Annotated in this window: 52 protein-coding genes and 1 pseudogene (1 of these 53 running past the window's edge); 38 read left to right on the forward strand and 15 right to left on the reverse strand. The window is 45.0% G+C overall.

Annotation, left to right across the window (positions count from 1 at the left end; all coding sequences use genetic code 11):
* Positions 1-131: the start of a hypothetical protein gene (locus L1D31_RS04915; protein ID WP_239835945.1), read on the reverse strand. 223 nt of this gene lie to the left of the window's left edge; only the first 131 of its 354 coding nucleotides appear in the window; its start codon is at positions 129-131; its stop codon lies off the left edge, out of view.
* Positions 132-292: 161 nt separating this feature from the next.
* Between L1D31_RS04915 and L1D31_RS04920 the strand changes: the two genes are divergently transcribed.
* Together L1D31_RS04920 and L1D31_RS04925 are read left to right on the forward strand one after the other, a co-directional pair.
* Positions 293-820, forward strand: a complete 528-nt coding sequence (locus L1D31_RS04920) for a DUF2975 domain-containing protein (RefSeq protein ID WP_239835946.1) — start codon at positions 293-295, stop codon at positions 818-820.
* Between the two features lie 10 nt (positions 821-830).
* Positions 831-1049: a helix-turn-helix transcriptional regulator gene (locus L1D31_RS04925; RefSeq protein WP_239835947.1), complete on the forward strand. Its 219-nt coding sequence runs from the start codon at positions 831-833 to the stop codon at positions 1047-1049.
* A 57-nt stretch (positions 1050-1106) separates the two neighbouring features.
* Here the strand turns inward: L1D31_RS04925 and L1D31_RS04930 are convergent, their stop codons facing one another.
* The gene (locus L1D31_RS04930; RefSeq protein ID WP_239835948.1) at positions 1107-2018 is read right to left on the reverse strand and encodes a LysR family transcriptional regulator; all 912 of its coding nucleotides are present in this window, start codon (positions 2016-2018) and stop codon (positions 1107-1109) included.
* Positions 2019-2123: 105 nt separating this feature from the next.
* On the opposite strand from L1D31_RS04930, the gene L1D31_RS04935 reads away from it, so the two are divergent.
* The 3 genes from L1D31_RS04935 to L1D31_RS04945 are packed head-to-tail and all read left to right on the forward strand — an operon-like array spanning position 2124 to position 5001.
* Positions 2124-3338, forward strand: a complete 1215-nt coding sequence (locus L1D31_RS04935; protein ID WP_239835949.1) for an argininosuccinate synthase-related protein — start codon at positions 2124-2126, stop codon at positions 3336-3338.
* 12 nt (positions 3339-3350) lie between these two features.
* Positions 3351-4094, forward strand: coding sequence for a 2OG-Fe dioxygenase family protein (locus L1D31_RS04940; RefSeq protein WP_239835950.1), 744 nt, complete (start codon positions 3351-3353; stop codon positions 4092-4094).
* 1 nt (position 4095) lies between these two features.
* A complete protein-coding gene (locus L1D31_RS04945; RefSeq protein WP_239835951.1) occupies positions 4096-5001 on the forward strand; it encodes a DMT family transporter in 906 nt (301 codons plus the stop codon).
* Between the two features lie 32 nt (positions 5002-5033).
* Here the strand turns inward: L1D31_RS04945 and L1D31_RS04950 are convergent, their stop codons facing one another.
* Positions 5034-5699 carry a hypothetical protein gene (locus L1D31_RS04950; RefSeq protein ID WP_239835952.1) on the reverse strand — a complete coding sequence of 222 codons (666 nt, stop codon included), beginning with the start codon at positions 5697-5699 and terminating at the stop codon, positions 5034-5036.
* A gap of 94 nt (positions 5700-5793) precedes the next feature.
* Positions 5794-6228 carry a cytochrome c gene (locus L1D31_RS04955; RefSeq protein ID WP_239835953.1) on the reverse strand — a complete coding sequence of 145 codons (435 nt, stop codon included), beginning with the start codon at positions 6226-6228 and terminating at the stop codon, positions 5794-5796.
* Between the two features lie 127 nt (positions 6229-6355).
* Here L1D31_RS04955 and L1D31_RS04960 point away from each other — a divergent pair, with 127 nt between their 5' ends.
* The 9 genes from L1D31_RS04960 (at position 6356) to L1D31_RS05000 (ending at position 17512) form a co-directional block, all read left to right on the forward strand.
* Positions 6356-6982 carry a cytochrome b/b6 domain-containing protein gene (locus L1D31_RS04960; protein ID WP_239835954.1) on the forward strand — a complete coding sequence of 209 codons (627 nt, stop codon included), beginning with the start codon at positions 6356-6358 and terminating at the stop codon, positions 6980-6982.
* 9 nt (positions 6983-6991) lie between these two features.
* Positions 6992-7453, forward strand: a complete 462-nt coding sequence (locus L1D31_RS04965; RefSeq protein ID WP_239835955.1) for a MarR family transcriptional regulator — start codon at positions 6992-6994, stop codon at positions 7451-7453.
* Complete coding sequence (locus tag L1D31_RS04970; RefSeq protein WP_239835956.1) at positions 7434-8432, forward strand: succinylglutamate desuccinylase/aspartoacylase family protein; 999 nt, start codon at positions 7434-7436, stop codon at positions 8430-8432. The genes L1D31_RS04965 and L1D31_RS04970 overlap by 20 nt, the downstream gene beginning before the upstream one ends.
* Positions 8433-8704: 272 nt before the next feature.
* Positions 8705-9673, forward strand: a complete 969-nt coding sequence (locus L1D31_RS04975) for a succinylglutamate desuccinylase/aspartoacylase family protein (RefSeq protein WP_239835957.1) — start codon at positions 8705-8707, stop codon at positions 9671-9673.
* Positions 9674-9768: 95 nt separating this feature from the next.
* Entirely contained in the window at positions 9769-10656 is an 888-nt protein-coding gene (locus L1D31_RS04980) for an ABC transporter six-transmembrane domain-containing protein (RefSeq protein WP_239835958.1), read from the forward strand.
* Complete coding sequence (locus L1D31_RS04985; protein ID WP_239835959.1) at positions 10646-11788, forward strand: efflux RND transporter periplasmic adaptor subunit; 1143 nt, start codon at positions 10646-10648, stop codon at positions 11786-11788. Before L1D31_RS04980 ends, L1D31_RS04985 begins: the two co-directional genes overlap by 11 nt.
* A complete protein-coding gene (locus tag L1D31_RS04990) occupies positions 11785-14874 on the forward strand; it encodes an efflux RND transporter permease subunit (RefSeq protein ID WP_239835960.1) in 3090 nt (1029 codons plus the stop codon). The genes L1D31_RS04985 and L1D31_RS04990 overlap by 4 nt, the downstream gene beginning before the upstream one ends.
* Before the next feature lie 71 nt (positions 14875-14945).
* On the forward strand, positions 14946-15845 hold the full coding sequence (locus L1D31_RS04995; protein WP_239836386.1) for an AraC family transcriptional regulator: 900 nt from the start codon (positions 14946-14948) through the stop codon (positions 15843-15845).
* Between the two features lie 293 nt (positions 15846-16138).
* The gene (locus L1D31_RS05000; RefSeq protein ID WP_239835961.1) at positions 16139-17512 is read left to right on the forward strand and encodes a YjiH family protein; all 1374 of its coding nucleotides are present in this window, start codon (positions 16139-16141) and stop codon (positions 17510-17512) included.
* A gap of 86 nt (positions 17513-17598) precedes the next feature.
* Here the strand turns inward: L1D31_RS05000 and L1D31_RS05005 are convergent, their stop codons facing one another.
* From L1D31_RS05005 to L1D31_RS05020, 4 genes are all read right to left on the reverse strand, one after another.
* Positions 17599-18630 (reverse strand): hybrid-cluster NAD(P)-dependent oxidoreductase, encoded by a 1032-nt coding sequence (locus tag L1D31_RS05005; RefSeq protein ID WP_239835962.1) that lies wholly within the window; start codon positions 18628-18630, stop codon positions 17599-17601.
* Positions 18631-18691: 61 nt separating this feature from the next.
* Positions 18692-20353 (reverse strand): hydroxylamine reductase, encoded by a 1662-nt coding sequence (gene hcp / locus L1D31_RS05010; RefSeq protein ID WP_239835963.1) that lies wholly within the window; start codon positions 20351-20353, stop codon positions 18692-18694.
* 368 nt (positions 20354-20721) lie between these two features.
* Complete coding sequence (locus L1D31_RS05015; protein ID WP_239835964.1) at positions 20722-22569, reverse strand: M3 family metallopeptidase; 1848 nt, start codon at positions 22567-22569, stop codon at positions 20722-20724.
* A 118-nt stretch (positions 22570-22687) separates the two neighbouring features.
* Positions 22688-23596 (reverse strand): LysR family transcriptional regulator, encoded by a 909-nt coding sequence (locus tag L1D31_RS05020; RefSeq protein WP_239835965.1) that lies wholly within the window; start codon positions 23594-23596, stop codon positions 22688-22690.
* 146 nt (positions 23597-23742) lie between these two features.
* Between L1D31_RS05020 and L1D31_RS05025 the strand changes: the two genes are divergently transcribed.
* The 3 genes from L1D31_RS05025 to thrS all read left to right on the forward strand — a co-directional run bounded on the left by L1D31_RS05025 (position 23743) and on the right by thrS (position 26852).
* Entirely contained in the window at positions 23743-24909 is a 1167-nt protein-coding gene (locus L1D31_RS05025) for an MFS transporter (RefSeq protein ID WP_239835966.1), read from the forward strand.
* Complete coding sequence (locus L1D31_RS05030; protein WP_239835967.1) at positions 24906-25388, forward strand: hypothetical protein; 483 nt, start codon at positions 24906-24908, stop codon at positions 25386-25388. The genes L1D31_RS05025 and L1D31_RS05030 overlap by 4 nt, the downstream gene beginning before the upstream one ends.
* 192 nt (positions 25389-25580) lie before the next feature.
* On the forward strand, positions 25581-26852 hold the full coding sequence (thrS, locus tag L1D31_RS05035; RefSeq protein ID WP_275666083.1) for a threonine--tRNA ligase: 1272 nt from the start codon (positions 25581-25583) through the stop codon (positions 26850-26852).
* Between the two features lie 61 nt (positions 26853-26913).
* On the opposite strand, the gene norR is transcribed toward thrS, so the two are convergent.
* Positions 26914-28443 carry a nitric oxide reductase transcriptional regulator NorR gene (gene norR, locus L1D31_RS05040; RefSeq protein WP_239835969.1) on the reverse strand — a complete coding sequence of 510 codons (1530 nt, stop codon included), beginning with the start codon at positions 28441-28443 and terminating at the stop codon, positions 26914-26916.
* 109 nt (positions 28444-28552) lie between these two features.
* Positions 28553-29491 (reverse strand): helix-turn-helix domain-containing protein, encoded by a 939-nt coding sequence (locus L1D31_RS05045; protein WP_239835970.1) that lies wholly within the window; start codon positions 29489-29491, stop codon positions 28553-28555.
* Between the two features lie 121 nt (positions 29492-29612).
* Between L1D31_RS05045 and L1D31_RS05050 the strand changes: the two genes are divergently transcribed.
* The 9 genes from L1D31_RS05050 to L1D31_RS05090 all read left to right on the forward strand — a co-directional run bounded on the left by L1D31_RS05050 (position 29613) and on the right by L1D31_RS05090 (position 36387).
* Positions 29613-30026: a rhodanese-like domain-containing protein gene (locus L1D31_RS05050; RefSeq protein WP_019274318.1), complete on the forward strand. Its 414-nt coding sequence runs from the start codon at positions 29613-29615 to the stop codon at positions 30024-30026.
* Entirely contained in the window at positions 30017-30619 is a 603-nt protein-coding gene (locus L1D31_RS05055; protein ID WP_239835971.1) for a glutathione S-transferase N-terminal domain-containing protein, read from the forward strand. The genes L1D31_RS05050 and L1D31_RS05055 overlap by 10 nt, the downstream gene beginning before the upstream one ends.
* A gap of 123 nt (positions 30620-30742) precedes the next feature.
* Positions 30743-30925, forward strand: a complete 183-nt coding sequence (locus L1D31_RS05060) for a hypothetical protein (protein ID WP_239835972.1) — start codon at positions 30743-30745, stop codon at positions 30923-30925.
* 9 nt (positions 30926-30934) lie between these two features.
* Positions 30935-32152, forward strand: a complete 1218-nt coding sequence (locus L1D31_RS05065) for an MFS transporter (RefSeq protein ID WP_239835973.1) — start codon at positions 30935-30937, stop codon at positions 32150-32152.
* Between the two features lie 77 nt (positions 32153-32229).
* The gene (locus tag L1D31_RS05070; protein ID WP_239835974.1) at positions 32230-33774 is read left to right on the forward strand and encodes a cryptochrome/photolyase family protein; all 1545 of its coding nucleotides are present in this window, start codon (positions 32230-32232) and stop codon (positions 33772-33774) included.
* Between the two features lie 92 nt (positions 33775-33866).
* Positions 33867-34595, forward strand: a complete 729-nt coding sequence (locus L1D31_RS05075) for a sulfite exporter TauE/SafE family protein (RefSeq protein WP_239835975.1) — start codon at positions 33867-33869, stop codon at positions 34593-34595.
* Positions 34596-34635: 40 nt separating this feature from the next.
* A complete protein-coding gene (locus L1D31_RS05080) occupies positions 34636-34929 on the forward strand; it encodes an antibiotic biosynthesis monooxygenase (protein WP_239835976.1) in 294 nt (97 codons plus the stop codon).
* Positions 34930-34956: 27 nt separating this feature from the next.
* Complete coding sequence (locus L1D31_RS05085) at positions 34957-35382, forward strand: YccF domain-containing protein (protein WP_239835977.1); 426 nt, start codon at positions 34957-34959, stop codon at positions 35380-35382.
* A gap of 210 nt (positions 35383-35592) precedes the next feature.
* Positions 35593-36387 carry a transporter substrate-binding domain-containing protein gene (locus L1D31_RS05090; RefSeq protein ID WP_239835978.1) on the forward strand — a complete coding sequence of 265 codons (795 nt, stop codon included), beginning with the start codon at positions 35593-35595 and terminating at the stop codon, positions 36385-36387.
* Between the two features lie 33 nt (positions 36388-36420).
* On the opposite strand, the gene L1D31_RS05095 is transcribed toward L1D31_RS05090, so the two are convergent.
* Together L1D31_RS05095 and hisC are read right to left on the reverse strand one after the other, a co-directional pair.
* Positions 36421-37194, reverse strand: coding sequence for an ABC transporter substrate-binding protein (locus tag L1D31_RS05095; RefSeq protein WP_239835979.1), 774 nt, complete (start codon positions 37192-37194; stop codon positions 36421-36423).
* Positions 37178-38296 (reverse strand): histidinol-phosphate transaminase, encoded by a 1119-nt coding sequence (hisC, locus tag L1D31_RS05100; protein WP_239835980.1) that lies wholly within the window; start codon positions 38294-38296, stop codon positions 37178-37180. Before hisC ends, L1D31_RS05095 begins: the two co-directional genes overlap by 17 nt.
* Positions 38297-38454: 158 nt before the next feature.
* Here hisC and L1D31_RS05105 point away from each other — a divergent pair, with 158 nt between their 5' ends.
* From L1D31_RS05105 to L1D31_RS05115, 3 genes are all read left to right on the forward strand, one after another.
* The gene (locus L1D31_RS05105) at positions 38455-39330 is read left to right on the forward strand and encodes a LysR family transcriptional regulator (RefSeq protein WP_239835981.1); all 876 of its coding nucleotides are present in this window, start codon (positions 38455-38457) and stop codon (positions 39328-39330) included.
* Positions 39331-40050: 720 nt separating this feature from the next.
* Complete coding sequence (locus tag L1D31_RS05110) at positions 40051-42390, forward strand: M4 family metallopeptidase (RefSeq protein ID WP_239835982.1); 2340 nt, start codon at positions 40051-40053, stop codon at positions 42388-42390.
* A gap of 82 nt (positions 42391-42472) precedes the next feature.
* Positions 42473-44017, forward strand: a complete 1545-nt coding sequence (locus tag L1D31_RS05115) for a M28 family metallopeptidase (RefSeq protein ID WP_239835983.1) — start codon at positions 42473-42475, stop codon at positions 44015-44017.
* Positions 44018-44464: 447 nt separating this feature from the next.
* On the opposite strand, the gene L1D31_RS05120 is transcribed toward L1D31_RS05115, so the two are convergent.
* Positions 44465-44833, reverse strand: a complete 369-nt coding sequence (locus tag L1D31_RS05120; protein ID WP_239835984.1) for a hypothetical protein — start codon at positions 44831-44833, stop codon at positions 44465-44467.
* Positions 44834-45962, reverse strand: a pseudogene (locus tag L1D31_RS05125) (hypothetical protein).
* A gap of 676 nt (positions 45963-46638) precedes the next feature.
* On the opposite strand from L1D31_RS05125, the gene amt reads away from it, so the two are divergent.
* The 9 genes from amt to ompW all read left to right on the forward strand — a co-directional run bounded on the left by amt (position 46639) and on the right by ompW (position 56897).
* On the forward strand, positions 46639-48822 hold the full coding sequence (gene amt / locus L1D31_RS05130) for an ammonium transporter (protein ID WP_239835985.1): 2184 nt from the start codon (positions 46639-46641) through the stop codon (positions 48820-48822).
* 24 nt (positions 48823-48846) lie between these two features.
* Entirely contained in the window at positions 48847-50130 is a 1284-nt protein-coding gene (locus L1D31_RS05135; RefSeq protein WP_239835986.1) for an HD domain-containing phosphohydrolase, read from the forward strand.
* A gap of 275 nt (positions 50131-50405) precedes the next feature.
* Positions 50406-50726: a (2Fe-2S)-binding protein gene (locus L1D31_RS05140; RefSeq protein WP_239835987.1), complete on the forward strand. Its 321-nt coding sequence runs from the start codon at positions 50406-50408 to the stop codon at positions 50724-50726.
* On the forward strand, positions 50723-52105 hold the full coding sequence (locus tag L1D31_RS05145) for an FAD/NAD(P)-binding oxidoreductase (protein ID WP_239835988.1): 1383 nt from the start codon (positions 50723-50725) through the stop codon (positions 52103-52105). The genes L1D31_RS05140 and L1D31_RS05145 overlap by 4 nt, the downstream gene beginning before the upstream one ends.
* Positions 52105-53358, forward strand: coding sequence for an FAD-dependent oxidoreductase (locus L1D31_RS05150; RefSeq protein WP_275658283.1), 1254 nt, complete (start codon positions 52105-52107; stop codon positions 53356-53358). The genes L1D31_RS05145 and L1D31_RS05150 overlap by 1 nt, the downstream gene beginning before the upstream one ends.
* A gap of 154 nt (positions 53359-53512) precedes the next feature.
* Positions 53513-54130, forward strand: a complete 618-nt coding sequence (locus L1D31_RS05155; RefSeq protein ID WP_239835989.1) for a hypothetical protein — start codon at positions 53513-53515, stop codon at positions 54128-54130.
* Between the two features lie 100 nt (positions 54131-54230).
* Positions 54231-54530 (forward strand): isoamylase early set domain-containing protein, encoded by a 300-nt coding sequence (locus tag L1D31_RS05160; protein WP_239835990.1) that lies wholly within the window; start codon positions 54231-54233, stop codon positions 54528-54530.
* Positions 54531-54749: 219 nt separating this feature from the next.
* Positions 54750-56000: a peptidoglycan DD-metalloendopeptidase family protein gene (locus L1D31_RS05165; protein ID WP_239836388.1), complete on the forward strand. Its 1251-nt coding sequence runs from the start codon at positions 54750-54752 to the stop codon at positions 55998-56000.
* 252 nt (positions 56001-56252) lie between these two features.
* On the forward strand, positions 56253-56897 hold the full coding sequence (ompW, locus tag L1D31_RS05170; RefSeq protein WP_239835991.1) for an outer membrane protein OmpW: 645 nt from the start codon (positions 56253-56255) through the stop codon (positions 56895-56897).
* 47 nt (positions 56898-56944) lie between these two features.
* On the opposite strand, the gene L1D31_RS05175 is transcribed toward ompW, so the two are convergent.
* Positions 56945-57424: a PaaI family thioesterase gene (locus L1D31_RS05175; RefSeq protein ID WP_239835992.1), complete on the reverse strand. Its 480-nt coding sequence runs from the start codon at positions 57422-57424 to the stop codon at positions 56945-56947.
* Between the last annotated feature and the right edge of the window lie 247 nt (positions 57425-57671).

A 57671-nucleotide genomic window follows, 5' to 3' on the forward strand; every position in this document is an offset into this window, starting at 1 on the left:
TGCCACTGGTTGACACTTTCGGTGGGGAGAACATCAGTTATCTCATCAAGGAAAGTTCCTGCATTTACAAAGCTCGTTGAAAAGGCCAGCAAAATGGCCAGCAAAATGGCCATGCATAAAAATTTGATCATAGTTGTGCCTGTTTAAAAGGGTTTGAGAGATTGTGTTTTATAAAATAGAGGCAAAAACAATATAGTGCAATAAGAAATTATCGTAAAACGATAATTTCTTATTGATAATTGATTTTTGTTACTTTAAGGTGTACTCAAATTAATGCTACCTAGGATGTTTTATGACACAACAATCAATAAGCACATTCAGCCGAAAATTATTAGTACTATTTTGGTTCTCTCTGATTTTTACTGCTGTGTTGAATACTGTATTTTGGTTTTCTGCAACCCTATGGAATGTGGAGTGGTTCGAGGCGAGCTTTCCAGTAGAGGTCGAGTTGCCTTTGAGTTTGACGCGGTCATTGATTGGTTTTCTACCAAGTATGCTGACAACATTTCTGACAATGGCTCTATTGTGGCAATTAATAGTTCTATTCCGCTTATATGAAAGAGGGCAGGTCTTTGAGCGTCAAAACACGCTATGTTACAAAAAGATCAGCTACTTGCTGATGGCAACACCTTTCGTTCAATTTATCATGGGTATACTTCTCAGCTTTGCATTGTCGTACAATGACGGAAACTGGAGCATGTCCTTTAACGTCAATGACGCTGATATCACAATGTTTGTTATTGGTTTGATTGTTCGCGTCATTGCAGTGGTAATGGAAAGAGCGGCAGAGCTTCAAAAAGAAAGTGAGCTGACAATTTAAGTGAAAAATTATGGCAATTGTAATTAACCTTGACGTCATGTTAGCTAAGCGAAAAATGCGCTCCAATGAGTTAGCAAAATTAGTTGGTATTACTGAACAAAACCTATCAGTGCTTAAAAATGGTCGGGCGAAAGCGGTCAAGTTAGCGACTTTAGAAGCTATCTGTAAGCATCTTGATTGCCAACCCGGAGATATTCTGGAGTATTCCCCGACTGATAATGAGTGCTAATGCTTGAAAATCGAGCAACAGAACAAAGCCAGAGCTTGCCTCTGGCTTTTAATTGGCTTATTCATTAAAACAATCTTGCAGATACTCAATGAAAGTTTTGATTTGACTGGGAATGTACTTAGATTGTGCATATTGGGCGATGATTTTTCCTTGATAGTTTCCTCCCACGTGCCAGTCAGGTAATACTTCAATCACTTGCCCAGAATCAATATAGGACTGAATTGCAAACTCAGGGAAAACCGATATTCCCACACCGCGCAATACTGCTTCGCGTCGAATTTCACTATGGTTGACCGCGAATGAACCACCGACGTTCATTGATAGCTTTTTGTTGTTGTTAGTGAACTCCCACACCCTATCCTTGGGGTTTTCTCCTAAGCACAAGCAGTTGTGATTGGAAATGTCTTCGGGGTGAGTGGGGATACCACACCTCTCAAAGTAAGCAGGGCTGGCACACATGACCAAGCGACATTGACTGAGCTGCTTTGCAATTAAACCTTCAGTCGGCTTATCCGTAATGTGGATGATGACATCTACTTCATCACCAATAGGGTCGATATAGTGATCAGCGACTTTCAGTTGCAATGAAATGTTGGGAAAACGGTCAATAAAACTGAGGATCATTGGCATGAGAACCTGCCGGGAAAGGGCTTTAGGTGCAGCGACACGCAGCACGCCTGATACATCAGTTTTATCTGCTTGGGCAGCAGAGATAGCCATTTTTGCCGAGTTCATCATGTCACTGCACAAGCTGTAGACCTCCTGTCCTGTGGTGCTCAGACGCATCTGTCTCGTCGTTCTTTCCAACAGCTTTTCTTGCAATGCACTTTCCAGCCGAGTGATGGAACGACTGACTGATGAAGGTGACACACCAAGCCTCTGAGCGGTTTTTGAAAAGCTCCCAGATTCGACCACATTTACGAAAATTGCCATCTCGGATAGGAGAGGAATTAATTTATTTGTGTCCACAGTGCAATTATCCTTTGCATTTCAGCTATATTGTTTCGTTCAAGTTACTTATGGATACTAATTAAGTCAATTGACAGTATCCCAGAATATCCAAGGACGTGACGCGTGAAAAAAATAAGAAGCGTCGGTGATGTTAAGGCCGTCGCGAAAGTTGCTAATCATATTTTGACCTTATTTAGCGGTGGCTTAGACAGCTCCTATGTGCTGGAGCTACTAAAAAGCAGTGATGTAAAAGTCACTGCAGTCGCGGTTAACCTCGGCGATGGGATAGAAGAATCGAAACTCAAGTTAATTACGGATCATTATGGTTTTGATCTCAAGATTATCGACGCAAGGCAGGAATTTGTTGAACACAGTTTAGTCTCGGCAATACAGGCGCAAGCAATGTACCTCAATGACTATCCGGTCAGTTCCTCTTTATCACGGCCTATCATAGTGAAAAAGGCGGTCGAGTTGGCGGGGAGCTTAGGTTGTGATGCAATCATTCATACAGCAAACCAGTCCCAAAATAGCTTGCGTCGTATTAATGGTGCGATAGAAGCATCAGGTTTTGATGGTTATTACGGTTCCCCCTATGAGTACTCAGCACTGTCTCGTGAAGATAAGGCACAGGCTTTGTTTCATTCAGGCCTAGTGGGATTTAAGACCCGAAACGTCAGCGGGGATTCAAATCTATGGTGCCGTGAATTCGAGTCTGGGGTTTTAGATGACCCTGAAAATTTTGTAGTTTCAGATTCGTTGTTTACCTGGTCAAAGTGGCAGCCAGAAAAACATTTAGACAATGATCAAATTACGATCGGCTTCAGAAAGGGCTATCCTGTCACACTGAATGATAAGCCGATTAATTTACTAGAGTTAATTGCCTTCATTAACAACTACGTTGGCGCGTATGAGATTGGTCGTTTTGTAGGGTTCGATCATCTCGATCAGGATGAAAAGGTACTAGAGGTGCGAGAAGCGCCCGCCGCCTTAGTTCTGATAAAGGCTTATAAGTTACTGGAGACAGCAACTTTACCTACAGATGTTCTCAAAGCGAAGGCATTGCATAACGACATGTGGACTCAGGAGGCTGTTGAAGGCCGTTGGGGAAGTATGTTGCAGTGTGCAAGCTATGCGTTCATCGCTCACACTGCCGAGTCCATCTCTGGCAGTGTCTCTTTCAACTTATCCAGAGGAAGCTTTATCCCCTCTGGGATAGTGGCTGATGAGCCGAAGTATCTACGTGATAGGGACGAGTGGGAAATTGAGATTGCTCAGCAAAGGTCACAACGAGCGCTCAAGTTCAATAGTCAATCTAGATCAAATCGTCAGTGGGTATAGGAATTACCGCCGATGACTTCTATTCAGGACGCAGCCACCAAGACTCTGGCAGACATCAGCCACACACTTATCAAAGAAGACTATGTCTTTGTGTCGGGGCGAAAAATGACCGCTCTGCTGGATACCAATGTCGATGAAGTGATCCGTTTTAAGCAGTGTTGGAGCTCACTTGAACGAGACAATTATATGGCGGATGGCGGGACCTATCGGTACCGGCGCTATGGTCAATTCACTAAGCTGGCTGCTCAGCGTGAAATAACCCTGTTACCGCATGAGCCTTATGTTCAGCCGGCTTTCATTAATACATTGAACGGTGATGTTGAACGTCATTTTTCCCCACTGAGCGATAAGTTTGTCACATCAGATTTGCTAGCAAAGTTGCTATTTATGATGAGTGACATCTACGACGATGCCCTGGGGACTCCTGTGAATTGGAATATACGGCTGCACCCGTATCGGATCATCGCGAATAGCTCGCAGCAGGGGCAACCCACACCGGAAGGGCTTCATCGTGATGGTGTGACTTTCATTGCGTCTTTGATGATCAATCGAGTCAACATCGCTGGTGGTGTAACCAGTATTACTGACGCTAAAGGGTGTTTTCGTGAACAGATTATGTTGGATAAAACCTTTGATTTAGTTATGGCGGACGATGAGCAGACAATGCACGAAGTTACGCCGATTACACCAGTTTGTTCGGAAAAGTGCGCGTACAGGGACGTACTCGTAATAGCGTTTACACGGATGGAGGATTGAAATGACAACGGCTGCTGATTCGTTAAAGAAAGGAAATATAAGGTTTCCTATTACGGAATCGCTGCTACTACTGGTAGCGATTTTTTGGGGGACAAGTTATGGCCTGACCAAAAGTGCGTTGGCTTATACCAGTGTTTTGCTTTTTATCTCCATAAGATTTTCGATCACCTTTTTATGTATGCTACCTGTGGTGATTCGAGACTTTCGCCGAGGATTGAATAAGGATTGGAAAATAGCGATTCCCACCGGTTTTATTCTATCGGCGATTTTTTTCTGTGAGGTGTTTGGTGTATCCCAAACCTCTGCATCCAATGCTGCGTTTCTGATCAGTTTATCGGTCATTTTTACCGCTTTTGCCGAATTATTCATCAATAAGAAAAAGGTCAGCAAAACGTTGTGGATATTGACGGTTTGTAGTGTTGTTGGAGTGTTATTATTGACCAGCAACAAAGGCTTTGAGCTTTCACTTAACAGTGGTGACTATTTTATCCTCATCGCTGCTGTTTTGAGGGCCCTAATGGTCACTATGACCAAGAGGTTCACGGAAGGCAAAGAAATCACTACATCGACCTTAACTTCTCTCCAGTCTTTAGTTGTAGCTTTGATCGGGATTATATTTGCAGTTGCGTATCTTCCAGCTGCGGAGTTTTCGATTCCCACTTCGATGGAGTTTTGGTTAACGGTCAGTTATCTGGTTCTGTTTTGTACACTATTTGCGTTTTATGTTCAGAATTATGCCGTGCGTCGAACGTCGCCAACACGGGTTTCTTTGCTGATGGGTAGCGAGCCATTATTTGGTGCTATATTTGCCATGGCTTGGTTACAGGAATCATTAACCCCAGTACAAGTTATAGGTGGGGCGCTAATTTTGTTTAGTGTGGTAGTGACATCTACCCGAGAATCTTAGAAGAGAGCGGACTTATCAGTCCGCTTTTTTGATTATCGGTTAAGGCTAATTTTGTGACCTAGATGCTGGATATCTATGGTGGCATAGCCAAGTGTGACTGCCTCAAACTGGTAACTGAGCTCACGAGCATGCTGAGCATCTTTGGCTAAGAATGATACCGAGTAAATAGGACGTACAACTCCATTGGAAAGCTTTTGGGTATCAAGGTAGGAAGACGTGACTAATCCTGCTTGATTAAGGCTGATTACTCGTTGGAGGTCAATGCCCAGCACTCTATCCATTTCAAGAGCTTCTATGCCTTCTTTCCACGTGATAATAACGCCATAGTTATTATAAACTGGGGTGTTATCGAGCCATTTTGAACCGAGTAGACGAATGTTACTTATCTTTACTAACTCTTTTTCATACATGGGCAGATCTTTTAGCTTACTCTCTACATGAGTTTCATCGGTCGCTTCCAAAACAAATCTAAGTAATTGAATTGGTTTGTTATCAACTTTACTGTTGATAACAAACATATCTTTTACATCTCCTTGCTCAATGAGTTCGCCAAAAGCGGCTTTTTGTTCTGGTAGTGCTTTTAACACTTGTTCTGCATCGTTAGTATTCCAGATAAGCTCTACCCCGTAGTCGGCAGAGAGTACTGTGGGTGAAATGAGTAGAGAGGTAATGATTGCTGCAGATTTAATGACTTTCATGACTGTTTTCCTGATTTATTTTTAGGGATTGCTGTGTGGGTAATAGTTCGTGTAGTAAGGTTTAATCGAGCATTTTCTAGTGACTCATCTGAACTTACCAACGCGAGCGATAACTGCGATGACAGTTTCGACATGTATCTTGGGCATTTTTTAATCCTATTTCTGCTCGATTAATATCTTGAGCCAAACTTGCCTTATAGAGCTCCTGAAAGCCTTGGTTCATTTGGATTAACAGTTGATTGAACTTACTCGGCTTACTCCAGATATCAGATTTAGCTTTACTACCTACATGACTTCCTTGAGGAAATAGGGTTAGTAGTGCATGGCTATGGGCTTCCAACTTTTGACTGTGACGGGTTAGCTTTTCCCAGTCAGTTTTACTACCGCTTAGTGTTTGTTCTGCATACTCGCTGGTGACTTCGATACTTTCGAAAGTTGCTTGGCGCTTATCAATCTGTACGGTGAAGTCTTCTGCATAAGACGCTGAAGGCAGCACTAAAAAAAGCAAGCTAAAGAATATTTGTTTCATGTGTCTCTCCAATGATTAGGATTATGATGCCTTATTGTTATCGGTATAATTTAAATTGCAATAATTGCAATTGCAATTATTTTTATGTAAATTGTTGTTGTTTTTTTGTCGTAATTGGAGGTTGAAAGTGAAAGTTTGGGATTTGGCAACACGCCTATATCACTGGTTGCAAGCAATACTCTTTGCTGCACTAATGGTGAGTGGGTTTTCTGGTAATGGTCCACATGTTCAAATTGGATTGGTATTGTTCACTCTGATTATCTGGAGATTGATCTGGGGGGCTGTTGGCAGCGAAACCAGTCGCTTCAGGCAGTTTTTACGCCCACCTAAAGCAGTTGTGCGCTATCTCATGGGGAAAGAGCGTGCCGCTCCGGGGCATAACCCCGCTGGAGGGTGGATGGTCGTATTACTGATTTTTGCTTTATTTTTACAATGTCTTTCCGGCTTAGCCGTATCGGGAATGTTAGATAACCTACCATTAGCCAATGTTTGGTTGAGCGACGATGTGTTTTGGGCTCTCGAATCCGTGCATCTTATGTTGGCAAAAGTTTTACCTACATTAATTGCTGTGCATGTTGTTGCCATTCTCGTTTATAAATTTCGTTCGAGGCCACTTACTTGGGCTATGGTGACGGGAGTTCAGGTAGGTTTGTCACAACACCAAAGGCTTGAGTTTGTTTCTCAACTTCGAGCATTGCTCGTGCTAGTTTTGGCAATATCAGTTACTATGACGATTATTGCCTTTACTTTTTAAATCTATTGGATGAGTGAGAAATTTGACAGACAAAGCAGTTTTGGCTGGTTGATCAACGTAATGGCGAATGACGCTGCCAAAACTTTTGATACAGAATTAAAGAAACATGGGTTGACGATTGCTCTGTGGCCGACTTTGATGTGTTTATGGGAGGAAGAGGGTGTAACGCAACGCGAAATTGCTCAAAAATCTAAAGTAGAAAACTCCACGACGACCCGTACTCTCGATAAACTTGAGAAATTAGGTCTAGTCGAGCGGCAAGCCGATCCTAATAGTCGCCGCTCATTTCGTATATATCTGACTGATGAGGGCAGAGCCCTAAGAAAAACTTTGACTCCCATTCCGGTGGCGATCAACAAAAAGATGCTGAGTTCACTTGAGCCTGAAGAGCAACGAGAAATCATTCGTTTGTTACAAAAGATGGTCGCTGCTATTTCAGGAAAGAAGATCAATGACGAAGCCGTTGAATGAGTGCATTGTGCCTATGTATCCGACCATACAAGCGTTGGATGTGGATACACTTGAACCGGGAGAACATAAGTTTTGGTTTGCGGTTGCGACGGACGCGATTGGTCACCCTCAAACGCTTCCCATACGAGTGTTTAAAGGTGCAAAGCCAGGGAAGCGTATTATGATCACTGCGGGTGTTCATGGTGACGAGCAAAATGGTATTCTAACTGCGCAAATGTTGGCTCGAGAGCTGGAAGGCAAAGCCATTTCAGGTTGCATTACTATAGTACCAGCGGTCAATTTATCAGGTATCGTAAGACATAGTCGAGACTTTCATTCTGCGGCTCCTGATAGTTCATCGACAAACCTTAATCGCGTATTTCCCGGTAATCCGAATGGAGATGACGCCAGTCGCTACGCCAACAGCCTGTGGGAAAACTTACTCAAACCAAATGCCGATCTCGCGGTTGATCTTCACTCTCAAACCAGTGGTTCAGCATACCCTCTTTATGCATTTGCTGACTATCGACTGGATGATTCCATTCGAATGGCAAGACTGATCAATCCAGATGTTATTCTCAACGATCCGGGAGACCCGGGTATTTTGGAAACGGTCTATAACCGTGCTGGTATTCCTTCTATCACAGTTGAAGTAGGGGTAGGTCGCTATACGGACTTAGACATGGTGCAACGCGCTGTTACTGGGGTATTGAATATTTTCAAAGATTATCGGTTCATTGTAGGTGAAGTAGTAAAGGTGGTTCATCCTTGTGTTGAAGGAGAGCGGATTACCAGTGTTCGTGCTGAGCAGGGAGGGTTTGTCATTTGTCACGTTGAATTGATGGAACTTGTCAACAAGGGCCAGATCTTAGCGACTCAGTACAACAGTTTCGGAGATCAAATTCAAACCTACTACTCCCCAATCAAAGCTACAGTGATTAGTCATAATGTTGAGTCGGTACGAGCGCCTGGATCATTGGTTGTCCGGTTGATTGATTAGTTATAATTTTCGGTTAGGAATAGATTATATCTTTTGGTTGACCAGAAGCGGAACAGTATTTAAACCTAATATTAAATAGTAACTTACTTTTATTTTTGTAATCTCTTCGTGACCTATTTCTCTGGTCAGGTAGCGCTACTTACCTAACAAAAATCCACCTTGTTACTATCCATGGTTGCTAACAAAGATTAGAGTGAGCTGTTTTTCAAGGCGAGCAGGTGCTCGCCTCTGCTGTATAAGGAATTCTGAGTATGTCTTAGATGGCCTCTCTTATGGAACACTGCCCTACTATTCATTCACTTGACGTTGACACTTTAGCTGCTGGAGAACATTCACTCCTTTTTGCGGTTGCCACGGATGCATTAGGCCTTTGGCAGAAAATGCCTGTACGAGTTTTTAAAGGTGATAGGCCGGGTCGTAAAATTATGATCACTGCTGGTGTTCACGGTGATGAGCAAAACGGTATTGTGACGGCGTTGAAAGTGGCAAAAGCTTTGGCCGGCAAACCTTTGATAGGGTGCGTCACTATCGTTCCTGCGATAAACCTGAGTGGTATTCTTCATCACAGCCGTGACTTTCAGACAGTGGATCCGGATGTCTCTTCTTCTAACCTTAACCGTTTTTTCCCCGGTGACAAAGCTGGGAATGAAGCCGCACGTTACCTTGATAACTTATGGCAAAACTTACTGAAGCCAAACGCAGAGGTGGCGATAGATCTACACACCCAGACTACAGGAACCAGTTATCCTCTCTATGTATTTGCTGACTATCGGGTTGACCAAGCGATGAAGCTAGCAAAGCTCATGAATCCTGATGTGATTCTCAATGATCCCGGTGAGTCTGGTGTGCTGGAAACGACATGGAACGAACATGAAGTGCCAAGTATTACGGTCGAAGTGGGTTCAGGTCGATATCATGATGCAGACATGGTCGAACGAGCAGTTGAAGGAGTGCTGAACATATTGCGTTACTACGAAGTGCTGTCTGGGAAAGTCGTTGAAGCAACACCTTGCATTGAAGGCTGCCAGACCATCAGCATTCGGGCTGAGCAAGGCGGTTTTGTTGAGCCGCAGGTATCTTTACTGCAACAAGTTGAGAAAGGTCAGCTTCTGGCGGTTCAGTACAATAGTTTGGGTTTCGACGTCGCACATTATCACGCCCCAGAGTCAGGCACTGTTCTTAGCTATAACCTTGAAGCTTTGCGCGCTCCGGGATCATTGATTGTGCGGATGATTCAATAAAACAAAAAAGCTTGCTGCCCAAAACAGCAATCTGGGACACTTTTTCTGGTTAATAATTGGTAATACTGGCGCCACATTCATTTGTGGGGTCAATAATGCTGTTCAATCAACCCATCACAATTCGGTCCGTTATCCGGCTGAGTCCCATTAAAGTCATGTTTACTTGGCTGATGGTTTTGGCTGAAAACGTATTTATGATTTTGCTGCCGCTGTTTATCGGTTTTGCTATTGATGGCGTGCTTAAGCAAAACTTGCAGCCGTTGTTTATGTTTGCCGCGATCTTGTTTGTACTGGTGGTCATCAGCGTTGCTCGTCGTTTTTACGATACTCGCGTTTATGGCGGGATCCGAGTGCGGTTGTCCAATTTGGTTGAGCGCAATTTGCGCGGTCAATCGGTGTCGGTCAAAGATGCCAGACTGTCCATGTCACGCGAGCTGGTGGATTTTCTAGAGGAAGATTTACCATCTCTGATCACGGCCGTTGTGCAGTTGGTCGCTACCGTTGTCATTCTCGCCACTTTTCATATCAAACTTGCATTATGCGTATTGGTCGCGGGGCTGAGCATGCTGCTGATTTATGCTCTGTTCCATCAAACCTTTACGCGACTTAACGGCGCGTTAAACGATCAGTTAGAGCAACAGGTTCGCGTGCTCAGCGGTCAGCCTTTTGCGGCGATTAGAACGCACTTCGAACGCTTGAAACGCTGTGAAATCAAACTGTCCGATACCGAAGCGCTGGTGTATGGGCTGATCTTTATTGTTTTATTTGCCGCAGTCCTAACCAATCTTTGGATGGTCAGCATTCTTACTGATCCTACTGTGGGTCAGGTTTTTTCCATCGTAACTTACTCACTGGAATTCGTGGAAACGGCAGTGATGTTGCCTATCACACTGCAAACCTTGTCGCGTCTGATGGAGATCAGTCAACGATTAAATCAAACCCCCGCTCAATTGGCTGAAGAGGAGAAGCCCTATGAAATTTAAAAAGACGCTTGCAATATTAGCTGGCTGCGGGGCAATTTTCGCGGCATTGGTGATTGTGGATGTTTTAGAGCCTCAGCCAGTTTTGATTGAGCAAAAAGCGCCGATCAAAGTCCCTGTTTCAGTACTGCAAGTGACGCCGGAAGATCACGATTCCAGTTTGACTTTGTTGGCAACCACGACTGCGCGTTGGCCGATTCAACTTAAGGCTTCAAGCAGCGCTCAGTTAGCGTGGTTGAATCCCGATATCGAACCGGGTGTACTGGTGAAAAAAGGGACCTTGTTGGCGAAGCTCAACACCAGCGCTTTAGAGTCTAATCTGGCTCAGGCGAACAGCAGCGTTAGGCAGGCGGAATTAAACCTAAAACAGGCACAGCACGAACAAACAGTCGCGTTAAAAATGTTATCGCCAACCAAAAGCTCTCCGTTTGCCCGCCGTGAGCCACAGGTGTTGGCAGCCAAGGCAGAACTCGCGCAGGCAAAACAGGCTTACACCAGTGCAGCAAAGTTGCTTGAGGAAGCGAGTATTGCAGCGCCGTTTGATGCTGTGATCATGCGTCGTAACATCAGCCCCGGTGAATGGTTGGAAGCCGGGCAGGTGACTTTTGAACTCGCCGCTAGCGACTCACTGGATGTCGAGCTGCCTGTTTCTGAACTTCACTGGCAGCAGGTGCAATCCGCGTTGAATCAACCTGAGATTAAAATTGTGAATCGAGATGGCAGCGAGTGGCAGGCACAGGTTCGATATGTCTCGCCGCAGGCTGATCCAACCACACGTCAACGACAAGTGGTTTTGTCTGTTCGCGAGCCCTATCAAGGAATGATTCGTTTACTGCCTAATCAACAGGTGAAAGTCATCGTTAGTCTTGGCTTACGGTCAGAAATTGTGACCTTGCCACTTAGTGCGATAACACGAGATGGATACGTCTGGACACTTGATGAGCAGAACCGATTGCAGAAAGAGTGGATTACGCAAATAGGACAAGCACGTAATCAGGTATATGCCCGCTTTGATCAGGACAGCGCTAAGGCACGTCATGTGGTGGTGTACCCACTGCTGTCGATGTTACCGGGGAAGCAAGTCGCTCCTCAAGCTGCGCAGATATTGGTCTCTAAGCAGGAGGGTAATCAATGAGCTGGCTGACTAAGTGGTTTATCAACAACCCAGTAGGGGCGAATCTGTTGATGCTCGCGATCATCGCCAGTGGTGTTATGGCGTTTGGTCAACTCCGTGTGGAGTCCTTTCCGCAAATTGCGCCGTCATCGGTTGTGATAAGTGTTGCCTACCCGGGAGGTACAGCTAAACAGATTGATGAGAGTGTCACGCAGCGAATTGAAGAGTCGATCAGTGGCATTTCTGGTATTAAACAGGTGACCAGCCAGTCTAGCGCAGGAATGTCGAGCGTTGTTGTACGCAAAACCAGCAACGCCGACCTCAATAAGCTGCTGGATGATGTACGTAATCGAGTGAATGCGATCAATGGTTTTCCTGCTCAAGCTGAAAAGCCTCAGGTGGTTAGAAATGAATTTACTAACTTGGCCGCCTTTGTTGTCGTTTCGGGGCCACGCAGCGATGAACAGCTTCAACCCATCGCAAGACAGGTCGAGCAAGCGCTAAAAAGTAATCCAAAGATCTCTAAAGTATCCAACTGGGGAAGTCGCAAACCACAACTTATCATTGAGCCAGATCCAGCGCAGCTCAAGAAACTGGGTTTGAGTCTGGAAGATTTAGCCAGCACCATCGGACAGATGTCGCTCGAGTCTCGCACGGGTGAGTTGATCAGTGACAAGGGCCGCATGGTTATCCGTGGTGATGGTTACGCCGATGATGTGCAGAAGCTGCATCGTCTGGCGATCGTCTCTCGTCGATCCGGTACCGTCTATTTAGGTGACATCGCTAAGTTGAGTCGTGGCTATGAGCGCAATGGTTCTATCGTTCGTAATAATGGCATCAACGCAATCGCTCTACTGATCAGCACCAGCCAGACCGACAACCTGCTCAAAGTGAGCGATGCAATTAAGGATACCTTAGCGCAGCAACGCAAAATCCTGCCTTCAGACATCGAGCTGAGCACTATGGCAGATATGGCTCCCTATATTGAAGAGCAATTGTTCAGGCTCGGTGATAATGCGTGGCAAGGCCTTTTGATTGTGGTGGTTTTACTGGGCATTTTTCTTGAGCTGAAACTGGCATTCTGGGTGGCTGTGGGTATACCGGTCGCCATCGCGGGTACCTTAGGGGCGATGCAACTGGCTAACTACAGCATCAATGATATCACGCTGTTTGGCTTTATTTTGGTACTGGGGATCCTAGTCGACGATGCCGTTGTCGTAGGTGAGGCCATTCATGAACAACGAGGTAAACATGCGAGTGGGCGCAAAGCGGCATGGCACGGCGTGCACTCGGTTTCCGTTGCAACGGTATTTGGTGTTTTGACCACTATTGCGGCATTTTCGCCAATGCTTTGGATTAACAACGATTTTGCCAAGATTCTGGCTGGGTTCTCCGCTGTGGTGATATTTGCGCTGATCTTCTCTCTGATTGAAAGTAAGTTCATTCTGCCATCGCACCTAGCGCAGTTGTCCGTGAGTAAAAAATCTAATGGCATTTTCTCTCGCATTCAGTCTGTCGCTCAAGGCGGTTTGGAGTGGTTCAATTTCAGAGTGTACAAGCCCACCTTGGAAAAGGTGTTGGATTACAAACTGGCATCACTGCTAGGCTTTGTCGCCGCGATCGTACTGGCGTATGGCATGTGGTCGACTGGGACGATTCGAAGTGCCATTTTCCCTGAAATCCCCGGTCGATACGTTACCGCGAAAGTAGAGCTAGAAGACGGTGCCCCTTTGCCGTTACAAAAGAAAGCCTTAGATCAAATCGAACAGGCGATGATCAACGTCGAAGACGAGCTGATGCAGGACTATCCGTTGAGCCAGCCACCCGTGGTAAACCTGCTTGCGTGGTCGGATGGTTATGGAGAGGTGGAAGTGACCGCCGAGCTAACCAGTGAAGCCTTGAGCCTCTTGCCGGGTAATTTATTGACCGATAGTTGGCGTACTCATACTGGAAGTATTGAAGGAGCATATTCAGTTCAGTTTAATGCGTCTGAAGCGCCTGCTGGTGGAACATTCATCTCGATATCATCCAGCGACCTAGAGCTCGCTAAGCGCGTCAGTAGTCAATTGGCGGACAAACTGGCTGCTTTGCCTGGCGTAGCGGATATTTATGATGACGGTAAAAGTGGCCAGCCTCAGGTGCGGTTAGTGTTGAATGAATACGGTCAGCAGCTCGGATTGACGCAAGACAAGTTGGCGCGATTGGCGGGTGAGGCATTTGGTGAGCGAGAAATTCACCGCCTGTTGGAACAAGGCCAAGAAACCAAGGTGCTGCTGCAGTATCCTCGTTCAGAGCGTAAAACCCTCGTTCAGCTTGAGCAGACGATGGTGTTGCTGTCTGAAGGAAAGAGTGTCTTACTCGGTGATATTGCTGAATTTCGTCATGAGCAGGAGCCTCAGATACTCTACCGACGTAATCGTGAGCAAGTGGTAAACCTCTATTGGAAGCAGAACCGAGACGTTCAGGCGCCTGAGCAGACAATGGCTCAGCTCAGCTCTGAGATCAAAACGCTGCATCAGCAGTATCCAGGAGTTCGGATCAAAGCAGGCGGCGAATTTGAAGAGATTGGTGAAGTCTCAGATGGCTTCCGCTCAGCGATGATTTTGACCATTCTGCTGATTTACATCTTGTTGGCGGTTCCGCTAAAGTCTTACTGGCAGCCGTTCATCATCATGGCAGTGATTCCATTTGGTTTTTCTGGTGCTATCTTCGGTCACTACTTGGTGGATCTGCCAATCAGTTTGCTGTCTATGTTTGGCATGATGGCAATGACGGGCATAGTGATCAATGACTCATTGGTACTGATCACGCGCTTTAACGCTGAGTATCGCAGCGGTGTGCCGCTTAAACAGGCTTTAGTGACGGCTGGAACCAGTCGATTGAGGGCGATTTTCCTCACGAGTATTACTACGGTATGTGGTTTGCTGCCGCTACTCAGTGAGACCGCTGAGCAAGCGCAGTACTTAAAACCTGCAGCGGTTTCATTGGTGTTTGGTGAGCTATTTGCCACGACGGTAACCCTGCTTCTGATCCCAATACTGCTGGGGATGACCAGTCGTAAAGCGGCAAAGCCTGTCGAAGATGAATTGGCATTAGAGGGAGCCTAATGCTGAGCGTGATTGATTTTATCCGGTTGACGGGCGATAGTGATCTGGTCGCCCCAGTGAGGCCCGTATCTATGTCACAGCAAGAGGAACCAGCATTTAAACTGGTGCCCGAAATTGCGTTGTTAGAACCACTTCCAGAGCATCTTAGAAAGCGCTTTGCTCACGCATTGAAGTTGATGCATGACGAACTGGCAGAACACAGATCGTGGGAGCAAATTGCAACCGAGAGCGCTATATCTCCTTATCATTTCCATCGTCAGTTTAGCGAATTGTTTCATGAGACGCCGGGGCAGTATCTCAGCCGATTACGACTGCAAGTCGCGGTGAATCTGCTGCTCAATGATGAGCCTTGGAGTGTGATGGAGATTGCTCACTATTGTGGTTTCTCTTCTTCACAAGCTTTAGGCAAGGCTTTAAAGAGAGAGCTTGGAGTGACGGCGAAACAAATTCGTAAAATGGGTTATGAGTCCACACCGCGAGAGACCGCTGATTTTATCGCTAAGCTTGCTCATCCCGGTGCTCAGCAGTCGATTGAGAACGAGCTGGCTAAGTCTATGCCGACTGAGTTGATTTGGTACCCTCAGCGAGGTATGAAAAAGATCGCTCTGGAAGATCCTGACTGGGATTCGGTGATCGAAATCTACGGCAAAAAAACAGTCAATTTGCTCGGCGCAACACCGATTAACCAACTTGAAAAAGTATGGGACCAAATTGAGACTTTCATTGGTGATTGGCAAGTCGACGAAGCTCTCTATGATTTTGTGATTCCTGAAGGGTACTACCTTTGCGCTGAGGTGTATCTGATTTCTGATGTTGCTTACAGTGCGGCTCTAGAAGCGCTGTTTGATATCGTAGACGAACAGAAGTTGGAAATTGATGGCAACGCTTTTTTGATTGAAATGGTTCGTGATATCGAGTTGACCTTAACAGGGGGAGCAACGTTTTCATTTCAGATACCTATTGTCCGCTAACTCTATTCATCGAGCCTACTCGAATCATTTTGCTTATGGTTTATGCATAAATAATCACATTCGTGCTCGATATAAAAGGGGGAAATTAAAGAGTCTGTGGTTATTGTTAAAGCGCTTGCGTACAAAGTGCCACCAATGTGCTTAGCTCTATAACGTATTGATTTATATTATTATGCTCTTTTGGTGAATTGTTTTTCATTATTTGCTTGAGTGTGAAATCTTTGTCGTTATAATTGCGGCAAAGATAACTTATTCACTAATTGTGAAAATATAATCATCTAGGGAGCAGTCAGATGAGTGATACACTTTTAGCCGAAGAGAACCACAAAAACAGTCGCAACATATTGATGTTCGCAATTCCGTCTTTGTTGGGTCTTTTCTTTTTCCTTGCACCGTTAACCATTGATGGCAACTTCACCTTTCCGCTAGCGCTGATGGCGAAAGGCGTCAAAGCGATCCTTGGGGATGCGATTTTACCAACAGTCACCGCTGTGATTTGCTTCTCTGCGGTCGCTTCTATTCTTGCCAGCCTCATCAAGCCAACTTTTGTTACTCAATCTGCATTGATGACAAGACTGTTTGTTCTGACGCCAGTGTGGCTAGCCGTTCGAGTTTTAGGTGCGGTGTTCACTCTGATGGCATTGCATCAGATCGGGCCTGAAGTTATTTGGAACGGCAACACGGGTGGGCTGGTTCTTAATGACCTTCTGCCTTCTTTACTGGTGACTTTCTTCTTGGCTGGTTTGCTGCTACCACTATTACTCAACTTTGGTTTGCTTGAGTTACTCGGTACTGTTCTGAGCCGCTTTATGCGCCCAGTTTTCCGTTTGCCAGGTCGTGCTGCGATTGATTGTATGTCTTCTTGGCTAGGTGATGGCACCGTTGGGGTGATTCTGACCAGTAAACAATATGAAGACAAAAAATACACTGCACGTGAAGCAGCGGTTGTCGCGACTATGTTTTCTCCGGTTGGGATTTCTTTCTCGCTGGTGGTATTGACTCAGGTTGGCTTAGAGAATTTCTTTGTCCCGTTCTACTTCTCTATCTGTTTATCTGGTGTGATTGCTGCGATGGTGATTCAGTATCTGCCACCGTTATCGTATAAGAAAGACCTGTACATTGATGGTACTAAGCCTAATCGTAATGACGAATTGGTGCCTTCGGGTCAGTCGGTTATGGGCTTTGGCTTGAAGTTGGCACTGCACAGAGCAAGCAAAGTGAAAAGCCTTGGGGCGGTAGCTAAAGAAGGTGTGCACAATGCACTGGATATGGTAATCAGCGTGCTGCCTGTGGTTATGGCGATCGGTACTTTAGGTCTGGTTGTCGCTGAAACGACGCCATTATTCTCATTACTGGGTGCACCGTTCATTCCACTGCTAAACGCGTTGAATGTTCCGGAAGCAGCAGCTGCTGCGGAAACCATGCTAGTTGGTTTTGCTGATATGTACGTACCTTCGATCATCGCTGCGTCGACGATTAATGCCGATCTGACCAAGTTTGTTGTGGCAGCGTTGTCTGTAACTCAGCTGATTTTCATGTCAGAGACTGGTTCTGTAATTCTAAGCAGTAAAGTCCCTGTGAACTTTTTGGAGTTGGTAGCCATCTTCCTGCTAAGAACGCTAGTTACGCTGCCAATCATTGTGTTGGTCGCGCATTGGATCTTCTGATACGTTGATTGACATTGCCCGAGGAATAGCCCACTAGGTGTGACTTAGCGGGCTGTTTTTTTTGTCTCTGGCAAAGCTGATGGTTCCTAGCACAGTTCTACTTCAACAGCTGACTGAATTTGGCTCGAACACGCTAAGGTATAACCATTGGCTAGATCTTCTTCAGTCAGCGTTTCTGTGCTGGTGCGGCTGACTTCGCCCTTAGTCACTTTACATTTGCAGGATCCACACATGCCGCTGCGACAGGCGATAATAATTGGCACCCCGTTTTCTTCCAGCACGTCAGCTAAGGTAGCGCCTTGGCTGACTTCTTTTGATACGCCAAACGCTGGCACTTCGAACTGAACAACGCCATCTGACGAGCTTTCATTATGGGCTTCAATAGGGGTAAAACTTTCCTGATAGAATTGCGCCGCCTCAACCCCCAGTGCCAACGCGTTGCTCTCCATATCCTGCATAAACAGAGTTGGTCCGCAGAGATAAACTGTGCGTTGGTTAAGGTCTGGGCAGAGTTTGGCTAACCACTCTCTGTCGAGCCGTCCTTGCGGGTGGCGTGTGCCTGTATTGTCTTTAAGCAGTAACTTTAGGTGGAAATTTGGGTATTGCGCATCTATGGACTCCAGCTCATCAAAGTAGATAGTCTGAGCAGCGCTTTTCGCCATGTGAATAAAAGTTATCTCGACGTCTGCTTTGGTTTTCAACCAATGTTTTGCCATCGACATGACAGGTGTGATGCCGCAACCTGCACTGAGCAAAGCCACTTTATGCTTCGGTGGGCAATCGATACTGTTGAATGGTCCAGTAGGCGCCAGTGCCAAGACGCTGTCTCCGGAATTGAAGTGGTCAATGATGTAGTTGGATACCAAGCCATTCTCGACTCGTTTGACGGTCAATTTAAGATGCGATTCCCCCGGTAACGAAGAAACAGAATACGCGCGGTATTCCACTTTGCCGTCGAACTCAAAACCTAACGAAATAAACTGACCCGGTTTGAAATCAAATCCATTTGGTAGGGGAGTATCAGAGGTCAGAGTCAAGCTGACGGTATCTGATGTTTCCTGCCATTTATCAACACAACGAAGTCGGGCGGGTTGGTTATTTTTCCATTCACGAATCATAATTCCTCACAAGTAAAAGAGCCCAGCCAAACAAACTGACTGGGCTATCAAAAGGCAGGGATTAAGCTGCTAGGATAGTTTTCAGATCGTCTTCAACATTGCCGATACTGCGCATGTCGAATTTATCCTGAATGATTTGGATGAGATTATCGGTCAGGAATGCAGGTGCGGTTGGGCCTGTGTAGATGCCTTTTACACCTAGCGCGAACAGAGTAAGCAAAATTACAATGGCCTTCTGCTCAAACCAAGACAGCACAAGTGTTAGCGGCAGCTCGTTAATGTCGCAGTCAAATTCTTTCGACAATGCTAGGGCAAGCTGAATGGCAGAATAGGCGTCATTACACTGACCAACGTCCAGTAAGCGAGGGATACCGTTGATGTCGCCAAACTGATTTTTGTTGAAGCGGAATTTACCACAGGCTAGTGTTAGGATCAGAGTATCTTCAGGCGCGCTGGCGGTGAAATCGGTGTAGTAGCTACGTTCTGCTTTGTCACCGTCACAACCACCAACTAAGAAGAAGTGTTTAATGTTACCTTCTTTGACCTGCTCAACCACTGCAGGCGCTGCACTCATCAACGCATTGCGACCAAAGCCTACGGTGATCATGTGTTCAATTTCATCGTGTTGGAAACCGTCTTGCGCCAGTGCACACTCAATCACCTGACTGAAATCATCACCTTCAATGTGTGCAACACCCGGCCAGCCAACGATGCTACGCGTGAACAAACGATCTGAGTACTGGCCCATGTTCGGGTTCAACAGACAGTTAGACGTCATGACAATCGCGCCAGGGAAGTTAGCAAATTCTTTCTGCTGGTTTTGCCATGCGCTGCCGTAGTTGCCGACTAGGTGCGGGTATTTTTTCAGTTCAGGGTAACCGTGCGCAGGGAGCATTTCACCGTTGGTGTAAACGTTGATTCCGGTTCCTTGGGTTTGCTGAAGAATTTTCTCTAGGTCATGGAGGTCATGCCCCGAGACCAAAATACATTTGCCTTTAACTGGTTTAACGTTGACCTGAGTTGGCTCTGGGTGGCCGAAAGTAGTGGTTTCACCAAGGTCCAGCATTTCCATAACTTTGTAGTTCATCAGACCAATACGCATTGAACATTCAAGCAAAGCGTTAAGATCTTCTGGATCAGTGCCTAGCCACGCCATGATTTCATGATACTCAGCGTAAATATCGTTATTGGTTTGCTCCAAGACGCGTGCATGTTCCATGTAAGCGGCAGCACCTTTCAGGCCGTAAAGGCACAGCAGACGTAGACCAATCACATCTTCACTGATCTCCTGATAGCCACGGTTGACCGCAACCTGAGGAGCAAATTCGAGGATCGCTTCAGCACTCGCTGGTAACTCGAAATTAGCGACTTTAGGTGCGGGATCAAGTTCAACGTCAGCCAGTTTTGCCGCAGCGAGTGTCTGCTCTTTAAGTCGGGATTTAAACTGCGCAGCCTGAGCAGCGAGTTCAAGAATACGTTCAGGATCGAAATTCACATTGGTTAAGGTCGAGAAGAAGGCTTTTGGCGCCCATTGATTAACTTCGTCATCAATAATGTCAAAGCGACGAGCTTGTTCTGCCCAGTACGAAACACCTTCAAGGGTATAGACCAGTACATCTTGTAGATCTGAAACTTCAGATGTTTTGCCACACATGCCTTGGGCGAAAGAACAACCTTTAACAGTTGGGGTTTGAATAGTCTGCTCACATTGAATACAGAACATTGCGCTTCTCCGGTAATAGTCTTTATGCGGTCACGCCGCTTGGATTTGTTTAGCGCTAGAATTGCAGAGAGTGTGCCATTATTTAACTTATTGATATTTATTGGTTTTATGTATTTCTGGATATGAGGTTGATGTCTAAATGACAGCGATATTGATGTAAATAACACATCAATGAATAGTGCTAAGAGCTAAACAGTAAATAAGATAGTCATTAAAATGTATGAATTTTGAGCTGAGAATAAGCGAGTAAAACATAAAGTTAGATGATGATTATCATGATGAGATGAGCTGGAACGCGCGATGTGCTTTTAACATCAATTCCATTGAATGGAAGATGAGCCAGACTTGAATCTGGCTCATGGAGAAGATTAACAGCCGTACGTTTTTGTTATGTAGTCCTCAAACTGCTTACACATCAGCTCATCAGAGGTAGCGTTGTCAGCTAAGCAATCAGCACCATCAACAATATTGATCTTTGCATTCAACGGTTTGGCATCGGTTCGTTCACGGGAGTTTAAATCAGCAATCTTTTGTTTCTGAATTTCCCAAGCTTGATCGGCGGTGAGGCTACATGCCTCGGCAAGATATTTGGCATTGAAGCTTTCACCTGTCAGGCTCTTGATGGTGTCATTGTGGGATAAGTGATTGCCTGCACGCCAGTAATGTTCTGCCAGCAAAGGGCCAATGTCAGGGTTGTCAGTCAGGTACCCAAATCTGTCGAGGAAGTAAGCGCGTGTCTGATAGACGGCCATGTTGGCAAGCAAGTAACCGTGATAAGCACAGGACGCTTCATCAGAAAGCAAATGAGGAATCGCCATCAATGGGCGAGGGCTGCATTCTAGTCCCAGAATCTGCTTTTCACACTGACGAGCCAAAGCAGTAATGTGTTCTGCTGTCAGTTCCTCATCGCTAAGCTGATACAAGGCTCGCTCAAAGTAAGGCACCACCAAAATGCTGCGTTCCTGATACGCTTTAAACGGCTGGCTGCTATTGATCATCGATTGAATGAGCTCGTCTGGAACTGGATTTCCATCCGCATCCAAAGCGTATTGTTTCAGCCAATCAGCATCATTCAGCAGGCTGTCACAGAACATGGATTGAGTTTCGGCATAAGCCATGGACGTCGGTGCAAACTCCTGAGAAAAACAAGGTGAGTTCATTTTGACGTTGGCAAAGTGTGCGGCATGCCCCCCTTCATGGAATAGGGTGTTGATGCCATCATAACCGCTGCCAATCTGATCGGGTTTTGCATTACTGGTGAAATTGACCTTGGCCGCTATCCATCGCCCGTCGTCATAAAACGAAGGTATCGGGCCGTGGCAAAAACCGTTTTGGTATTTGCCTTGACGATCCAGCAAGTCCAGGGTGAGTTCTGCACCAGAGTAATCAATGTTTAGCCGACCGAAAGATTCTACCCAGCGCCTAAGTGATTTGGAAAACGGAACGTATGGATCCAGATCACGCATCGAATCGCCAGAAAAAGAGTAATTGAAGTTGTAACCTGTGAGCGCATTTTTGCCTTTCTCACTGGCGAGTTTATCTAAGCTGGTGAGATTAACTTGTCTGGTCCACTGCTCGAAATCATCCAGAATGGCAAACAACTCAGCGGTGGTCATTTTTTCGTTTTTCAGTACTGAGTAATCGAAGAAATTATCGTACCCCAACGAGCGAGCAAACTGGTTACGCAGTTTGACTAAATCGATAAAGCCATTGCCAAGTAGCCATTGCTCAAGATCTAACAATGCTTGATGTGCTGACTGGCGCACGGCTTCATTCTCGTTTGCCATTATGGTTGAGCGTAGTGCTGGTAAAGAGGCGTCAACTTGTTCTCCTTCCTCGTTGACGTAAACCAGTGCATGATTTTGTTTTTTCTCAAATAGTTCCGTTTCAAATGCGATCAGTTCTGTCTTGAGTGCCTGAGCTTTATCTCCTTCGATAGCGTGTGAGCGGAAAGTGGCTAGCCAGCCTTCAAGCCCTATCTGAGTTTGTTTACGCTCTTCTAAGTCGGCTATTTCATTGAGCGTGCTGAGCTGTTGTTCGATGTCAGCAATTTGATCGGCATTACTCAGGAAGTGAGTCCATGCGGTTTGCGCAGTGGCAAAACGATCATGTTCGTTACTGATCCCCATGTAGGTGTCCCAGAACAAATCTTCTTTGGTACGATGCACGTCTAGGTAACGCTGGTTGAGATCTTTGAGGTATTGAGTTGCAGTCATTTCAGTCCATAAAATGGTGGTGTGAAGCACTATTATGACACGACTTATATAATGAAATTAGTTACATAGGTGGCGTTTTTGATGTTTTCTCAATATCTAGTTCTGAGCGAGTTTACGTTTAACACTCGCCAACGTACTGTGCAGTGATTTCTTCCATAAAGTTGAGCATGGCTTTTAAACGAGGAGAATGGGTGGTTTTGCTAGCGTAAACGGCTGAAATATTCACATGCGGTAAAACGTTAAGATCATGGGCGATTTGTACTAGCTTACCGTCACGACACAATTGACGACAGTAAATGTCAGGCAGCAGGGAAACGCCACTACCAGATGCGACCATATCTCGTACCAGAAGAACATCATCCAGTTGGTTAGCATGTTTAAACTCTATGGTTTGTTTACTGCCATCAGGCATTGTTGAGTACAGCATCGATTGATTGTTTTCTTGATCGTGATAAAAACTGACGTGCTGTTGCAAAGTGTCCAACGTAGCCGATTGGAGCTCTGGATTCGCCAGCAAGTATTCAGGTGTGCAGAACCAGAGTAATTTCACAACAGTGAGCCTTTTGGCATAAAAACCAGAAGGGGCTAAATCACCGAGCTGAATCGCGAGATCAAGTTTGTCTTCCAGTAAGTGAGCACGGTGCGACATGCTGCGAATAGATAGCTGTATATCGGGGTAAAGTTCGGTGAAGGCCTTAAGGTTAGGTGACAATATTTCCCGAGAAAAAGCGAAAGTAGTCGCGATGCGGAGAGTGCCGCATAGACTTTGCGATGGAACTTGCTCTTTGATTGCAGACAGGTTCTGCATCAGCGGCGTAAGTTGATTGTATAGCTGCTCTCCGTCTGAGGTCAGGTGCAGATGCCGGCTGTTTCTCTCAAGCAGTTTAATATTCAACGACTCTTCCAATCTGGTTATGGCTCGGCTGACACTGGATTTTTGAATGCCAAGCCTTTTTGCTGCTTTTGAAACGCTGCCAGTTTCGATGACGGCAATAAATATCGGAAGATCGTTTAGGTTCCAGTCCATGTTATTCGCTTTTTCTCTCAGTTTGATTCTTTAATAACACATTGAAACCTATATCCAAAGCAACGCTGTGTTGCCAATTTTGCGCTATTTGGCTTGAGTGAAAACTTCTAACCTTTGGCCTATGTCAGCCCTACTTAAGGCCAATAATGAAAACCTCATCAGTTCCTAGTTTAACCCGAGCCTGTTTACTACTTGGTAGCAGTTTACTCGTCATGGCCAATGCCGCGATTGCGCCGTCTTTGACTGAACTAAACCATGTGTTTGATGACCCATTTGGCGTTTCACTGTTAATGACGCTTCCCGCCATTGCGGTCATTGGCTTTGCGCCATTTGTGAGTCGTATGATTGACCACTTGGGGGAGAAGAAAAGCTTAATGTTAGGGCTTGGATTTTATGGAGTCGCGGGTAGTAGTGGCTTGTGGCTGGATTCATTAGCAGCGCTGCTTGTTGGAAGAGTCATTTTCGGGACAAGTATCGTCATCTGCATGACGGTGATCAACCAGTTGATTAGCGACTACTTTTCAGGTCAGGAAAGAGTGCATTTCATCTCTCAACAGGCCATTGCGGTCAACCTTGGAGGGATTGCTTTTGTCGTTGCCAGCGGTTGGTTAGCCTCTTTGCATTGGCGACTGCCTTTTACTATTTACCTGATTGCTTTGCTGACACTCGCACTGTCGTTAAAAGGAATTCCCTCAAGTAAAAAAGTGCGTACTCAATTTCGGCCTAAACTGGGCTGGTTGGGCTTTAGGTCGGTCTTGCCGTTTTATCTACTTGGGTGTGTGGGTATGTTGTCATACTACCTTGTATTGCTTGGCTTACCTTATCTATTGAAAACGTCTCAAGGTTTCAACAGCTCTGAAACGGGGTTGGCGATGGGGGCGATGAGTCTGTTGTCAGCCTTCGTAGCGTATTTCTTTAGACATGGCGTCATCAACTATGGTGAGAAGCTTGTCATAGCGCTTTGCTTTATGTGTTTCACCACTGCATTTCTAGCGTTGTCGCAAACACAATATGATTGGCGCGCGTACATAGTATTAGTCAGCACAGGTATTGGGTTTGGATTATTGCTGCCAGTGCTCACTCACCTGGTTATTCAGACGAGCATACCAGCGCTGAGAACATCCGTGCTGAGCGGTTTTGTGATGTTCTATTTTCTGGGGCAGGTGTTGAGCGCCTTCGTGCTCGATTTGCAAAACCTGTTTGGTACAGCGCGTTTTTTCCTATTGCTGGGTAGTTTAATTGGTGTGGTAAGCCTATTGTGCTTCAAGTTCGTCCCTGACCTCAGAGACACGGTTGTGGAGGAAATTGCATGAATTTTCGCGTGATTGACTCAACAACAGTGCCTCAAACAATGAAAGGCTTGGGCTCACTGACACAGGCTTTGCGTTCTGCGAGTGAAGATTTCCAGATTCAACCGTTACGTGTGGTCAGTCAAAGTCCGATTTACACACGGGAAGTGATACTTTGTGATGGCGCCTTGCCATTGGTTTGGGCCAAATCAACTTTGTTTTCTAAACATGAAAAGACAGTCGCAGCGTATTGCGGCTTAGAAGGTCAATCATTGGGAGAGCAACTGCTTTTCTCCTATCAATCGGTTAAGCGTAGCCCTTATCAATTTATTGAGTGCTCATCTCCTACAATCGAGCATTCTAAGCAGTGTGGACTCATTCAAAATCAAGGTCGTATCTCCAGGTTTACATGGCAAGAGCATGATTCAACACTGGTTTTGGTCGAAGTGTTCTATCATCAGGCTCTCAAAATGATCAACACAACCCAGTCGTTGGAAGATTGAAGTTTCAACAACGTGGCTGAAATATGCGCTTGCAGTGAGTTTTGAAAATTGTTACTACTTAAATATGAGATTAATTTATTCAAACGCTAATCAAACCACTACCACCACGAGATTGCTCGGGGGATAGTTTTTCACGTCTTTAAAAAAACCTCTGAGCGAATTCGTCGCCAGAGGTTTTTTTATACCTTGGTTTTGCTTTTCGCTCAGAACACACACAAGGAAAATGATATGAAAACTCATCGCGAAATCGCAGAACAACTAGATTTATTTCACTCTGAACCTCAGGCGCCGGGGATGATTTTTTGGCACCCGAATGGCTGGCGATTATTTCAGACTATTCAAGATCACATGAGACGTGTATATCGTCAAAATGGTTTTCAAGAGGTCAATACACCAATCTTTATGAAGCAAGAGTTGTGGCAGACTTCAGGCCATATTGACATGTTCGCTGACAATATGTTTTTCGGTGGTAGTTCAGAGGAGAAAAGTGAGTATGTTCTGAAGCCAATGTCATGTCCTGCCCATATTCTGATGTACAAACGAGGTGTTCATAGTCACAGAGATTTGCCGCTTAAACTGTTTGAGTTTGGACTGGTGCATCGAAATGAAGCATCGGGTTCACTGAATGGCTGTTTACGAGCTCGTCAGTTTACTCAGGATGACGCGCACGTCTTCTGTCGATGGTCGCAAGCGGAAGAGGAAATCTGTCGATTTCTGCAACGCGCAAAGCAAGTGTATGGTGATTATGGCTATCGAGAGCTGGGAGTAAAAGTGTCGACTAAGCCAGAAAAAGCACTAGGGTCAGATGAGTATTGGTCGAGAGCACAAGCGCTGTTAGCCTCCGCGTGTGATCATGAAGGGCTACAAGCAGAGTTTCAGCCGGGAGAAGGGGCTTTCTATGGGCCTAAGATCGAGCTGTCACTGATGGATTCTATGGGACGCAGCTGGCAATGCGGCACAATTCAATTCGACTTCAACTTAGCCGAGCGGTTTGACGTTCAGTACACTAATGAACAAGGAGAATTTGAAGCCCCTGTTATTATGCACCAAGCAATGTACGGCTCTATTGAACGTTGGATTGGCGTGTTGTTGGAATCGTCTCAAGGGGACCTTCCTGACTGGCTGCATCCTATGCCAGTTGCAATTGCGTCGGTGAGTGAATCTGACCATGACTTCACTCGCCAGCTTGAAGCACTTTGCATCGAGCATGATATCCCTGTTTCGGTTGATCTGAGATCGAGTTCAGTAGGGCGAAAGCTTAAGCGATTCCATAAGCTCAGGATACCCTATGTGCTGGTAGTGGGAGACAAAGAGCGAGCTAACAACAGCCTAGCGATAAAATGTCGTGAGGACGGGACAATTACTCAGGTAGCTGTTGATGAACTCATTGCTTATCTCAAGGAAAAACTAAGGCAAGCACACCAGAAAGGGGGCGGTTCGGAGGCGACACTTTCTTTGGCTTAGTCTTGTTAGACGGTTGTGAAAGATCAGGTAGGCCTACGGGCCTACCTATGTGTTATTGAACTTAGGCTTCAACGCCTAGTTTTTTCCCCATTCGGTACAAATTACCACGGTCCATTTGTAGAAACTCTGCCGCTTTAGACCATGTCCGGTTTGATTTTTCCAGAGCGTGAACAATGAGGTCTTTCTGGTAAGACTCAACGAGGTCTCTCATTCCTTGGCTACTTTGCGGCAGGTAGTGTGATGTGCTTTTTACATCTGTATTCTCAAAGCCGCCGTCAAAGTGATTGAGGTGAATAATCTGCTGTTGCTCCTGAATGGCTCTTAACGCTGCGCGGGTTAGCGTATGTTCCAGTTCTCGTACATTACCGGGCCAGCTCTGCTTTTCCAAAAGTACCAAGGCTTTGGGATGTAAATGTAGGTTCGGAATGTTGAATTGGCTGCGTACTTTTTCCAACAGATAACCAGCAAGAACAGGGATATCACCTTCGCGCTTACGTAGCGCTGGAACGGAAATTGGGAACACATTTAGACGGTGGAACAGGTCAGCGCGAAACTGTCCTTGTTCGACTTCATTTTCAAGTGAACGGTTCGTTGCCGCAATGATTCTGACATTGACCAGTAAATGCTTGTCACTACCGACACGTTGCAACTCACCTTGCTGAATCACACGCAGCAGCTTCGCTTGCAGAACTAAAGGTAGTTCTCCCAATTCATCAAGAAAAATGGTGCCGCCATCGGCCAGCTCGAATTTACCTGCTCGTGAGCTGTTGGCTCCGGTGAATGCCCCTTTGACATGGCCGAATAGCTCACTTTCTGCCAAGCCTTCGGGTAAAGCGGCGCAGTTGACGTAAATCATTGGTTTGTCTCGACGGCTTGATTGAGCATGGACACTGTGAGCCACTAACTCTTTCCCTACACCTGTTTCACCTGTGATCAGAACGGCATAATCTGATTGAGCGACGGTGGCAATATTGGTTCTAAGCTGTTGAATTTGAGGGCTAAGACCGACCATCTCCCCCTGTTTTGAGCGAGCTTGCTGAATCAGGGTTTGTGTGACAGAGCGCTGTTTGCGATTTTGGGCTTTGAGCGCTTTAATTTGGCCAATATTGCGTAGCGTGGCAGCCGCCAGTGCTGCGAATGTCTCAATGGTCATTGGCTCTATGGCATCAAACGCGCCGATGTTGAGCGAATCCAGAGTCAGTATGCCGACCAGTTGCCCATTCACGTATAAGCTGCAACCAAGACAGTCATGCACGTCTAACTCGGCTTCTTCGCTAAGTAGTACACCACTAAAGGGGTCTGGTAGCTCACAATCGGCGCTAAACCGAACCGGTTGCTTGCTTGCCATGATTGCTTCCAGCCTCGGGTGCGCTTGAGGAAAGAACCGTCGACCGAGAACGCTGGTGGACAAGCCTTTCACCGCAACGGGGGTGAGAAATCCATCCTGATCCAAAATGAATAGCGCGCTGGCGTCGCAAGGAAACACCCGATCAATCCCATCAATCAAGTGCTGATATTGGGCTTCGCTGTTGAGGTTAGAGCTCAGGTTGAGGGCTATTTCCAATAGCACCTGATTCATTTTTGCATCCATAGCTGGCTTCGATAGTGAACGACGTCAGCCATGCTATCAGCGCGTTGTCGTTTTCACATCGTCATAAAGGATAGAAACGCCATACGTTTGATTAAGGTCAATTTCTCTCTCATCTTTGACCAAACTGCGCTCTGTATTTCTGTGGCGAAACGCCCACCAAGCGGCGAAAATGATGGCGCATGGTGACGGCGTTTTCAAACCCTGCTTGGTTAGCCAATTGTTCGATTGGTAGGGACTCGGTTTCCAGCAAGCCTTTTGCTCTCTCGATGCGCTGTTGGATTAGCCATTCTTTAGGGGAAAGGCTGAAACTGGCGCGAAATTTACGATCAAAAGTACGTCGAGACATGCTGGCTTGTTGAGCCCAGTCTTCGACAGTGATGGCTTTGTCCAGGTTTGCCGAAGCCCAGGCGATAGCTTGTGAAAATGTCCCCGGAACTTTGAGCATGGGTGTTTCAACAAACTGCGCTTGTCCGCCTGTTCGGTGGGAAGATATGACCAGCCTTTTCGCGACCTGATTGGCAATCTGATAGCCGTAGTCGTGACGGATAATTGCTAGACCAAGGTCGAGGGCAGATGCACTTCCGGCCGAACACCCAATCTGCCCGTCCAATACGTAAAGCACATCCTTCTGGTATTCGACATCAGGGAACTGCTCACGAAATGCATTTTCATACATCCAGTGTGTGGTGGCTTTACGTCCTTTAAGCAGTCCGAGTTTCCCAAGTAAAAAAGAGCCTGAACAGAGTGACAAAACGCGTTTACCATCGCTGACAAACTGACGAATTTCGCGCTGAATCAAGGGAGGAATCTCGTAGTCACCAGTTGGCCAGCCGGGAATGATCAATGTGTGGTAACTCTTTAAACTCTCGACGAATTTCGTCCTGAGAGTAACACCGCCTGTGCTTTCAAAATCTTTATTCTCCATATTAATGATCTCGCAGTCATACCAAGGATCGAACTCTGGTCGAGGCAAGGCAAACAGTTCCGCAGCGCAGGACATTTCAAACAAGGTGATGTGAGAGTGAGCAAGAATGGAAACTTTGATCATCTGGAAACTCGTTAGTGAGCGATAGTCTTTGGCTGATTATTATCGAATATTGACTTTTAGGCCAGTGTTGAGTCGCTCATTTGAACGCAATAATGATTCAAAAGACAAACAAGGAGATGTTATGACAAGTGCAGTAACTAGAGTTCCAGCCGCCAGTAGTGAGCGTGCGTTGGCGCATTTCAGTCGGCTATTGGAGTTTGAAACAGACTGCTGGGATGTTCATCATGCCATCAGCAATGATCGTATGGATTTTGTGTTGCTTGATGTCAGAGGAGAAGAGCTGTTTGCGCAAGGACACGTGAAGGGAGCGATTAACATTCCTCACCCGAGGTTGAATGAAAAGAGCCTGAGCGCCTTTCCACCAGACACACAGTTTGTGGTGTATTGTGCCGGGCCACACTGTAATGGTACCGAGAAGGCGGCCATTCGTTTGGCAAAACTTGGTAGACCTGTGAAAAAAATGATTGGGGGAGTCACAGGCTGGCTTGATGAAGGGTTTGAGCTGGTTAAACAGGAGGTTGAAACATGCGTTTAGTGGTTGGAACAGATTCTACGTGGTCTTTGCGCGCTTGGATATGTGCTTGCATTGCAGGAATAGAGATGGAAACTCAGGTGATCGATCTAACGAAACCTGAGGCGAAAGAACAGCTTAAACTGATGTCTCCGACAGGGCTCGTACCAGCACTCACTACGGATAACAACTGTGTAATCCATGATTCGCTTGCCATTAGTGAGTATTTAAACGAGCTATCGGGAGGGAAATTGTTACCTCAAAGCGAGTCTCAACGATCAGAAGCACGGAGTTTATGCTGTGAAATGCACTCAGGTTTTGTTGCATTGAGAACGTATTGCGCGTTTACTCTGGATAAACCGGATGTTGACCCACTTCCTATGCAAGAGCTGTCCTCTGATCTCACGCGTATCAACACCATTTTTGCCAAGGCTCGGTTGCCGTTTATGTACGATGAGCCGACCATGGTTGACGCCTTCTATGCGATCTTAGCTTATCGCCTCGAACGTTACGGCCTTTCTCTTCAAGGCAAAGCGGCGGAATACCAAAGAAGCTTGCTTGAGTGGCACGGGTTAACCGATGCGATTGAAGTAGCCAAACAGTGGCGTAACGGGTGATTGAGGAATCCACAATAACTCTATGACTAACATGCATAGAGCCATTGTGAAAATGTCATTTGAGTCACAACGAGAGGCTCAATACACTTCGCGCTCTTTATTTTCTTGCTGAGACTATGAATCATGTTTTCTCAATCACTTTTTGCTCAGCTCGCGAGAATGACGGTATTGCTTTGCCTAACTCTGCTGGCCGTTCATCAGTCCCCACGCCTGATGGAACTGTTAGCGGAGCAGGCTATCAATAGCGGTTGCCACCAGCAAAGTCATGATATGTCCGGTGACCATTCTCATCATCACCATCATTAAGGTAAGTTCATGAGCATTTTCCGTTTTCCAGCAATGGTCTGGTTAGGCATCGCCATTTTGGTTATCTGCCTGGGTATCAGGCAATCATTTGGTATCTTTATGATGCCGGTTTCCGATTACTTTCAAACAGGACGTGAATTTTTCAGCTTTGCTATTGCGCTGCAAAATTTGCTTTTTGGTGTATTTCAGCCGTTTGTCGGTATGGCTGCCGACCGATTTGGCGCTAAACGCATCATCATTGCAGGAGCTATCGCGTATGGCGTCGGCCTGTATTTGACCTCTATCGCTGTCGAGCCTTCAACACTTTATTGGACGCTCGGTGTTCTCGTTGGTTTAGGGCTGAGTGCAACCAGCTATGTCATCGTTCTTGGCGCCGTTGCTAAAGTTGTCCCTGCGGAGCACGCAGCAAAAGCATTTGGCTTGACCACTGCCGCTGGCTCTTTTGGTATGTTTGCTATGATTCCTGGAGCGCAGATACTGCTGAGTGATCTGGGGTGGCAAGGGGCATTACAGAGCTTCGCTATTCTCAGCTCAACAATGATCGCATTTGCATTGTTTATGCGAGCGCCGAAAACAGCGGCTAACCAAGGACACTCTACTAGTGAGATAAAGGAAGATAGTTTGACGCTTAAGCAGGCGTTAAAAGAAGCGTTTTCTCATAGAGGCTATTGGCTGCTCCATCTTGGTTTCTTCGTTTGTGGCTTCCACGTGATGTTCATCGCGACACACCTACCTAGCTATTTAGCAGACAAACAGTTACCTGCCTCAACGGCTGCGATGGCACTCGCTTACGTCGGGGTTTTCAATATCTTCGGCTCTTACTTTTGGGGAGTGATGGGCGATAAATTTAGCAAACGCCATGTGATGTCTGCGCTGTATCTGATGCGTACCATGGTGATTGGCGCATTTGTGACGTTGCCAGTCACAGAGCACACAGCGGCGATATTTGGTGCGGCCATTGGTTTTTGTTGGCTAGGTACCGTGCCATTGACGTCTGGCTTAGTGAGGCAGATCTTTGGTGCTAAGTATCTATCGACGCTTTATGGGCTGGTCTTTTTCACTCATCAGGTCGGCAGTTTCTTAGGGGCTTGGGCTGGTGGTCGCATTTACGATTACTACGGTTCTTATGAACCCATTTGGTGGTCGACGGTTGTTCTCGCTTTTGCTGCGGCGATTATTCACCTGCCAATCAACGACAAGCCTGTTCGACGCTTTGCAGTAGCGTAATAAATTCATTCGCCACAAGTCTTAGTTCCTGTTTTTCACGTACTAACGTGAAAGAGAAAAGTCAGGAGGTAAGTAAAATGACCTTTAATACTATCCGTCTCATTCTTGGTGATCAGCTCAATGCACGTCACTCTTGGTTTCAAGATGTTGACCAGTCAGTGTTGTATTTGATTGCAGAACTTCACCCAGAAGCTACTTATGTTAGGCATCACGTGCAAAAGGTGTGTGCATTTTTTGCTGCAATGAGGGCGTTTGCGCGTGATCTTCAGCAAGACGGACACCAAGTGTTGCATCTCAATCTGGACCAAACTTTGGAATTCTCTGATGTCTCGCAACTCGTTCATCACTATGTCAAAGAGTTTGGTGCAACAGTGTTCGAGTATCAAAGACCAGATGAGTTTCGTTTAGCAACGCTCCTCGATGAAATAGAGATACAAGGCTGCCGTATTCAACGGGTAGAGAGTGAACACTTCCTTCTTCCTTTTGAGCAGATTGAGCAGCACTTTCCTCAAGGAAAGCACATTATGATGGAGCACTTCTATCGTAAAATGCGAAAAAATTTCAGCATCTTAATGGATGATGGAAAGCCTGAAGGTGGAAAGTGGAATTACGATGCGAACAATCGCAACAAGCTTAAAGCGGCGGATATAGAAGGTTTGCCAACCCCTCTGTTGTTTGGCAATGATGTCACCGAGATAAGAGCGTCGCTTGAGCGGCACAATATCAGCACCATAGGGCAACTTGAAGGCCCGCTGTTATGGCCGATTAACCGCAATCAAAGTCTGACGCTTCTTGCCCACTTTTGCTCCGTATGCCTACCTAACTTTGGTCGGTTTCAAGATGCAATGACGCAGGCGCATGAATCAAAATGGTCGCTTTACCATAGTCGATTGTCCTTCGCCTTAAACAGCAAAATGCTTCACCCTCTTGAAGTGATTGATAGTGCGCTGTCTGCGTATGAGTCAAACCCAGACATTGATATTTCTCAGGCGGAAGGTTTTATACGTCAAATACTTGGTTGGAGGGAATATATTCGAGGTGTCTACTGGGCCAACATGCCAGACTATGCTGAGCACAACCACCTTGACGCTAAACGCGATTTGCCGAAGTATTTTTGGTCTGGGGAAACAAAAATGGCATGTATGAAGGAAGCTATCGGGCAATCGTTGGATTTCGCCTACGCGCACCATATTCAAAGGCTTATGGTGACGGGCAACTTCTGTTTGTTAACGGAGATTGACCCAGCCCAGGTTGATGAGTGGTATCTCGGTATCTACGTGGATGCGATTGAATGGGTAGAAATGCCTAATACCCGAGGTATGGCTCTGTTCGCGGATGGTGGCATTGTAGGAACTAAACCTTATGCTGCGAGTGGCTCGTATATCAATCGAATGAGTGATTACTGCAAAGGTTGCCATTATAACCATAGCGAAAAAACGCAGGATAATGCATGCCCGTTGAATAGCTTGTATTGGCGTTTCATGCACAAACACAGAGAAATGCTTACGCAAAATCCGCGTATTGGCGTTATTTATCGCTCTTGGGACAATCTGGAGGAACAGGCACAAAGTGAGATTTTGCAAAAAGCAGAGCATTATTTAGAGCATATTGAAATTTTGTAGCCCTATCGCCAGCGTGTTGTGAAAAATAAAAACGTGCTAGAGCGCAAATTAGATTATGATGAAGGCCTTTGATTACAATGGTTTTTATCAATATGTTTGCTGAATGGATAACGGCAGAGGCATTGACTGCTGCCTTTCTGATCTTCCTTGGCTCGTTCGTACAGACAGCGATAGGTTTTGGCTTAGCGATTGTTGCCGCACCGCTGCTGTTCCTAGTTTCGCCTGATTATGTTCCCGCGCCTATCTGTTTAGTCGCCCTTTACATTTCTATTCTTAACGCGTTGAAACATAGAGCTAATGTCGAGATCGGTGGGCTTAAGATGGCCTTAATTGGTCGTGTACCGGGTTCTATAGCGGGTGGTGTGTTGCTGGTGATGGTGTCTACCGATCTGCTGGCATTATGGCTTGGTCTGTTGGTACTGCTGGCAGTTACGGTGAGCCTTCTTCCTTTTCGTATCGAACCGACCCCAATCCGTATGGGCATTGCGGGGTTCTTCTCTGGCTTTTTTGGCACCAGCTCTGCGATTGGTGGACCGCCAATGGCTTTACTGTTACAGCATCAGGAGGCAAATCAATTAAGAGGCAATTTGTCGGCCTTTTTTGTCTTCAGCTCAATCATTTCATTGATTATCCAAATGCCAGCGGGCTTTTTGACGATGCACCACTTGTGGATCAGTATTCCGTTACTGCCCGCTGCGTGGTTGGGTTATAAACTCGCTTTAGCAACGACTCAATCTCTACCCAAAGAGAAGATTCGTTTTGGAGCATTGATGCTGTGTACCGTCAGTGGTGCGACGGCAGTTTGGCAAGGTTTGGTATAAGCCATTTTTATTGATGTTCATCTTAGGTTAAGGAAAAATCATGATACTAGAAGTCGCAATTCTGGATGTGAAGCCGGATATGGAGAAAGATTTTGAACAAAACTTTTCAAAAGCTCAGGCCATTATTTCCAGCATGCAAGGCTATGTTTCTCATCAATTGCAACGTTGCATAGAAAACCCGAGGCGCTATATTTTGTTAGTGAATTGGCAAACCTTGGAAGACCATGAAGTCGGATTCAGACAATCTGCCGAGTATCAGGAATGGAAAGCGCTTTTACATCACTTTTATGATCCATTTCCGACCGTAGAACATTATGAGAGTGTGTTCGGCTAAGATTTTCTAAGAGGAGAAAATAAGGTTATGAGAACGATAGGCAATATAATTTGGTTTTTGCTTGGTGGCATTGTCATGGGCCTGATGTGGTGGTTCTTCGGCCTGCTGGCTTTCATTAGTATCGTGGGTATTCCGTGGGGGCGGGCGTGTTTTGTGATGGGGAATTTTTCTTTCTTCCCGTTTGGCCAAGAGGCGATTGCTCGAGATGAACTGACCAATGAAATGGACATTGGAACCAGCCCGCTTGGTTTGGTTGGTAATATCATCTGGTTTGTGTTTGCGGGTATTTGGCTTGCGATAGGCCATATCTTATCGGCGGTGGCGTGTTTTGTGACCATCATTGGTATCCCATTTGCGATTCAGCACCTCAAACTGGCGTATATTTCATTGGCGCCAATTGGAAAAACTGTGGTACCTAAAGAGCAAGCTGCAATGGCAAAATATTCTAAATAAAGAAAGCCCCGAATGGGGCTTTCTGCTTTCTTGATCCCAATATTGGATGGTTACTAAGAAACTCTTTCACTTCTCCCATAAAAGAGACAATCTAATCCGACATATTGCACTGGTATGACATTGACCCGATATAAATGTCATTTATAGTAGTGCGCTAGATTTGCTGCTGAATAATAGAATAAACACTCAATGCTGCGCTGGATAACAAAGATGAAAACTATCCTCAGTGCGTCAAGCTTGATCGTCTCCACTGCCAGTTATGCTGCTCCCCATCCCGTGGAGTTGGCTCTCTACACTCAGGATTTTCCACCGTTACAAGTGGAAGTCGATGGTGTGGCAGAAGGATACGTGATCAAATTTGTCGAAGCTGTGGTACAAGATGCTGCTCGAACCCTCCCAATGACACTGCATCAGGTGCATTTTACGCCGTGGAAAAGGGCAATGCGAATTACGCAAACTCGTAAGAATGCTTTGCTTGTATCTGTGTCACGCACACCAATACGAGAAGAAAAATTTCACTGGATTGGTGAAGTTTCGCCATATGAAGTCAGTATCTTTCGCCACATTAATGGTCCAAGCCTCAAAACAGATCAACTACAAGCACTCAAGGATTATCGCTTTGGTGCTCAAACAGAAGGGTCTTTTGAAGAGTTGATCCGGTCTTTGGGCTTTAAGCAGATCATTCCAGTGAACTACGGTAAGGACGCGATTCGTTTATTGCGAGCTAATCGGGTTGACTACGCCCCTTTGGTGACGGTCAGCTATCCTTACCGAATGGCGCAATACGGCTTCGATCCGAGTAACTTTGTTGAAGTGATGAAAGTAAAACCATTGTGTAAAGCGTTGTGGTTGGTCACAGGTAAGCAAACGTCACCTGAAGTAGTGGAAGCGCTGAGGCAAAGCTTTGAAAAGTTGAAGGCTGAGGGAGAGCTGTCTTCATTGATTGAGGCCTACCAGCCTGAGAACCCGATTATGCTCCGTTATCAGGAGCTGGCATCAAAGTGATAAAAAGGGGCCTGATAACAGGCCCAAATGGATTTACAGCTCTTCGCCGTAGATGTCAAAAGAGAAGTACTTTTGCGCAATCTTGTCGTAAGTACCGTTGGCACGGATAGCGGCTATCGCTTTATTGAATTTATCGGCCAACAGTTTGTCTTTCTGACGCAGTGCCAGAGCAGTCCCTTCACCGATGTAAGCTTTGTCGGTCACGGGCTTGCCGACAAATTCAAACCCCTGCCCAATGTCTTTATCCAAAAATGCCAAGGCAAGTTGATCAGAGTTACCAAAAGTCAGATCAAGTCGGCCGGTGGCCATATCAATATAGACTTCATCTTGACCTGTATAGCGTTTGATCTCGGCGACATCGCCGAATTTATCGGTCACATAGCGGTCATGAATCGTGCCACCTTGAACGCCTATAACTCTGTCTTTTAATCCTTTCTCCGAAATATCAATCTTAGTGCCCGTTGCAGTGACGAACCGAGCTGGTGTTTGGTAGTACTTGTTGGTAAATAGCACCCGCTTTTTACGTTCTTCTGTGATGCGCATCGAAGCCATGATCACATCCGACTTTCTCGCCAGCAGACTCGGGATGAGCGAGTCCCAGCTTTGAGCAACCCAAGTACATTCTAATTTTGCTTCAGCACACAATGCATCGGCAATTTCGATATCGAACCCTGTTGGATTACCGTTTGGATCTTTGTAGTTAAACGGTGGGTAAGTGAAATCAGAGGCCAAGCGCACTTGTTTTGCAAAAGTGGGTGTAGACAGAAGAGTGGCTGCACAGGCAATCACACTAAGCACTTTGTTCATGGTTGAAATCCTTGTCTTTGTTTTTCGTTGATACTGGGTTTGAGAAGTGGCTAATGATGGTAGCGACTTCTTGCATAGATTCTTGTGAACCAATCGTGATCCGTACACAGTGTTTCAAGCTCGGTTCATGGGCTTGATTACGGGTCACAACTCCGGCATTAAGCAAATAGTTGAAAAGGTCAACATCAGGTCGCGTACGGATTAAAATAAAGTTGGTAGCAGAAGGGTACACCTTCTCAATCCATTCAAATGACTGAATCTGTTCTACAAACCACTCTTTGGTAGCGATTAGCTTCTCGGTATTCGCCCTGACTTGGGCTAAACCCTCTGAGCTCAGTGCGTTTAATACGATTTCTGCTGAGCTATCCGGCATTGGGTAAGGTGGTAGCATTTTATTGAGGTAGTTCATCACGGATGTATCAGCGATGATGAAACCACAGCGCACGGCTGCAAGGCCAAAGGCTTTAGAGAGAGTACGAATAACAACCAGATTAGGGTATTGCTCGATTAAGCTGACAACACTTTCTTCAAGCTCAAACTCAATATATGCTTCGTCAACGACGATCAGAGCGTGTTCTTGTGTCTGCTCAAGAATGGATAAAATATCGTGTCGTTTCAGTAATTGTCCGGTTGGATTATTTGGTGAACAGAGAAAAATTAAACTCGCCGACTCGGCAGCCTTAACGATCCCCTCAACATCCAGAGCAAAGTCTGGTGCAAGCAAAGGGACGTCGATCGTTTCAACGGCCAGTGAATCTGCACAAAACTCATACATTGCATAAGTCGGACTACAGATAGCAATACTGCTTTTACCCGGTTGGCAGAACGTACGCACAAGTAGATCGATGGCTTCATCAGCGCCTCTGACAGCAAGAGCAGGGTTTCGGGTTTGGCAGTAACCCTGATAGGCGGAGGCGATATCGTGAGGTAGAAAATCAGGGTAGCGGTGATACGCATTTTGCTGTTCGTTAAAATGAAGTGGTTGTTCTAACTCGTTAGCGTTGAGCCACAGTCGACCAGAACCACCAATTCGTCTTGCTGACTGATAAGGTATTAATTTTTTTATATTATCGGGTGCAATTTTATCTGCCAGCGACATCATGTTTCTATTCCTTTACTGCATAACTAATCTAGTTAAAGTAAGATCTATAACTAGAATTTCTTATTTTATAAAAAGATAGTCAAAGTTTTGTTTGAGGAGAATCGAAATAAAGGCATACTAGCTATGCAATAAATGCATGGCTTATGGGGTGGTGAAAAATGAGATTACCTTCGACGAAAAATTTGCAGGCATTTTTGGCTACCGCTGAGTACCTCAATCTCACCCATGCCGCCGAGTCGCTCAACATGACACAGGGTGCGGTCAGCCGACAGATCCAATCACTGGAATCTCTTATGGGAGTTAGCCTGTTTTATCGACGCGCTAGGGGACTTGCTTTGACGCATGAAGGGAGTCTATTCCTTCCGCTGGCGCAAGACATCATTAAGCGCTTACAACGCTCAGTTAGGGAAGTGTCCGAAAGTGCCAACCGGGTCAAATTACTTGCCCCGAGTTGTATTACCACCTGGTTACTGGCTCGCTTGGCAAACTTTCAGCAAGCTAACCCAGATGTGAATGTCGAGTTGACTTCAACCACTAAACATCAATTGCACCCTGATTTTGATAGCTTCGATATGGTGATCGTTTATGGTAAACCAGCTCGAAGCAAGCAGGTTTCGCAAACCTTGTTGTTTGATGAAATTTTAGCGCCCGTTTGCTCGCCTCAATTGTGGTCGCAGTGTGTTGAGGCGGATGAACCAGTACAAGATACCTTGGTTAATCGTTTTATGTGGTTACATGCAAATCAAGAGCAATCGGACTGGGCTTTGTGGTGCAACAGCAGCAATGAATCGGCATTGAAAGGAACGGGCAATCAGACATTTGCAACTTTAGATCAAGCAATGAATGCGGCACAGCAGGGGTTTGGGATGACCGTGGGGGATGTGACCTTGGCGGAGCAGGATATTAAGTCAAACCGCTTGCTCTGCCCGTTTGATAAACGTATCCGCTCTGGCAATAGTTACTTTCTGCTTTCGGCAAATCAAGAGCCGAATGACTCGGTCAAAGCGTTATCTGACTGGTTGGCACACAACTAAAGTTTCTAATGTTTTGTATCGCTATCAAATGGTTCATAACCTTCAGCGAGTCGCCTATTTCATCACTACCTGATTGAAGTCTATCCAGCCGTTAGCGAGCAGGGCGGGTGCAGTGACAGTATCAGAAATATTGAGAGCTTGCTCTATACATATCGTTTGGCTTAGCAGCGTCAGGGTATATGGTTGCTAGCTTTGGTGAGCAAGCGGTGTTCGTTTCATGCTTTATACTTCAGCTCTTGGTCGCACTAATATTATTATTCAGCCGAATTCGATTTATTCAATAATCATCATTGTTGTGTGGTTTATATTTTGAATGCAGTTTGCTATTTACGTGCTTATAAAAATTATTTTACTCACTTATTTTTAAGAAGTTTGCTATTTAAATTAATGTCTGTTTGTCATTTTAATTTCTTGATGTATTCAATAATTTGCTAATTTTATTGATTTAATTGAAATTAGACAACTCTATCAGTAATGGTTGTTTGTATTATACAAATAACCGCTATTTTTACTGTGAGGTTTTAATTTATATATTTAACAATATTTAATTTTAGGTTGAATTTAATTGATTTATTTTATGATTTATAAAATAAATGCTAATTATATTGTGCGCTTGTTTGGTTTATTAAATAATTATTAAGAATGGTGAGTATTAATTTTAATTGTTAATGATATGTTTCTCCTCGGCATTTATAAAATGCCACGATAAGGAGAATCATAATGAAAATAGCCAAGCATTTTTTGGCAGTAGCCGTAGCCAGTGCGATGTCACTATCTGCACATGCCGGTGAGTCAGTTTATTTAAGCAAACCAATCAACTTTACATCATTTTCTGGGCTGAATTCTCAGCTTGGTGTCGACAATGCTTCCAGCTTCAAAATGGTAAAAGAAGTGAATCTGAAGAAGCGTGGCATCTACAAAGTTAAAGTCCAGCAAAACATCTGGGGAGTGCCTGTTTGGGGCCACTACCTAAACGCAACGCAAAGTGCCCAAGGTGGTGCCCTAAAAGCCGTTCAGGGCAAATACGTGAAGATGGCAGGCGTTGATCGCAAGTTCGTAAAGCCTTCTTTAAACCGCGCACAAGCACTTGAGTTGGCAAGCAAAGATCTTAAAGCAGGTGTCGCTGCGAGCCCATCTTTAGCGAACGCCAAAGACGATCTTTACGTGTATCAAGACGGCGATAAAACTCGTCTGATTTACGTAATCTCTTACCTGATTGAAGGTCAAGCACACCCATCGCGTCCGTTTACTATGTTGGATGCGCACAGTGGTGAAATCATCGACCGTTGGGAAGGTATTGCCCATGCCCAAATCGGTACCGGCCCTGGTGGTAACGAGAAAACAGGTCAGTACGAATACGGTACCGATTACCACTATCTTGATGTGACGGAAAACGGCACAGAGTGTGTGATGGAGTCCGATAACGTTGTCACTGTGGATCTAAACGGTGCAACATCAGGTACAACGCCTTATTCCTACGAATGTCCGCGCAACGAGCACAAAGAAATCAACGGTGCTTTTTCACCACTGAACGATGCGCATTACTTCGGTAACGTTGTATTCGACATGTACAAAGATTGGTTTGATACAGCGCCGCTGACATTCAAACTGATGATGCGTGTTCATTACGGCAACGGCTACGAAAACGCCTTCTGGGATGGTCAGGCGATGACCTTCGGTGACGGTGAAAGTTACTTCTATCCATTGGTGAGTCTGGATGTATCTGCGCACGAAGTCAGCCATGGTTTCACTGAGCAAAACTCGGGTCTTATCTACGCGAATCAGTCTGGTGGTATGAATGAAGCCTTCTCTGATATCGCTGGTGAAGCTGCTGAATACTACATGAAAGGGACGAACGACTGGATGGTCGGTCGTGACATCTTCAAAGAAGACGGTGCACTGCGCTACATGGACGATCCTTCACGTGATGGATCTTCTATCAACCACGCTTCTGATTACTACGATGGGCTGAATGTTCACTACAGTTCTGGTGTATTCAATAAAGCTTTCTATCACATCGCTACTACTCAAGGTTGGGATACTAAGAAAGCGTTCGAACTATTTGTTCTGGCTAACCAGATCTACTGGGCAGAAGACAGTGATTTCTGGCAAGGTGCTTGTGGCGTGAAAAACGCAGCAGATGACCTAGGTTACAATTCAGAAGATGTTGTAGCAGCGTTTGGTGTTGTGGGTGTTGAGCCATGTGCAGAGCCACCGTTACCGCCAGAACCAGAGTATCAGCGTCTAGAAAATGGCCAAGCCGTTACTGTTGCTGGTGGTACAGGTTCGAAAACTTACTTCGACATCGAAGTGCCTGAAGGTAAAGATAAGCTAACAGTAGAACTTGGTGTTTCAACGGGTGATCCAGACATCTATGTTGGTCTTGATTATGCGCCAAACTCGCAGGAAAACATCTGTAAGAGTGAGTCGGTGACTGATGAAATCTGTGTCATTGAAAATCCAGTGGCAGGGCGCTATACCGTCAACGTATTCGGTTACTCAGAATATGCCGATGCAAACCTGAAAGCATTGTTTGACTCTGGTAGCACTAACGTTCCACCAGTCGCTTCATTCGACCATGTTGTCACAGGCAAGAAAGTTGACCTAACCAGCACAAGTAGTGATAGCGATGGTGACATTGTTTCTTACCAGTGGAATCTTGGTGACGGTAACTCTCAGTCAGGTGCAGTAGTTAGTCACACTTATGCGGCAGCTGGTGATTACGTTGTGACTCTGACGGTAACGGATAATGCAGGTGCTGCAACGACGTCCAACAAGACCATCACAATTGAAGATACGGCAACAGACGCGTTCCCACTCAAACTGCAATTTGGTAACAAGCAGCCTAATGGCAAGGCTCGCGTTAAGCTGGCTTGGGAATACCTAACAGACGACTACTTTGTTGTGAAGCGTAACGGCAAAGTGGTGGGTGCAACTGAATTTACTTCTTACGTCGATAAGTTCCGTCACAACGGCACGATTGATGTTGAGTACCAAGTATGTACCTCAGGTGACGTTTGTTCTGAGACGAAGCGCTACCGCTTCATCAAAGCCAACTAATCCATTCTAAAAACGACAGGGCTCCGAATGGAGCCCTGCTTTGTATCACGTCTACAGAATTTACAAGGAACTCAGTTCTGCTATGAAAAAGACATTATTAGCTTTAGCTCTATTTGGGAGCGCTTCAGCCTTTGCAGCATCAGATGCTAACGTACTGAAAGATGGTGAAGTATGGATTACCACGGATGCAGATGCTCAGCATTTGATCACGCAGCATGGTGCAGCCGTGTACAGCGGATTTGCTGCTAATTCAAATGCCGTAGTCGCTCAAATTGATCAAAAACAGTTAGCGGCACTTTCCAGCCATATGCATGAAGCAAAGCACCGTTGTGGTGGTTATATGGTGCATGCAGACAAGGCAAGCGCAATGAAAGCGGCGGGTATGCCACTGTCGATGAGTACGTTTGAGAAGCCGGTGATCAGCCACCACGATACGGTCGAGTCGTTGATTGCGCAGGTCGAGCCAAACAACATGGTGACTACCATTGAAAACTTAACCAGCTTTACTAACCGCTTTTATACCACTTCTACGGGTATCGCTGCTTCGGACTGGTTGCTAGAGCGCTGGCAAGAAGAGATTAAGGATGTACCTTATGCTTCAGCTCAGCAAATCTCACACAGTGATTACCCACAAAAATCGGTTGAAGTAACTTTAGTCGGTGCCAAGCATCCAGACGAGATCGTTGTGGTGGGTGGTCACCTAGATTCAACAGTTGGGTCATGGACAACCGAAGGTACAATATCACCGGGAGCTGATGATGACGCTTCGGGTATTGCAACCGTGACAGAAGCGTTGCGTCTTATGATTGCTAGTGGTATCCAGCCAGATCGCACCATCAAGTTCTACGGCTATGCTGCAGAAGAAGTGGGCTTGCGAGGTTCTCAGGACATCGCTCAAACGCTGAAAGGTGAGCAGGCGGATGTGGTCTCTGCCTTGCAACTGGATATGACCAACTACAACGGTTCGGCTCATGATATTACTTTCATCAACGATTACACAGATGCGAATTTAACCGAATTTCTCAGCGAGTTGATTGATACCTATGCGAGTGAAATTACTTATGATTTTGACCGCTGTGGTTACGCTTGTTCGGATCACGCTTCTTGGCATAACGCGGGTTACCCGTCAGCGATGCCGTTTGAAACCATGTTCAATGATTACAACCCGCATATTCACACTGAGCACGACACGCTGGAGAACTCCGATCCAACTGCAAGCCATGCGACTAAGTTTGCTAAGTTAGCCATCGCATACTTGGTGGAAACCAGTTTGGATGACGTTGAGTCACCAGTGAAGGAGCTGGAAAACGGTACACCAGTGGAGAACCTAACATCTGGTTACTTCGACGAACAGTTCTTTGTTTTCCGCACTACTGAGCCGGGCGAAGTCACGATTTCCATTACAGGCCCACGCAGTGGCGATGCGGATCTATACGTGACCTATGAAGGTCTGGTTTCGAAAACAGAGTATGACTGTCGTCCGTTCCAGAATGGCAGCAACGAACAGTGTGTGTTTAACAAACCAGCTGGTGAGTTCAACATTATGATTCGTGGTTACCGCAACTTTGATGAAGTAGATATTGTGGCCAGCTTTAGCCCTGAAAATGCACAAGATCAAGACAAGTAACTATCTAAAAGTCTATCCATTGGGAGTAAAGAATATATCATTCGCGTGTGATTGATAGCCTTTACTCACAATGCTTATTGTGGCTCTTCAAAACGTACATACCAGGTATCATGGTGTGTACGTTTTTTTGATCTCTGGGGCTTAGCAAGACTATGGCCTCACTGCGTTAAACTATCATCCAGTTAAAAGGGTATTTAAGGAAATAATGATAAAACCATAAAGCCACTCCTGATGCTCGTATAGCTCACTACTCGCAAGGTATTTATGATTTTCTTGACCACAGCTTGTGACATGTTTTTGGACAAAAACGCGCCAGCCCCCTTCAGTAAATTACAAAAACTAATCACTATGGGTATGGCAAAGCTAGTTGTGACGAGTTAGTGCGACGAATTAAATCGCACTATCGAATAGGCTTGGTTGAGGTGCGGATAATGTAGTTATGTTCAGTCAGAGCCCAATACCTAGACCTTTCTCGAGGAAAGCCAGAAAGAAAACCATTATCCAACTCCAAAACCCCAAAGCATTCCACCACATAAAGGCCTTAAACTTTTTAGAATTCGTTGTTTCACGATGGCGAATAAAAGGATAAGCAATACAATAATTAGTAAACCGACTTCCGACATCCCATGATGCTTGATACTTTGGTCGCATATAACCTTTATCGTCGTAATACTTATTTAAATCTTTAGCTAACTGCTTATCTATGAAAATAATGTGTTTAAAACTACCTAACGAGATCACAGGCAATACAATCACTGATGGAAAACACCAGACAATAGCAATAACACCGAAAACAACCATTAACCAATCCAACATTTATCTATTACCCAAAACGTCTTCAACCTTTTCATAAATAACATCAGCTCCCCATTTACCAGCGGTAGAACCAGCAACACCACCGACAACACCACCTGCAACCGCACCGCCAATTGCAGCAATAGCCAGAACAGGGACCGAGGCTGTCACCCCAATAATTAAGGCAATACCAGAAATCGTTGCCACTGCTGCACCAGCACCAACGGATCCACCTTTCGCACCACCGACAACGCCACCAATAAATCCAGCGAACTCTCTAGTCGTCGTTTTACCACAATTCCCTGAACCATCGACCTTACAGGCTTCATAAATGTTATCGACGCCGCTTACCGCTCCAACAGTGAGACCGATGTAACCCAATCCTCTAGATGCTGAAATCCCAATCGCAATATTGGCAATCCTTTTCCCTAAATCTTTGACAAACCCTGCCTTGAGAATTTCATCGGCATTATGAATCATTGACCTAGAGGAGAGATTGAGATTGCGCTTCACTTGCGTGTGAATGGGAAGCTGAACACTTCGTTTAGACAACCTCGCAAAGGAGCCATCCAGCTTTTTAAATAAGGCGGCACGCTGTTCAAAAAATCGATTATTATTGACATAGCCTACTTTTCGTTTGGTTTCGAGGTGCTGAACATGCAGAGTATTGATTTCTAACAACACATTCTGAATATTCTTCAGGTTCTGCTCGACCAACGCTGATGTCGCTCCCACCCCTGTGGCCACCTGCGCATAGTAATCTGTAGGCAACCCATCATTACGGATTCGTTCATCGAGCTGATGAGAGAATAAATCAAAGTGACGATTGAGTGTGGCGACTTCTTCATCCGCTAGCTTGCCTAACTCAGCACTGGCAATTTTGGCTTGTTCTAGCCATTCATTAAATAAGCGTTGGTCATCTGGTGTTTTCGGCTCTGTCGTGGGTAATAAAACAATCTCTCCCTGACGCACTGGCTCATTCAAATGAGTATTGCACTGCTTGATATACAGCTTTTGTTCTTCTTTGGTATCAGCCGTAACTTTCTGAGTACGTTAATTCAGCCTTACGTTCTAGACGTTGGCTTACTGCACGTTCTCTTGTGGTTTTTTGTCTTACTTCTGGCGCTACAGGGGCAGATTCATATCTCATGGGAGTCAACTTGACTGAAAAATAGGGAGGATGATAACAATATTTTCAATGAGTTATAATTACCAGCAAGAGGAAGTGTTAATTTCACCCTTCAAACGGTTACTTTGGCAACCCAAACAATCATAGTGAAGGTTAAAAACGTTTTGATTTGCATTCTATCTGGTACTTTTTGTAGGGTAAAACGAATGCCTCCGAATTTGTAGCATATAAGTTCTAGCTCATTTCGGGGCACCAATGAGTTAATACCTACTACAAAAGTTCTTTCAAGTAGTTATTTCGCCTATGAAAATGGTTAGGTGAGTCGGTAATCTGCCTTATATCATCGATACTACCGAGGATATGAATTTCACACTCAAAGCCGCCATGGTTTGGGTTGAACGCTTACTGGATGAGCTTATTGATTTCTGTTACGAGCACCTTGGTAGGAGCAATGATACGACTGCTTTCAGGGCAATCATACTCGCCCAATGCTCACGTAAGCTTCCCATGTGCTCAGAAGATATTTGATATAGATAACACGCTTTTATACCACGACTTAATCCTTCTCTGTCTCTAGTCACTCTAAATCGTTATTCTGAGCCAATCTGTTGAATTTACGACTATATTAATATTTATATGCAATCACATGGGTGTAGATTCGGCTTTCTAATCTAATGGCTGGAGACATATAAGTATTATGAATTCATTGTTCGTATTTTTGTGTACGTTACTTGTCTTATTGATGCAGGTTGGCTTTTTGCTGTTAGAAGCGGGAACGGTGCGCAGAAAAAATACAGTCAATGTTGCTGCAAAAAACTTAATCGACCTAGCGGTGGTTTTGGGGCTGTATTGGCTGCTTGGCTACGGCATTATGTTTGGTGATTCTTGGCAAGGATTACTTGGGACCAGTCAGTTCATGCTCCCAGCATTTAACACTGTCGATGAGGGAGCATTTTTTTTCTATCAGATGGTCTTTTGTGCCACATCAGTCACCATTATTTCTGGAGCGATTGCAGAGCGAGGTAGCTTGAAGGGCTATATTGCGATTTCTGTCTTAATTGCAACTTTTATTTATCCGACTGTCGGTCACTGGATTTGGGCAGACGACGGATGGTTAGCACAATACGGTTTTGTAGATTTCGCGGGTTCAACCGCTGTTCACGCAGTTGGTGGCTGGGCAGCACTTGCTGCCGTGATTGTGATAGGCCCTAGATTAGATCGTTTTAAGGACGGTAAAACCTTCCACCACAGTAGCTTAGTACAGACCGTCACAGGGGTCGTGTTCTTATGGATTGGGTGGTTAGGGTTTAATGCTGGCAGCTCACTCGCGTTTAGTGCCAATACTTTTAATATCATCCTCAATACTATCCTTGCCGGGGCGATGGGGGGGCTGACATCAGCGTTAGTTTCATTGTATTTGGTTAAGCGAGTACACGTCCCCCATTTCTGCAACGGTATTTTGTCGGGCTTAGTGGCTATCACTGCCAACTGTCATTTAGTCAATGCCCCTAGTGCGGTGGTAATAGGTATGGTTGCGGCTGTGATTTATACCTTTACCCACCATTTTTTAATCCGCAAAAAGATCGATGATGTGGTAGGTGCGATACCGGTTCATCTGGCGAATGGGATCTGGGGCACTTTGGCGGTCGCTTTTTTTGCTCCTCAAGACGCTTTTTCAGGATTATTGGTCGCTGAAGACAGACTTAGCCAAATCGTGATTCAGATATTTGGCATTAGCGTAACCAGTGCATTTGTTTTTCCTCTCAGTTATTTGGCTTTCTACTTAATTAATAAGTTGATTCCTTTGCGGGTGCCGCAGGATGAAGAGGTAGTTGGACTGAATATCTCTTCGCACGAAGCCAGTAGCGAGCTCTATGACTTAGTGACGGTCATGCAGCATCAAGAAGCGAGTGGTGATTTTACCCAACGAATTAGCTACGACCCAACGTCAGAGGTTGGAATGATTGCACGCCAGTACAATCGAGTGTTAACGCGCTTCGAAGATGCATTAGTCAAAGTGACGAAAAAACACCATTCTCTTGTTGAGTCAAATCAGCGTATTAAAGAGATGGAAGCGAGGTTAGAGAGAGATGAAAAGTTGTCGAATTTAGGTCAGGTCAGCTCTGGACTTTTGAGGGAAATCAATGGGCCTATCAGTTATGTCTTGAGTAATATTAATACGCTTAAAGATTACAATCGTTTTTTTAAAACTTTAGTGACGGAATACAAAACGTTTGCTGCTGCGGCATCTGCGCATCCTGTAGTCGCCAAGGAAGTGTTGAATCGGATAGACCGAATTTGTGCGGAGGAAGATCTGGACTTTGTCTTTGAAGATAGTGATGAGCTGATTAAAGCGACATCCGAAGGGGCTTTAAAAATTGATAATGTCCTTTCCAATATCAAGACGTTTTCAGATTACAGTGATGAGCCGTTTGATTTGAAAGATGTTCATGTCATTTTATCATCTGCGATTGAGAGCATGTCAGAACGCATCGAGTCTAACTGTCAGATTATTGAGTCTTATGGCGCTGAAAATGCACTGGTTTCATGCAGTTCTCATCAACTTGAACAGCTTTTCGTGAATCTACTTGTGAACTCTTTACAGGCTATTGGCAATGAACTGGGGGCAATTAAGGTAATAACAAGTAACTCAGAAAAAGAGTTAGTCATTCATATAGTTGACAGTGGTATTGGTATTCCCGAAGAAAATATATCTCAGATATTTGAACCTTTTTTTAGTACGCGAGCAAAGACAAGCAATACAGGGCTAGGGTTATCTATTTGTCATGGTGTCGTGAACAACCATGGAGGTAAAATTGATGTTGTGAGCAAAGTCGGTAAAGGGACTAAGTTCACCGTACATTTGCCAATATCAAACTAACTACCAATTGAAAGGGAAACCCGTATGGATAAGGAGAGTTTAGTAAAACTGGTTATTGTGGATGACGAAGTACAGATAACTCGTGCGCTTTCACGTTTATTGAGAAAAGATTTCTGTGTTGTGGCATTCAATAATCCAGTCGATGCTCTTGTATACCTTAATGATCACGAAGTTTCTCTCATTGTTGCAGATTTGAATATGGTTTCTATGAATGGACCTAAATTCTTCTCTCAGGCTAAGCACGTTCAACCTAGTGCGGTACGAGTCGCTTTGGCAAGTCGTGTTGTTAATAATGATTTCATGGCTTTAATTAACGAAGGAAGTATCAGTTATGTACTGTCTAAACCTTGGGAAAACGAAGCGGTAAAGAAGACATTATCTCGACTCAAGTCCCAGTTTGAGATGATGGGGGGGATTGAGAAGTATGTGAAGCATCAAGAAGTCGTTAATACAAAGCTTCAGCGAGATAATGAGAGTTTAAAAAGGCAACTTGAGGAAAAGAGTCAGTATATTAATGGTCTAGAGCTGAAATCTAAAGGCATAAACCATAAGTATAACGAGTTAATGCACAGCACATTAAACTTGTTGGTGAACGTTATTGTAGATAGCGGCTATCTTCAAAAGCCAGATCTATTGCGCATAGCGAATCATGCCAAGGAGTTGGTCAGCTACATGTCATCTTCTGATGTCTCTAGTGATCAGGCCTATAGAGCGGCCTTACTTCACCCGATTGGATTGGTGTTTTGCCAATTGAACCAGCAGTCGTCACCGGTATACGAAGCACATCATATCGGACCTTGTAGTTTTGGCCCCAAAGCTGCGGAACTGTTTTCCTCTAATGCTTTCTTTGAGCCGCTTCTCTCAGGTATACAGTATCAAGATGAAAATGTTGATGGCTCAGGGTTTGCCAAAGGATTAATAGGAGAGCAAATACCTGTTTTAGCAAGGCTCATAAGAGTGGTTAAGGATTATCATTATCTCACAGTGAATCATGGTGATAGAACAAAGCTTTGTTTGCCAGCAGTTGCTGAGAGTGTGATGAAAGAGAAATCAAAGATTCATTATGATCCTGTCATTCTTAAGGCCTATTTTCATATGTTGGAAGACAAACGTAGAAATAATTCGAGAACACTGGAATGCTGTGTAAGTCTTAGCGATCTAAAACCAGGAATTGAAATTAAACGAGATGTTTCTCTGCCCAATGGCAATATTCTTATTAAAAGAGGAAGCACACTGAATCAGGAAATGTTGGATAGATTGTTTGAACTTGAAGAATCTAAAGTCCAACACTTTGTTTATGTCATCTAGAGTTAATTTCATGACAATGACATGTGCATTTAGGTTTAAAAAATGCCTAGCGTGTATCAATTTCCCCCGTATGTTGAAGTCCACCTTTCTAAATAACCCATTCTTTTACGCTCCTATAACAGCAGTGGTCTGATGAGATACTGATTAGTAGCACAAGTATTTCCCTTAATAACTGTGATGGTTCTTTTTAAATTGAAAGTGCGTCTTTTTTGATCATTTTCCTTATCTTTATTATGGGTATGATGCGTATGCATTTTATTGCATTGGAGAGGTATATGAAATCTATTACAAAAAGAAACCAAGATATTACTAAGGTGCTCGATAAGCCCTTCACCATTAATGTTGATGGAAAACCGATTCCGGCGGTTGAAGGAGAGAGCGTGCTCAGTGCTTTATTGGCTTCGAACATTCGTCAGTTGATGACCAACGATTATGGTGCAGAGTCTGGTCCATATTGTGGTATGGGAGTTTGTCATTGCTGCCTTCTGCATATCGATGGTCGCCACAAACAAAGAGCCTGTCAGACTATCGTCAAACCTGATATGAAGGTTGAGACCAGCCGTAATTTTGTGCTGGAGCAAGGGGGTGAGCTATGACGAATAAAGTGGTGATCATCGGTGGTGGACCGGCAGGCATGTCGGCAGCGACTGAATTGGCACGCTTTGGGATTCATACCACCGTTATTGATGAAGCCCCAAAAGCAGGTGGAGTAATCTATCGTGGTCCATGGCGCAAAACAGCAGACATGCCCCACCTAGATGAAAAGTTAACCACTGCGATGGACAAACTGCAGGAGGATTATCAGAGTAACGCATCTTTTATCGACTTAAAAACCCAGACAAGAGTGCTTGGGCCTTTAGGAGAAAACAATTTATTGGTTACTCATGATCACAAGCTATCTCATATTGAATATGACCATTTGTTGTTGGCGACAGGATGTCAGGAGCGAAGCATTCCATTCCCTGGATGGCAGCTTCCGGGTGTTATGCTGTTGGGGGCCATACAGTTACAGTTGAAGAGTGGCTTAGTCCGACCTGGTAATAAAGTGGTGATTACGGGCAGTGGCCCACTGCTGGTATTGGTGGCTTGCCAGTTACATAAAGCAGGTTGTCAGGTTGAGGCCATTTATGAAGCAGCTAAGTTTTCATCAATAGCTAAAGAAACGCTGGCGATGCTTAATCGTCCTCAGCAAGCGCTGGATGGCCTGTCTATGATGTGGTACCTCAAGCAACATAACATTCCACTGCATTATGGGTGGGGGCTAGTCAAAGCAGAAGGCGTTCGCCAACTGAATGAAGTGACGGTCGCACCGTATGATGACAACTGGTACCCAGATCATTCTCAAGCGGTCACGCACGTCGTTGATACCTTGGGGGTAGGATACGGTTTTGCTGCGCGCTCGCAATTGGCTCAATTAATTGGGCTGGACATAGAATATGACCACATGAGTGGTGCAATCCCTGTGGTGGATGAATGGCAGCGTAGCAGTCAGAAAAACATCTTCTGTGCGGGAGATAGTGCCAAAATTGCAGGTGCAGATGCCGCTATGTTAGAGGGTAAAATCACCGCGACAGCCATTGCTTGTGAGATGGGAAAACTGGGGGGCGCAGATGCAGAGCAATACATTGCAGCAATGCGCCGTAAGTTGTCTCGTCTCTATCGCTTCCGTCAAGCGTTTGATAATGCCGGTTTCCGCGAACTAGGGCTACTCTCTTTGCCTGATGAAGACACGGTGATTTGCCGATGTGAGCAAGTGAAGAAAAAGGCCATCGATGATGCGATTGCTCAAGGATGTCGAGACATTGTCACTTTAAAAATGCGTACTCGAGCGACTATGGGTGACTGTCAGGGTAAGACCTGCTCCCATTATTGTTACGACAGATTAAAGAAAGAAGGATTCAGTCAGGAGCAAGGCTTAGTTCGCCCAAGGTTTCCACTTGATCCAATCCCATTTTCAGCGCTGGAGGAGGAATAATGAAAGCGTACGATGTAGTCATTTGTGGTGGTGGTGTTATTGGCGCATCCATTGCTTATTTCCTGAGCCGTCAGAAGGATCTAAAAATAGCCGTTGTTGATTTTAAATATCCTGGAAATGCTTCCCGAGCATCAGCAGGGGGATTATGGGCAATGGGTGAGTCAACAGGGTTAGGCTGTGGCGTTATCTTATTTAAGACATTGTCCAAACAAATGCAGGAGTCGGGGGCGAATGAAGCGCCGGAAATGAATCCTCATATCATGCCTGAACCTTTCTTCGATATGGCGATGATGTCTAACGCAATGTATCCGGCTCTCTATGAAGAGTTGGTTGAAAAGCATGGTGTTGACTTCAAGTTTGAACGCACAGGGCTAAAGTTTGTGATGTTCGATAAATATGATCGTATGTACGCTGAACAAATCGCAGCAGCGGTCCCTGATCGTCATGACCATGTTCGATGGGTTTCACAAGAGGAGTTGCATGCTGAGGAGCCTAACGTCTCCAAAGAGGCTATTGGCGCGATGGAGTTCGACTGTGATCACCAAATTAACCCATATCGCCTTAACGAAGCCTATCTGGAAGCTGCGCGCCAAAATGGGGTTGAGTTATATCTCAATACCAAAGTGACTGGAATCGAGAGACAGGGCAACCGCGTCACAGCAGTAAAAACTGAACAAGGTGTCTTACCGTGTAAAATGATGGTCAACGCTGCAGGTGCTTGGGCGGAGACGATCAGTCAATGGGCGACAGGCTATAAGCTGCCGGTGTTCCCAGTGAAAGGTCAGGTCATTATTACTGAGAAACTACCGAAGTTACTCAACGGTTGCTTGACGACCAGTGATTGCTATATCGCGCAGAAAGATAATGGTGAGATCCTGATAGGCTCGACAACGGAAGAACGAGGCTTTGATACCAGCAATGACATCAAATACATCAAGCAGTTAGGACAAGGAGCCATGAAGTCTATTCCTGCGTTAAAAGACATGAACATCAAACGTTGTTGGGCAGGGCTGCGTCCGGGTTCTCCAGATGAGCTACCGATTATCGGACCAGTGCCGGGAGTGGAGGGTTACCTCAATGCTTGCGGGCATTTCCGAACTGGTATGTTGACATCAGCGATAACGGGGAGAATTCTCGATGAGCTTGTGAGAAGTTTGCCGACTTGCGTTGATATTTCACCTTTCTCCTATCAACGTTTCTTAAACAGCGAGGGGGAGATGATTGGTAAATACCAACTCGATCATGCTTTATAAACGAGTTTGTTTCTAAACAAAAAATGAGCCAGCACAATTGCTGGCTCATTTTTGCTGTTTTCCTAGTGAATATTGATGTCCCATTTTATCTCTTTGGCCTTGCTGCTAACATGGCGCTTACCCGTATCAAATATCTGATAAGACATACTACAAGATGAAAAAGCGCTTTTTACCCATTCCTCTTATCCTTCTGATTCCTATTCTCTTATTAATAGTTGTCACTATTGCCGGCCTGTATCGATTTAGTCTTTCTGATGAAGAGATCATGGCTAAGTTTCCTAATCAAGCTGCAAGTAGCGACGCTGTTATGCATTCTGTCTTTGGTATTTCAACTACTAACCCATGGACAGTGAAAGTACCTGATAGTCAGGCATATTCCTTTATGAAAAAGCTTGACCCAGAGACGGGGTTAGCCAGTGGCACATATGAAGATGGTGCTGAGCGGGGTATCATTACCGTGAATACCAAGCAGATGGTTCAGGTGACACCAACTTTATTGGCTTCGATATTGACAGTCTCAAATCAAGGCTCCGGTGTGTTCTACTATCTTGCCACATTTCATTATGACGAGTTTCGAAAGCGCATGATTTCAAGAGAAGCGCAATTTTTGGGAGACAGAATAGTGGTGGAGACACTTGAGAAGCAGCAGCACAACCTCCGTCTCATTATTAAACAACGTGATGCTGATCAATCAATGGCGCAAGAAGCAACGATTTCAACGGCTATACTTTTCAAACTGACTGGGCAAGATAGCCTAGAGCGTGTCGAGTAATCAGTGTTTAATACGGTATTGTGCATGTGGTACGGATTACTTATTATTTGGCCTAACAAGCTATGAGATGGATTTGTTATTGTCGTTAATGGAGTAAATCATGATTAATAAGCGCTTCTTTAAAACTAAAGATGAAGTTGAAGTGACGTTCGAGCTGTCGGAAGAGCAGGTTGGACAATCGGTGGCTATTGTAGCTGACTTCTTAGATTGGCAGCCAACGCAGATGAAAAAAGTGGCTAAATCAAAATCGTATAAGTTCAAAACACGTTTGCCAAAGGATAGTCAGTTCCAATTCCGTTACTTGGTGGATAACGAAAGATGGATTAACGATCCGAATGCCGATCAGTATCAACCAAACGGATTTGGTTCCGATAACGGGCTAGTTCTAACCTATAAGTAATATAAATACATATGAAAGTGAGTGATTACTATCATTCATGATGCACATCTATAAGGCGCGTTTGCGCCTTTTTTTGATCCAAACATGACATTCCCTAGGTGACAAGCCGAGTAGAAATTCGTACCCTTATGCCTTTGTTTTAACCATGTAAAAGGTCAAATTGTGCAGTCCCAAAGATTGACATCTCGCTTTAGAGAGCTCTCCAAGTCGAGAAAAGTGATGCTTTTGAGTCTTCCTATTGTTGCCATATTGATGCTATCTGCAACAAACAAAAGCAGCCAATATCAGCGCACTATTGATCTTTCGCTACCTGAATCGACCATCGTTAATGATTTGCTTAACGATACGGATGTGGTTCAGGAAATGCCGAATTATGAATATGTGATTCGCAAAGGCGATAATCTTAGTACGATTTTTGATCAGCTCGGCTTCGGATATAGTGAGCTGATGAAGATAATGGAAACAGATCTGAACTATCTCGCTCTGGATACGTTAAAACCGGGAAATACCCTACGATTCTGGCAAGACGCCGAAACTAAGCGGCTTGCAAAAATGGAACTTGAGTTCAGCATTGTTGAACGAGCAGTGTATAGCCTACTTGACGATGGTAGCTATGCATTTACCGATGTAAAGATTCCGGGTACTTGGAAAGAACAGGCGCTGGTGGGAGAAATTGCAGGTAGTTTTTCTCAGTCTTTACATCGTTTAGGTTTAGGTAGTGTTGAAAACGAGCAAATTGTTACTTTATTAAAAGACAAGCTTAACTTTTCCCGTGATCTGCGTGCGGGTGATGTGTTCGAGGTGGTGCTTTCCAAGCAATATGTTGGCGACCAATTGACGGGTAACAAAGAGCTCCAGGCGGTAAAAATATATAACCGTGGAAGAGAGGTAACGGCTTATCTTCACTCTGACGGTCAATATTACGATAAGAATGGTAATAGCCTTCAGCGCGCTTTCCAGCGTAAGCCTGTGAGTGGTCATTATCGCCTAAGCTCTAATTTTAACCCTACGCGTAAGCACCCTGTAACGAGGCGTATTGCGCCACATAATGGGACCGACTGGGCTACTCCAACAGGTACGCCAATTGTCTCAACGGGCGATGGTGTCGTTGTCATGACACGTAAACATCCTTATGCCGGCAATTACGTTGTCATCCAGCATGGTAGCCGCTATAAAACTCGCTATCTTCATTTGAGTAAGATTTTAGTGCGTAAAGGCCAGAAAGTTTCTCGTGGTCAGCGAATAGGTCTATCGGGTGCGACCGGCCGAGTTACAGGGCCGCATATTCACTATGAACTCATTGACCGAGGTCGACCAGTCAATGCGATGACAGCTAATATCCCAATGGCGAGCTCAGTTCCGAAAAATGAAATAATGGCTTTTAAAGCCCGCCGTGACGAGTTGGACACCATGCTTCGACAGCAAGAGATTCAACTGGCCAGTCAGAATGACTCTAAGACAACCAGTTAAATGGTTAGAGTCCAAAAAGCTCCTTCGGGAGCTTTTTTATTTGTGATACACATAAGCTTTGCATTACATAAACGTCATCAAATTGCACCAAAAAAGTGATCATATCGAGACAAATGTAAATCGATTATCTATAAATTTCACAAATTGATTTCCATCAAAATAGTAGGGTTATTGTGTGCTAGTTTGCACTTCACAATAAATAAGATTCCCTCAATCATTAATTAAAATAAGCCCTACGTAAGGAAATCAACAATGAAAAAAACTGTATGTGGCCTAGCAGTGGTTGCTGCGCTTGCTTCCGGTAATGTTCTTGCTCACCAAGAAGGTGACTTTATTGTTCGCGCGGGATTGGCGATGGTCTCTCCAAACGACAGCAGTGATAAAATCTTAGGTTCTGATAAAGAGCTTCAAGTGGACTCAGACACACAAATCGGTCTTACTTTTGGCTATATGTTTACAGATAACATTAGTTTAGAGGTGCTTGCTGCAACACCTTTCCAACATACCATTTCAACGGATTTGCTTAATCAAGATATTGGTGAAACTAAGCACTTACCACCTACGTTTATGGTTCAATACTATTTTGGTGAAGCGAACAGCGAGCTTCGTCCGTATGTCGGTGTTGGTATTAACTACACCACCTTCTTTGATGAAGGTTTTAACAGTAACGGTACAGCGGCAACTTTAAGTAATCTTAAGTTAGATGATTCTTGGGGGTTAGCAGCAAATGTAGGTTTAGATTACATGATAAACGAGGACTGGTTTATCAATGGCGCAGTTTGGTATGCGGATATCGATACAACCGCCACATTCGATCATGCAACGCTAGGTACTCAATCGGTTGATGTCTCTATTGACCCATGGGTATTTATGATTGGTGCTGGTTACAAGTTTTAATTCGTCTAGCAGGAGAAAGCCAGCGATTGTTACGCTGGCTTTTTCGTTTAACCCCTTGTTTGGAACCATTCACTCGGTACTTTTACGGCGACCACATGGCTCTGACAACAAAGTATGCCGTCAGAAAAAAGCTCACATTGAAGTTCGATCTTGCTATCTTTTGCTTCGATGATGGAAGCGATGAGCTTAACATCTTCATTAATTGAGACTGGTCTGAGAAATTTCACATCTAGGCTACCAGTCGCAAACCAAATGGTTTCTCCTGAGCCAATTTCTCTGTCTTGCATCTTATAGCCCTTGGCAATAGCGGTACAGACACAATGGCAGTCAATAATGGTAGAAATAATGCCACCGTTAAGAAAGTGTAGTGGCCCTGCGCTGTGATGAGGTAACGGTGTAAAGGTACAGACAGACTCATTGCTTCCATGCCAGTAACTTTTGATTTGCAGCCCGAGCGCATTTTCAGATCCACAGCCAAAACAATGGTTATTGGGGATCTGTTCCTGAAAGGCTTTGTTCTGTTCCATGCGGGACCCTCAGATGTCTTTGTCGAATTCATTGCACAGATTGGTACTCAGTCTAGTAAAGCAGGAGATGATTAGACTTCAAGCTAGCTTGGCAATTCTGTGAGTGTCTGCTCAAGTGTTGCTAGTGCAGTAGCAACAAACACTTATAAAGGATAATAAATTAAGAGAGATATATTCCATCATACTTATCTTTTACTGAGTTTTTTAAAAATAAAATTATAGAAATTAAATATAACGTCCTTTATGA

The organism is Vibrio sp. Isolate23 (assembly GCF_022398095.1).
Lineage (GTDB): Bacteria > Pseudomonadota > Gammaproteobacteria > Enterobacterales > Vibrionaceae > Vibrio > Vibrio coralliilyticus_A.

Bases quoted from the DNA above. Each gene is read 5' to 3' on its own strand.
- L1D31_RS04920 (WP_239835946.1), top strand. From the start codon at position 293: ATGACACAACAATCAATAAGCACATTCAGCCGAAAATTATTAGTACTA.
- L1D31_RS04925 (WP_239835947.1), top strand. From the start codon at position 831: ATGGCAATTGTAATTAACCTTGACGTCATGTTAGCTAAGCGAAAAATG.
- L1D31_RS04940 (WP_239835950.1), top strand. From the start codon at position 3,351: ATGACTTCTATTCAGGACGCAGCCACCAAGACTCTGGCAGACATCAGC.
- L1D31_RS04945 (WP_239835951.1), top strand. From the start codon at position 4,096: ATGACAACGGCTGCTGATTCGTTAAAGAAAGGAAATATAAGGTTTCCT.
- L1D31_RS04950 (WP_239835952.1), bottom strand. From the start codon at position 5,699: ATGAAAGTCATTAAATCTGCAGCAATCATTACCTCTCTACTCATTTCA.
- L1D31_RS04955 (WP_239835953.1), bottom strand. From the start codon at position 6,228: ATGAAACAAATATTCTTTAGCTTGCTTTTTTTAGTGCTGCCTTCAGCG.
- L1D31_RS04965 (WP_239835955.1), top strand. From the start codon at position 6,992: ATGAGTGAGAAATTTGACAGACAAAGCAGTTTTGGCTGGTTGATCAAC.
- L1D31_RS04970 (WP_239835956.1), top strand. From the start codon at position 7,434: ATGACGAAGCCGTTGAATGAGTGCATTGTGCCTATGTATCCGACCATA.
- L1D31_RS04975 (WP_239835957.1), top strand. From the start codon at position 8,705: ATGGAACACTGCCCTACTATTCATTCACTTGACGTTGACACTTTAGCT.
- L1D31_RS04980 (WP_239835958.1), top strand. From the start codon at position 9,769: ATGCTGTTCAATCAACCCATCACAATTCGGTCCGTTATCCGGCTGAGT.
- L1D31_RS04985 (WP_239835959.1), top strand. From the start codon at position 10,646: ATGAAATTTAAAAAGACGCTTGCAATATTAGCTGGCTGCGGGGCAATT.
- L1D31_RS04990 (WP_239835960.1), top strand. From the start codon at position 11,785: ATGAGCTGGCTGACTAAGTGGTTTATCAACAACCCAGTAGGGGCGAAT.
- L1D31_RS04995 (WP_239836386.1), top strand. From the start codon at position 14,946: ATGTCACAGCAAGAGGAACCAGCATTTAAACTGGTGCCCGAAATTGCG.
- L1D31_RS05000 (WP_239835961.1), top strand. From the start codon at position 16,139: ATGAGTGATACACTTTTAGCCGAAGAGAACCACAAAAACAGTCGCAAC.
- L1D31_RS05005 (WP_239835962.1), bottom strand. From the start codon at position 18,630: ATGATTCGTGAATGGAAAAATAACCAACCCGCCCGACTTCGTTGTGTT.
- hcp (WP_239835963.1), bottom strand. From the start codon at position 20,353: ATGTTCTGTATTCAATGTGAGCAGACTATTCAAACCCCAACTGTTAAA.
- L1D31_RS05015 (WP_239835964.1), bottom strand. From the start codon at position 22,569: ATGACTGCAACTCAATACCTCAAAGATCTCAACCAGCGTTACCTAGAC.
- L1D31_RS05020 (WP_239835965.1), bottom strand. From the start codon at position 23,596: ATGGACTGGAACCTAAACGATCTTCCGATATTTATTGCCGTCATCGAA.
- L1D31_RS05025 (WP_239835966.1), top strand. From the start codon at position 23,743: ATGAAAACCTCATCAGTTCCTAGTTTAACCCGAGCCTGTTTACTACTT.
- L1D31_RS05030 (WP_239835967.1), top strand. From the start codon at position 24,906: ATGAATTTTCGCGTGATTGACTCAACAACAGTGCCTCAAACAATGAAA.
- norR (WP_239835969.1), bottom strand. From the start codon at position 28,443: ATGGATGCAAAAATGAATCAGGTGCTATTGGAAATAGCCCTCAACCTG.
- L1D31_RS05045 (WP_239835970.1), bottom strand. From the start codon at position 29,491: ATGATCAAAGTTTCCATTCTTGCTCACTCTCACATCACCTTGTTTGAA.
- L1D31_RS05050 (WP_019274318.1), top strand. From the start codon at position 29,613: ATGACAAGTGCAGTAACTAGAGTTCCAGCCGCCAGTAGTGAGCGTGCG.
- L1D31_RS05055 (WP_239835971.1), top strand. From the start codon at position 30,017: ATGCGTTTAGTGGTTGGAACAGATTCTACGTGGTCTTTGCGCGCTTGG.
- L1D31_RS05060 (WP_239835972.1), top strand. From the start codon at position 30,743: ATGTTTTCTCAATCACTTTTTGCTCAGCTCGCGAGAATGACGGTATTG.
- L1D31_RS05065 (WP_239835973.1), top strand. From the start codon at position 30,935: ATGAGCATTTTCCGTTTTCCAGCAATGGTCTGGTTAGGCATCGCCATT.
- L1D31_RS05070 (WP_239835974.1), top strand. From the start codon at position 32,230: ATGACCTTTAATACTATCCGTCTCATTCTTGGTGATCAGCTCAATGCA.
- L1D31_RS05075 (WP_239835975.1), top strand. From the start codon at position 33,867: ATGTTTGCTGAATGGATAACGGCAGAGGCATTGACTGCTGCCTTTCTG.
- L1D31_RS05080 (WP_239835976.1), top strand. From the start codon at position 34,636: ATGATACTAGAAGTCGCAATTCTGGATGTGAAGCCGGATATGGAGAAA.
- L1D31_RS05085 (WP_239835977.1), top strand. From the start codon at position 34,957: ATGAGAACGATAGGCAATATAATTTGGTTTTTGCTTGGTGGCATTGTC.
- L1D31_RS05090 (WP_239835978.1), top strand. From the start codon at position 35,593: ATGAAAACTATCCTCAGTGCGTCAAGCTTGATCGTCTCCACTGCCAGT.
- L1D31_RS05095 (WP_239835979.1), bottom strand. From the start codon at position 37,194: ATGAACAAAGTGCTTAGTGTGATTGCCTGTGCAGCCACTCTTCTGTCT.
- hisC (WP_239835980.1), bottom strand. From the start codon at position 38,296: ATGATGTCGCTGGCAGATAAAATTGCACCCGATAATATAAAAAAATTA.
- L1D31_RS05105 (WP_239835981.1), top strand. From the start codon at position 38,455: ATGAGATTACCTTCGACGAAAAATTTGCAGGCATTTTTGGCTACCGCT.
- L1D31_RS05110 (WP_239835982.1), top strand. From the start codon at position 40,051: ATGAAAATAGCCAAGCATTTTTTGGCAGTAGCCGTAGCCAGTGCGATG.
- L1D31_RS05115 (WP_239835983.1), top strand. From the start codon at position 42,473: ATGAAAAAGACATTATTAGCTTTAGCTCTATTTGGGAGCGCTTCAGCC.
- L1D31_RS05120 (WP_239835984.1), bottom strand. From the start codon at position 44,833: ATGTTGGATTGGTTAATGGTTGTTTTCGGTGTTATTGCTATTGTCTGG.
- amt (WP_239835985.1), top strand. From the start codon at position 46,639: ATGAATTCATTGTTCGTATTTTTGTGTACGTTACTTGTCTTATTGATG.
- L1D31_RS05135 (WP_239835986.1), top strand. From the start codon at position 48,847: ATGGATAAGGAGAGTTTAGTAAAACTGGTTATTGTGGATGACGAAGTA.
- L1D31_RS05140 (WP_239835987.1), top strand. From the start codon at position 50,406: ATGAAATCTATTACAAAAAGAAACCAAGATATTACTAAGGTGCTCGAT.
- L1D31_RS05145 (WP_239835988.1), top strand. From the start codon at position 50,723: ATGACGAATAAAGTGGTGATCATCGGTGGTGGACCGGCAGGCATGTCG.
- L1D31_RS05150 (WP_275658283.1), top strand. From the start codon at position 52,105: ATGAAAGCGTACGATGTAGTCATTTGTGGTGGTGGTGTTATTGGCGCA.
- L1D31_RS05155 (WP_239835989.1), top strand. From the start codon at position 53,513: ATGAAAAAGCGCTTTTTACCCATTCCTCTTATCCTTCTGATTCCTATT.
- L1D31_RS05160 (WP_239835990.1), top strand. From the start codon at position 54,231: ATGATTAATAAGCGCTTCTTTAAAACTAAAGATGAAGTTGAAGTGACG.
- L1D31_RS05165 (WP_239836388.1), top strand. From the start codon at position 54,750: ATGCTTTTGAGTCTTCCTATTGTTGCCATATTGATGCTATCTGCAACA.
- ompW (WP_239835991.1), top strand. From the start codon at position 56,253: ATGAAAAAAACTGTATGTGGCCTAGCAGTGGTTGCTGCGCTTGCTTCC.
- L1D31_RS05175 (WP_239835992.1), bottom strand. From the start codon at position 57,424: ATGGAACAGAACAAAGCCTTTCAGGAACAGATCCCCAATAACCATTGT.